Source organism: Azospirillum sp. TSO22-1, from assembly GCF_003116015.1.
GTDB lineage: Bacteria > Pseudomonadota > Alphaproteobacteria > Azospirillales > Azospirillaceae > Azospirillum.
Genome location: NZ_LGQZ01000071.1, coordinates 1 through 41787 on the forward strand (window position 1 = coordinate 1; position 41787 = coordinate 41787).

Consider the following 41787-nt stretch of genomic DNA (forward strand, 5'->3'; position numbering starts at 1 on the left):
CCTACGGCGAGGCGGGTCAGGGCGTCGTCGTCAAGGACGCGGCCCGCCTCGGCCAGGAACACGGCGATCCCCGCGACGCCATAGCACAGGCCCGGCCCGACCGGCGCCACCGGCGCCGGCATCACCTCCCACAGCCGCACCCAGGTGACGGCGCCGCCGGCTTGCGGCGCGGCGAGATCGGCCACCCGGTCGGCCAGTGTCCGCAGAGTGGCGCGGGCATCGACCGCCGTCGGCTCGGACGCCGCCGGCGCGGCCGGCCGGCGCAGCGCGGCGCGCAGGAGCACGGCGCGATCATCGAGACCATCGCCGTCGAGAGCGCGCAGGGCGCGCTCCACGCGTTCGAACATGGGAGCCGCGAAAACCCGGCCGATCGTACCGCCGGCGGCGGCCCGCGCGGAGCGCTGCGCCGGCCGGAACACGAAGGCGGGAACATCCAGCCGGTCCAGGGCCCGTGCCTCCTCGGCCAGCACGGCGCTCCAGCAGTGGACGTCGGCGATGGTCGGATCGCGCTGGGCGGCCCGCGCCAGCCGGGCGCGGAAACTGTCCTCGTCGCTTACGCCCTCCGTGCTCAGGGCCGAGTCCAGGAGCAGCGCGTACAGATTCGTGGGAGCGCACAGCAGCCGCAACGCCGTGCGGCGGAAGCGGCGCAGAGCCCCTCGCGGGGCGAGCAGGGCGTCCCGCCGCGCCAGCACCGCCGCGAGGGACGCGCGATAGCCGCGAACCAGAGCGTCGACGTGATCGCGGACGTCGAGCGCGACGCCGTCCAGGCTCGGGCCGTTGGCGTCGAAACTGCTGACCTCGACCGGCGCCAGATGGATCCAGTCGGTGCCGGGATGGCGCAGCCGCTGGCCCGGCCGCGCGGGCAGCGCGCCGCAGCCGAACGCGGCGATCGGGTGCAGCGTCCGTCCACCGTCGAAGGACGTGAACACCGGCAGCGCGCCGCTGGTGAACGCCAGCGGGTCATCCAGCGGGTCCGGACGAGCGAGATCGGCCGGCCCCGGCTGAAACAGGCATTCGAGGTCGACGATCACCGGGTAGGCTCCGGCGGCGATCAGATTGTCCGGGTGGATGTCGCCACCGCGCAGCACCTCCAACACGGCGAGCAGTCCGCCGCATCGTTCGTAAAAGGCCTCGGCATCGGTCCGGCTGCGGCAGGGTTCGGGCGTTAGCCATTCCATCCAGCCATGATCGCCGCGGTCGAGCACCCAGGGCACCCGCTGTCGCGGCGCTCCGCACCGACCGGCGACACCGCGCAGCAGACGCCCGAACGCCGCCTCCGCGGCCAGGGAACGCGGCTTGTACGCAAGGGAGCGGCCGTCGGCAAAGGTGAGCCGCGCGACGGTGCGCCCGCCCGCGTGCGGGTCGGAAAGCCCCAGTTCGATGGCCGCCACCGACGGCACGCCGCGGCGCCAGGGGCGGTGCCACGCCCGCAATGCCTGCTCATCGGACGCCAGATGCCCGACGAGAGCGGAAACCGCGCTCCGCCACTCGTCCGCCACCCTGTGCAGCCGCCGCACCAGTGCCGGCCAGCCGTCGAGGCCGCGCGCCAGAAAGGCGTCATAACGCGCACGCGGCACCCAGTCGGGCGTGATGCTGGTCAGATGCGCTGCCGGAGGCAGGTGCGCCTCCGCCCGGAAGGCCCCCAACAGCGCCGGTCCTGCGGTCTCTGAAAGCCGCCGTAGCAGAGCCTCCTCGGCTCCCTTCCACGCTTCGGCGGTGACGTGCCGTTCGCTGGTCGCGCGGACGTGCTCCAACTGCTTGCGCGCCGTCTCGACCAGCGGTTCAAGCAACTCGATGAAGGGAGGGACGCCGGAGTGCTTCACGCGGTTGCAAGTCGATGAGACGGCAGAGGGACGATCGCAAGACGCCCCCGGATTGCCGGGGTGTGTGGCTTCAACCGTGAGCGTGGAAGTTAACGTGGCGCGAGGTCGGACGCAACGCACGCGCCCTCAAAGGACGCGGCAGGCCTCGTCGAAGCCCAGGCGCGGGTTGCGCTCAGGCGGGTTGACGGCGGTGCCGTAGCCGAGATTGACCAGGAACTCCGCCCGCCACAGGCCGTCGGGGAAGAACTCGGCGTCCACCGCGGCGGCGTCGAAGCCGCCCATCGGCCACGCGTCCAGCCCCAGCAGGCGCGCCGCCAGGATCAGGTAGGCGCCCTGCAGGGTGGCGTTGCGCACGCCGGTCTTCTCGGCGAGATCCGGGTTGTCGATGAACAGCGCCCGCGCGTCGTACTGCGGGAACAGGCGCGGCAGCTCGTCGTAGAAGCGGGTGTCGCGCGCCACCACGGCGGTCACCGGCGCTGCCTGCACCTTGGCTATGTTGCCTTTGGACAGAGTCGGCAGCAGCCGCGCCTTGGCCTGCGGCGTCACCAGGAATAGCAGGCGCGCCGGGCCGGCGTTGAACGCCGTGGGCGGCAGGCGGGCGAGGTTCCACAGCTGGTGCAGCAGCTCCGTATCGACGCGCCGGTCCTGCCACGCCGAGGGCGTGCGCGCCCGGGTGAACAGCAGCTCCTCGGCGGTGCGGGCGAGCAGGGTGTCAGGCATCGGCGTCCTCCCGGCGCAGCAGGTGGGAAAGAATGCGCCCCTCCAGGGCGGCAAAGTCGGGATGCGAGCGCTCGCGCGGGCGCGGCAGATCCACCGGCACGTCCAGCGCGATGCGGCCCTCCTCCACCAGGATGACGCGGTCGGCCAGCGTCACCGCCTCGGCCACGTCGTGGGTCACCAGCACGGCGGTAAAGCCCTGGCGCCGCCAGACGGCTTCCACCAGGCTCTGCATCTCGATGCGGGTCAGCGCGTCGAGGGCGCCCAGCGGCTCGTCGAGCAGCAGCAGGCCGGGATGGCTGACCAGCGCGCGGGCCAGCGCCACGCGCTGCCGCTGCCCGCCGGACAGCACCGCCGGCCACTCTCCGGCGCGGCGCTCCAGCCCGACCTGCCGCAGCGCCTCCTGCGCCACCGGGCGCCAGTCGCCGCGCAGGCCGAGACCGACGTTGTCGATCACCCGCTTCCACGGCAGCAGGCGGGAGTCCTGGAACATGATGCGGGTGCGCCCGGCGAAGCCCGTGACGTCCCCATCGTCCAGGCGCAGCGTTCCGCCGTCGGACGTGTCGAGGCCGGCGAGCAGACGCAGCAGCGTGCTCTTGCCGCAGCCGGAGCGGCCGACGACGGCGACGAACTCGCCGGGCGCCAGCTCCAGGTCGATGCCGCGCAGCACCGGGTGGTCGCCGAATCCCTTGGTCAGGCCGGCGATGCGAACGCCCACCCCGTCGCTTCCCTGCGGGCGGGCCGGGACGTAGGTGTGCTGCGGGCGTGGAGCGGGCCGGTGGAGCGCCAGGACGGTCATGGAAACCTCTTTCAGGGCTTCTGGAAAGCGGGGTGCCAGCCGAGCGACCAGCGCTCCAGCAGGCGGGCGACGCTGTCGGCCAGCTTGCCGAGCAGCGCGTAGAGCAGCACGCCCAGCACCACCACGTCGGTCTGCAGGAACTCGCGGGCGTTCATCGCCATGTAGCCGATGCCGGAGCTGGCCGAGATCGTCTCGGCGACGATCAGCGTCAGCCACATGATGCCCAGCGCGAAACGCAGGCCGATCAGGATGGAGGGCAGGGCGCCGGGCAGGATCACCTCGGTCAGCAGCTGCCAGTGCGTCAGGCCGTAGGAGCGGCCCATCTCGATCAGCCCCGCATCGACGGTGCGGATGCCGTGGAAGGTGTTGAGGTAGATCGGGAACATCACGCCGAGCGCCACCAGGAACAGCTTGGCCTCCTCGTCGATGCCGAACCACAGGATGACCAGGGGGATCATCGCCAGATGCGGCACGTTGCGGATCATCTGCACCGTGGAATCGAGCAGCTTCTCGGCCACCGGGAAGATGCCGTTCAGCAGCCCCAGCACGAACCCCAGACCGCCGCCGATCAGGAAGCCGGCGCCGGCGCGCGCGAAGCTCGCCTGCAGATGGCCGAACAGCTCGCCCGAGCCGGTGAGCCGCACGCCGGCCAGCGCCACGTCGCTCAGCTTCGGCAGGACCCGCGTGGAGATCAGCCCCGCCTGGGCCAGCCCCTCCCATGCCGCCAGCGCCAGCACGGGGAGGAGCCAGGGCAGGAGCCGGTCGGCCCCCGCCCTGACGATCGCCCGGCTCACGAGGCCGACGCCGCGACGCGCTGTGTGCTGGGCGGCACCACCTGGTTGGCGACCAGCTCGCCGAACGGGCTGACGTAGCTGACGCTGGGTGCCGCCGTCTGCGGCTTGCTGACCGGCAGGTGCGGGAACAGCAGCTCGGCGACGCGGTAGGCCTCCTCCAGGTGCGGGTAGCCGGACAGCACGAAGGTGTCGATGCCGATGTCCTGGTACTCCTTCAGGCGGTCGGCGACGGTCTTCGGGTCGCCGACCAGCGCGGTGCCGGCGCCGCCGCGCACCAGCCCGACGCCGGCCCACAGGTTGGGCGCGATCACCAGATTGTCGCGCCGGCCCTTGTTGAGCACGGTCATGCGGCGCTGGCCCTCGGAGTCGTAGCGCTCGAAGATCTTCTGCGCGGCGGCGACGGTGGCGTCGTCGACGCGGCTGATCAGGCGCTCGGCGGCGTCCCAGGCCTCCGCTTCGGTCTCGCGCACGATGACGTGGACGCGCAGGCCGTACTGCAGCGTGCGGCCGTGCTCGGCGGCGCGGCGCTTGACGTCCTCGATCTTCGCTTTCACCTCGGCGACCGGCTCGCCCCAGCTCAGGTACACGTCGTAATGCTCGGCCGCGTTGGCGTGACCGGCCGGCGAGGAGCCGCCGAAGAACAGCTTCGGGTGCGGACGCTGCACGGTGGGATAGAGGTGCTCGGCGCCCTCGACGTGGATGTGCTCGCCCTTGTGGGTCACGGTCTCGCCGGACAGCAGGCGCTTCCAGATCGAGAAGAACTCGCCGGCGTGGTCGTAGCGGGCGTCGTGGTCGAGGAAGATGCCGTCGCCGGCCAGCTCCTGCTTGTCGCCGCCGACCACGACGTTGAGGTAGAAGCGCCCGCCCGACAGCCGGTCGAGGCTGGCCGCCATGCGCGCCGCCGCGGTCGGCGACAGCGTGCCCGGCCGGGTGGCGACCAGGAAGCGCAGCTTCTCGGTGGCGCCGATCAGCGAGGCGGCGACGATGTAGGAGTCCTCGCACGACTTGCCGGTCGGCACCAGCACGCCGTGGTAGCCGAGCGTGTCCGCCGCCTGGGCGATCTGCTTCAGGTAGTCGTGGGTGACGGCGCGCGCGCCCTCCTGCGTGCCGAGGTAGTGGCCGTCGCCGTGGATCGGCAGGAACCAGAGGATGTCCATGGTTGTGTGCTCCCGAGATGCCGTTGTGTTTTGGTTTTTGCGATGTGTTGCCCCCACCCCGGCCCTCCCCCGCTTCGCAGGGGAGGGTGCCGCTTTCCCCCTCCCCTGCGAAGCGGGGGAGGGGTCAGGGGTGGGGGCAAGCGGTCGGCGTTACGACCCCGCCGCCGGCAGCGCGTCGCGCACGTCGATCTTCTTCGGGATCAGCCCCAGCCCGAAGAAGGTGTCGGCGATCCGCTGCTGCTCGGCGACGACCTGTTCGTTCAGGGGCTTCACGCCGTAGCCCAGGCGCGCGATGGCGATCTCCAGCGCGCCGGCCTCGATGCCGGTCTGCGGCGCCAGGATCCCGGCGGCCTCGGCCGGGCTCTTGGAGGCCCAGGCGGCGACGTCGGCGATCTCCTCCAGGAAGGCGCCGATCACCTTCGGGTTGTCGCGGGCGTAGCCGCGGGTGGACAGGTAGAACTGGTGGTTGCTGACCAGCCCGGTGCCGTCGGCCAGCACGCGGGCCTGGGTGGCGCGCTGGGCGGCAATGAGGAACGGGTCCCAGATCACCCAGGCGTCCACCGAGCCGCGCTCGAACGCCGCGCGGGCGTCGGCCGGGGGCAGGTAGACGGACTGGATGTCCTTGATCGACAGGCCCTTCGATTCCAGTGCCTTGACCAGCAGGTAGTGGACGTTGGAGCCCTTGTTCAGCGCGACCTTCTTCCCCTTGAGATCGGCGATCGACTGGATGGCCGAGTCCTTCGGCACCAGGATCGCCTCGCCCACTGGGGTCGGTGGCTCGTAGCCGACATAGACGAAGGGCGCGCCAGCCGCCTGCGCGAAGATCGGCGGCGCCTCGCCGGTGGTGCCGAAGTCCACGCTGCCGACGTTGAGCGCCTCCAGCAGCTGCGGGCCGGCCGGGAACTCCTGCCACTTCACCGCGATGCCGAGCGGCGCCAGCCGCTTCTCCAGCGTGCCGCGGGCCTTGATGAGCGTCAGCGTGCCGTACTTCTGGAAGCCGACGCGCAGCTCCTTCGCTGGCTCGGCCGACGCCGCGGAAACACCCAGCCCGAGCGCCACCGCGCCGGCCAGGACCATGGTCGTGAAGGTCCGTCTGATCACCCCGTTTCTCCCCCTTGGAATGCCCCCGGCCGCCGGGCCGGTCCCGGCGCACCATAAATCTACAATTAAAATGGACAATGAGTCGGCGTGACTGTCAATACGCAATGTGAATTGTAAATTATTTTTCTATTCAATAAGTAGGAAATACGTTGACAGCCCGGTGGGACCGCTGCTGTCATGAGGGCACGGAACGCATGCAACGAGGGGAGAGATCGGATGAACGCGACGCTGAAGCACCTGTTCGTGGCTGGGACGGCGGCACTGGGGCTGGTCACCGCCACCTCCGCGGTGGCGCTGGCCGCCGGGTCGGAGGTCACCATCGGCTACCAGACCGTGGTCGATCCCTCGAAGGTCGCGCAGGCCGACGGGCTGTACGAGAAGGCCTCCGGCCGCAAGATCAACTGGCGCAAGTTCGACAGCGGCGCCGACGTGATCGCCGCCATCGCGTCGGGTGACATCCAGATCGGCTATGTCGGCTCCAGCCCGCTGGCCGCCGCCGCCAGCCGCGAGCTGCCTATCGAGACCATTCTGGTCGCCGCGCAGATCGGCGATGCCGAGGCGCTGGTGGTGCGCAACGGCGCCGGCATCCGGGAGGCGAAGGACCTCAAGGGCAAGAAGGTGGCGGTGCCCTTCGTCTCCACCACGCACTACAGCCTGCTGGCGGCGCTGAAGCATTGGGGCATCGACCCCAAGGGCGTGCAGATCCTCAACCTGCGCCCGCCGGAGATCGCCGCCGCCTGGGCGCGCGGCGACATCGACGCCGCCTACGTCTGGGATCCGGCGCTGGGCAAGGTGAAGGAGTCGGGCAAGGTGCTGGTGTCCTCCTCCGAGGTCGCCAAGTGGGGCGCGCCGACCTTCGACGCCTGGATCGCGCGCAAGGACTTCGCGGCGGCCAACCCGGACGTGGTGCGCGCCTTCGTGCGCACGACGACCGACGCCTACGCCGCCTACCGCCAGGCGCCGGCCGCCTGGGGCGGGTCGGCCGAGAACGTGGCGAAGATCGTCAAGCTGACCGGCGCCAAGCCGGCGGAGATCCCGGAGCTGCTGGCCGGCAACCACTTCCCGCTGCCCGCCGAGCAGGCCTCGCCCGAGCTGCTGGGCGGCGGCACCGTCAAGGCCATCGCCGAGACCGCCGCCTTCCTCAAGGAGCAGGGCAAGATCCCGGCGGTGCTGCCCGATTACAGCCAGTACGTCACCGTGCGCTTTGTGAAGGAGAGTGTGGCAGCGAAGTGACCGCGAGCGGGAGGAGGCAGCCCCATGTCCACCCTGACCGTCCAGGACGCGACCGTGCGCTTCCCCGCCCCGGCGGGCGGCGTCACGGCGCTGGAGCGGGTGTCGCTGCGCATCGAGCCGGGCGCCTTCGTGGTGGCGCTCGGCGCCTCGGGGTGCGGCAAGACCACGCTGCTGAACCTGATGGCCGGCTTCCTCCCGCCCACCTCCGGCCGGGTGGCGCTGGGCGACCGCGCCATCGCCGGGCCCGGCGCCGAACGCGGCGTGGTGTTCCAGAACGACGCGCTGCTGCCGTGGCTGAGCGTTGTCGACAACGTCGCCTTTGGTCTGCGCCTCAAGGGCGTGCCGCAGGCCGAGCGGCGGACGCGGGCGCGCGCCATGCTCGACCTCGTCGGGCTGGCGGGCTTCGGCGAGCACCGCATCTGGGAGCTGTCCGGCGGCATGCGCCAGCGCGTCGGGCTGGCCCGCGCGCTGACCGCCGACCCGGACGTGCTGCTGATGGACGAGCCGCTGGGTGCCCTCGACGCCATGACGCGCGAGCAGATGCAGGAACTGATCCTCGAGGTCTGGGCGCGCACCGGCAAGAGCGTCTTCCTGATCACCCACGGCATCGAGGAGGCGGTGTTCCTGGCCACCCGCCTGCTGATCATGTCGCCGCGGCCGGGGCGGGTGACGGCGGAGCTCGACCTCGATTTCGGCCGGCGGGTGGCGGCGGGCGAGCCGGCCCGCGTGGTCAAGTCCGACCCGGCCTTCATCGCGGCGCGCGAGCGCGTCCGCGACCTCGTCTTCGCCGCCGCGGAGTGACCGCATGTCCGAGATCGAAGCGCTGCTGATGGCCTACCCGTCGCCGGAGCCCCGCACGCGCGCCTGCCCGCTGTCGCGCACGGCGCGCGCCGCGCTGCTGTCGGTGCTGGGGCTGCTCGGCGGCTGGTGGGCGGCGTCGCACGCCGGGATCGTGCCGGCGCTGTTCCTGCCGACGCCCGAGGCGGTGGCGGCGCAGGCCGTGCAGGTGTGGAGCGAGGGCTTCGTCGACGCCACGCTGGCGCAGCACCTGTGGGCGAGCCTCGCCCGCGTGCTGCTGGCGCTCGCCGCGGCGGTGCTGGCGGCGGTGCCGGCCGGCATCGCGCTGGGCCTCAGCCCGGTGGCGCGCGGCGTGCTGGAGCCGGTGATCGAGTTCTACCGGCCGATCCCGCCGCTGGCCTACCTGCCGCTGATCGTCATCTGGTTCGGCATCGGCGAGCTGTCGAAGGTGCTGCTGATCGCGCTGGCGGTGTTCGCCCCGGTGGTGCTCGCCACCGCGGCCGGCGTGCGCTCGGTGGACCCGGAGCGGGTGAACGCCGCGCGCTCGCTGGGGGCGACGCGCGGGCAGGTGGTGCGGCTGGTGGTGCTGCCCAGCGCCCTGCCGGACATCCTCACCGGCATCCGCATCGGCCTGGGGGTGGGCTGGTCCACCCTGGTGGCGGCGGAGCTGGTGGCGGCCACCCGCGGCCTCGGCTTCATGGTGCAGTCGGCTGCGCAGTTCCTGGTTACCGACGTGGTGGTGCTGGGCATCCTGGTCATCGCCGCCGTCGCCTTCGCGCTGGAGATCCTGGTGCGCCTCGCTCAGCGCCTGCTCGTGCCCTGGCAGGGGCGCCAATGAACACCGAACACGGAGAAACGCACATGCCCGACGCCGCCCTGCTGTCCACGCTGACCGTCACCCCGCTCGGCCCCGCCATCGGCGCGCGGGTGGAGGGGGTGGACCTCACCCGGCCGCTGAGCGACCCCGAACAGGCGGCGCTGGAGCACGCGCTGGTCACCCACCACGTGCTGTTCTTCGAGAACCAGCCGCTCACCCCGCGTCTGCAGCGCGACTTCGCCGCCCGCTTCGGCGAACTGCACGTCCACCCGGTCTATCCGAACGTGCCGGAGCAGCCGGAGATCATGGTGCTCGACACCGGGCCGCACAACCCGACGGACAACGACGTCTGGCACACCGACGTGACGTTCATCGAGACGCCGCCGGCCATCGTCGCGTTGTCCGGCAAGCGGCTGCCGCCGCAGGGCGGCGACACGCTGTGGACCAGCAACGAGGCGGCCTACGCCGCGCTCTCCGAACCGCTGCGCCGCCTGCTGGAGCCGCTGCAGGCGGAGCACGACTTCACCAAGGCGTTCCCGTACTGGCGCCACACCGGCCCGGAGATCGCCGAGCGCTGGCGCGAGGCGCGCGACCGGCATCCGCCGGTGCTGCACCCGGTGGTGCGCACGCACCCGGTGACCGGCCGCAAGGGGCTGTTCGTGTCGGAGAACTTCACCACGCGCATCGTCGGGCTCAGCCCGCGGGAGAGCGACGGCATCCTGCGCATCCTGTTCGACCATGTGACACGACCGGAGTTCACCGTGCGCTGGCACTGGAAGGCGGACGATCTGGCGATCTGGGACAACCGCTCGACCCAGCACTACGCGGTCAACGATTACCTGCCGCACCGTCGGCTGATGCACCGCGCCACCGTGATCGGCGGCCGGCCCGTCTGAGGCGACCGCCGGAGTCCGCCCCGGCGTCGCCGTTGCGGCGGATCCGTTTCGTGCTGACCGACATGGATGATACGGCCGGCCGGCGCATGGATGCCTCCATGACCGGCCGGCCGTATCATTCTTCGACCATTCAACCGGCGGCGTTCACGGCCTGCTGCCGTCCGTCATGCCAAATTCATAGGATTGTGCGATTCCGGCAACCTGAACGCGTCTAGCATCGCGGATAGCCCATTGTTTTGTATACATAATGAGGTGCCGAGATGGTGACGTCGCTCCATTCCGCACACGCGGTGCACGCCACCCCGCTGTCGGTCCTGGCCCTGCTGGACGCGGCTGCGGCCCCCTGCTGGATCGTCGACCGGGACTTCGTCATCACGCATGCCAACCCGGCGATGTGCGCGCTGCTCGGCTACCGTGACGGGGAAATGATCGGCAGCCCGGTGCTGGCCTTCGTCGCCGACGAGAGCCGGCCGACCCTCGAGCGGCAGGTGGCGCTGCGCGGCCTGACGCCGCGGCGGGCCTATGATGTGACGCTGCTGCGCAGCGACGGGACCCCGACCTACACCGTCGTCAACGACGGCACGCTGCCCGACTCCGGTGCGGCGTTTCTCGTCGTCACCGACGTCAGCCGGCGCCACTTGGCGGAAACGCTGCTCAAGCACGAGCGCGACCAGCTTGCCGACACCGTCGAGCGCATCAACCGTTTCCTCGATCTGCTCTGCCGCGACCTCAAGGAGCCGCTCAGCGCCATCCTGGGCGTCGCGCAGATGCTGCCCGGCTGCGGCGAGCTGTGCGACGACGCCGGCCGGCAGGTCCTGCGGATGATCGAGAATCTGGCGCTGTGGTCGCGCCTGCAGCTCAATCAGGTGCCGTGCGACCTGCGCACCTATCACCTGGGCGGCGTAGCGCACGACGTGGTCGAGGAGATGACGCCCATCGCCGCGCGGCGCGCCATCGCGCTGGTGAACGAGGTACGGGACGCGCCGGTGCTGGCGGACCTTTCCGCGCTGGCCACGGTGCTGGGCCATCTCGTGGACAACGCGGTGCGCTTTTCGCCGTCGGGCAGCACCGTGGTGCTGTCGTCCAGCACCGGGCGCGACGGCGTGGCGCTGCGGGTGCGGGACGAGGGGGTCGGCGTCCCGCCGGAGACGCTGCCCCGGCTGTTCCACCTCGACCACGCGCACGCCACGACCGGTCTGGACGGCCATCTGGGCAGCGGCCTCGGCCTGCTGATCGCCCGCCTGCTGACCGAGCGCATGGGCGGCGAGCTGCTGCTGGAAAGCCGCCCCGGGCATGGAACGACGGCGACCGTGCTGCTGCGGCCGGCGGCCTAGATTTCCGCCGCCTGCCCACGGGTGAGGCAACTTGTTGCATAACATTATTATCTAAATGAAAGTATTGTTGCGAATGGATGATGGTAACAGAAATATTACAATAATATGACGGCAAGTGAGGGCGAAATGCTGCGTCGCGTGACCATTGGCAAACGTCTGGGGTGGCTGATCGGGGTGGTCGGACTGGCGTTCGTCGGAATAGGCCAGGTCTATGTCGGCGGGCAGGCGGAGGTGGATCGCTTTCGCGCCGCCGAGGAAAAGGCGAACACGCTGGCCCGCACCGGCACCGAGGCGGTCGCGCGGCTCCTGGCCTCCTACGCTTCGGGCACGGCGTTCCTGGAGAGCAAGTCGGACGTCCACCTGGAGCGCTTCCGCAGCGAGCAGCAGGGCCTGCCGGACGCGATCCGGACGTTGGGGGAGGGCGCGTCCGATCCCGCGCTGCGCGACGGGCTTGCCCAGGTGAACGCCCGGCTCACCGCCTACAACGGCGCCTTCACCCGGCAGTTCACGCTGATCGAGCGAATGGGCCGCACCGAGGAGAAGGGGCTTCAGGCGGAACTGCGCGGCGCCGTGCACGCCATCGAAAGCCGGCTGGACGAGCTGAAGAAGGCGGCGGGCGACGACCTCGCCCGGCGCGGCGACGCCGAGCCGCTGCTCATCCTGATGCTGCAGATGCGCCGGCATGAGAAGGACTTCATGCTGCGCGGCAACGGGCCGCGCTACATGGGTCTGCTCGCCAAGCGGCAGGAGGAGTTCCTCGCATCGCTCGACCGCGCGGCGCTGGGTGACGCGGCCAAGGCCGACCTGCGCGCCCGCTTGGCGGCCTACGTGCAGGGGGTGAACGATTACGCCGACCTCGCCGAGACCATCTCCGACGCGCACGACGCCGCCGAGCGCGCCTTCTGGCAGATCAAGCCGGAACTCCAGGCGGCGGCGCAGGCGCTGGCCGCGGAGGCGGCCCGGCTGCGCACCGCCAGCGGCGAGGCGCAGGCCTCGTTCGAGCGGGTCATGCTGGCGACCTCGGTGGCGACGCTGCTGGTGCTGCTGGCCGGCGGATTCCTTCTGGCGCGCAGCGTGTCGCAGCCGATCCACGCGCTGGAAGCCGCCATGCGGCGGCTGGCGGCGGGCGAGTTGGACACGGACATTCCGGACGCCGGGGCGCGCGACGAGGTGGGCGTGATGGCGCGCGCCGTCGTGGTGTTCCGCGACAACGCCCGCGAGGCCGAACGGCTGCGCCGCCAGCAGGAGGAGGACCGCGCCGCCGCGGAGCGGGAGAAGCGTACGGCTTTGCTCAAAATGGCGGAGACCATCGAGCGCGAGGCGCACACCGTCGTCGAGAACATTGCCGTGCAGACCGGCCGCATGACCGCCAACGCCACGCAGATGGCCTCCAGCGCCGCCGCGGTCGGCGGGAACAGCCAGGGCGTTGCCGCCGCCGCGGCGCAGGCGCTGGCCAACGCGCAGACCGTGGCGGCGGCCTCGGAGCAGCTGAGCGCGTCGATCCGCGAGATCTCTGGACAGATCGGCACCGCCACCACCGTCACCGGCGACGCGGCCGGCGCCTCCGAGCGCGCCGAACGCACCATCCTGCTGCTGGCCGACGCGGTGAACCGCATCGGCGAGGTCAGCCACTTGATCAGCGAGATCGCCGGGCAGACCAACCTGCTGGCGCTCAACGCCACCATCGAGGCGGCGCGTGCGGGCGAAGCGGGCAAGGGTTTCGCCGTGGTGGCGTCGGAGGTCAAGCACCTCGCCATCCAGACGGCGAAGGCCACCGAGGAGATCTCCGGCCAGATCGCCGAGATCCAGGCGACCACCGGACAGGCGGTCGGCGCGGTGCGCGGGATCGCCGCGGCGATCCGCGACGTGCAGAGCGTCTCCACCACCATCGCGGCGGCCATCGAGCAGCAGGGCGCCGCCACCGCGGAGATCGCCCGCAACGTCAGCCAGACCTCCGGCGCGGCGCAGGAGGTGGCGGTGCGCATCGCCGATGTCTCGCAGGAGGCATCTGCCACCGGCGACCGCGCCTCGCAGGTGAGCGGCATGTCCGCCCAGGTGGCCGACAGCATTGAGCAGTTGCGCCACGTGCTGGTGCGCGTGGTGCGCACCGCGATGCCCGAGGTCGATCGGCGCCGCGCGCCGCGTTACGCGCTGGAACGGCCGGCGGTGGCCGTGGTGGACGGAAACCAGCATCCGGTGACCGTCCTGGATGCGTCGGAGGGCGGGGCGCATCTGTGCGGCGCTCTGCCTGGCGTGCGGGAGGGAACGGCGATCCGGCTGGAGATCGACGGCGCCGGCCTGCGCGTGGCGGCGGCGGTGCGCTCGGTCGAGCGCGACCACATGCACGTCACCTTCATCCCCGCGCCGGATGAGCGGGACGCCTTCCGCGAGCGCTTCCGCGCGCTGGTGCAGGGGTTGCGCCCGATGAAGGAGGCGGCCTGACGCCTTGAAGCCCCTCCCTCGCAAGGGGGAGGGGCTTCGTAGCCACGTGCGAGCGAACGCTACCGCCGCCCTCCGTCCTCGCGCATCACGTAGGTGTAGAAGCGCACCGAGCCGTCCGGCTCGGTCTCGCGGTACAGGCCCTGGATCTCGTTGTCGAAACCGGGGAAGCGGTTGGCGCCCTCCTGGAAGACCTGGAGGTACTCGATCATCGGCCGGGCGCGCTCGTCCAGGCGCTCGCCCGGCACGATGGTGGCGATGCCCGGCGGGTAGACGACGAACAGCGTGGTGGCGATCCGCCCGGCGATCCGGTCGATGGGCAGGTAGTCCACGTCGTTGCGCACGAGGTGCCGCACGGCTTCGCGCGGCGGCATGACCATGGTGGGCAGGTGGTCGGGGCGGAACATGCGGCGCTGCAGCTCGTTGGTGCGGCGCTCGCGGTAGTAGGCGTGCATCTCCGCGCACAGGTCGCGCAGCCGGCGGCCGGCGTAGCGGGCCGGGCGGCGGGCGACGAACTCCGGAATCACGTCCTCCAGCAGCGCGTTGTCGTCGTGCAGCCGCTTGAACGCCACCAGCGCGCTGAGCAGCGTGCCGGCCTTGCTCGATTCCACGCCGGGGGTGAGCAGGAAGAGGATCGAGTTGAGGTCGTTCTTCTCCGGCACGATGCGGTTCTCGCGCAGGTACTGCGCCACCACCGGGGCCGGGATGCCGTGTTCCTCGTAGGCACCGGTGCGGCGGTCGAAGCCGGGGGTGAGCAGGGTCAGCTTGTTCGGGTCGGTCATGGCGTAGCCGGCCGCCACGTGGCGGAAGCCGTGCCAGTCGGCGCCCGGCGCGAACTCCCAGTGCCGCACGTCGGAGGCCAGCGCGTCGGTCGGCACGTCCTCCCACGCCGTCGGGGCGCCGTCGAACTCCACGCGGTCGGGCACGAAGGGGTCGAAGAACCAGCGGCGCGCCGGGTCGCTCTCGCGCTCCTCGAACTCGCGGCCGATGGCGCGGATCTTCTTGCGCAGCTCGACGCCCAGGCGGATGGTGTCGTCCCACAGCACCTCGCCCGAGCGGCCCTTCATCATCTGCGCGCCGACGTCCAGCGAGGCGAACAGCGGGTAGAAGGGCGAGGTCGAGGCGTGCAGCAGGAACGTCTCGTTGAAGCGGCGGTGCTCCACCCGGCGGCGCTGGCCGCGGATGTGGCTGTCCTTCACGTGGATCTGCGAGGCCTGCGAGAAGCTGGCCAGCTGCTTGTGCGTGGACTGCGTGGCGATGATGCCGGGATGGCCGTCGTGCAGCCCCTCCAGCCCCATGGCGAAGCGGCCCTTGAACAGCGGGTGGAACTTCAGGAAGCCGGCCCACGCCTCGTCGAAGAGGATGTAGTCGCAGAGGTGGCCGATCTTCGCCAGGACCGTCTCGGCGCTGTAGATGGTGCCGTCGTAGCTGCACTGCTGGATCACCGCGGCGCGGAATGGGCGCGGACGCTTCCAGGCGTCGGGGTCCTTGACCAGCGGGTTGGTGCGGATCTTCTCGCGGATGCGCCCCTCGTCCAGCGCCTCGGCGTCGATCGGGCCGATCAGGCCGTAGGCGTTGCGGTCGGTCTCCAGGAACACCGGGATGCCGCCGCCGAGGAACAGGCTGCCGTGGTGCGCCGCCTTGTGGTTGTTGCGGTCGAACAGGACGAGGTCGTCCTCCGCCACCAGCGCCGACAGCACGATCTTGTTCGACGCCGAGGTGCCGTTCAGCACGAAGTAGGTGCGCTCGGCACCGAAGATCTTCGCCGCCTCCTTCTGCGCCTTCAGTGCCGGCCCCTCATGGACCAGCAGGTCGCCCATCTCCAGCACCGAGTTGTCGATGTCGTCGCGGAACACCGCCTCGCCCAGGTGTTCGACGAAGATGCGGCCGATCGGGCTGCGGCTGTAGAAGATGCCGCCGTTGTGGCCGGGGCAGGTCCACAGCTGGTTGCCCTCCTCGGCGTAGTCGACCAGCTCGCCGAAGAACGGCGTCTTCAGCGTCTCGGCGTACTGCTTGAGGCGGGAGACGAGGTTCTTGGCGATGAACTCCGGCGTCTCCTCGGCCAGGAAGACGTAGCCGTCCACCTGGTTCAGCACGTCGACCGGGATGTTCTCCAGCCGCTGCCGGCGCACCAGCAAGATGATCGGCATCTCCAGCCCGCGCTTGCGGGCCAGCGCGATCAGCGAGGCCGGCTTGCCCTCCAGCCCGCGCTTGCCCCAATCGACGATCATGCAGCCGATGGCGGCGTCGGTGCGGATGGCCAGCTCGGCGTCCTCCACCCGGCGCGTCCGCACCACCTCGAAGCCCAGCCGCTCGACCTCCGCGACGATCTGCTGCACGCGCACGCCTTCCAACTCGTCGGGATCGAAGGCGGGGGCGCAGACCAGGAAGGAAAAGCGTCGGAAAAAGTCCATGCTGGAACTCCAAGGGGGAAAAAAAAGGCCGGTCAGTCGCCGGCCTGGACGGTGCCGCCGTTGTGGTCGTCGGGCGGTTCGGTGTCGGCGGGGCCGAGCGCGCGCTGCAGGAAGACGCTGTCGGCCCAGCGGCCGAACTTGAAGCCGACCGAATGCAGCACGCCGGCCTGCACGAAGCCGCACGCCACGTGCAGGCGCAGGGAGGGGAGGTTGGCGCTGTCCACCACGGCGACCATCTGCCGGGCGCCGGCGGCGGCGCACGCCTCGATCAGCGCCGGCAGCAGCCGGCGGCCGATGCCGTGGCCCTGGGCGTCCTTGTGGACGTAGATCGAGTGCTCGACCGTGTAGCGGTAGGCCGGGCGCTTGCGGAACGGGGCGGCGTAGGCGTAGCCGGCGACCACGCCGTCCATCTCGGCCACGAGGTGCGGCAGGCGGCGCTTCAGCATCGCCTTGCGGCGGCGCTTCAGCTCCTCGGGGTGCAGCGGCTCGACGTCGAAGGGGCCGAGGCCGTGCTGGATGTGGTAGCTGTAGATCTCCAGCATCGCCGGCACGTCCGCCTCGGTGGACGGGCGGATGGTGACGGTGGGGGCGGAATCGAGCACCGTTCAGCCCACGCGGTTCAGGAAGTGGCGGGCGTACTTGCCCGACAGCGAGTCCATCTGCACGATCAGGCAGACGTCGGTGGTGTTGAAGGCGTGGTCGACCACCGCGCCGTCGCCGATGAAGCCGCCGACGCGCAGGTAGCCCTTCAGCAGCGGCGGCAGGCCGGCGATCGCGGCGCGCGGCTCGAACCGCGCGGCCACCTCCTCGCCGGAGGTGGCGTGCACCGCCAGATGGTCGAGGTCGACGCGGCGCTCCGGCAGGGCGCGGGCGCGCAGGGCCGGCGGCGCCAGATGGTGCCGGTGCAGGTGGGCGAGCGACGGGGCCAGCGCGTCGAGGTCGGTGCCGGGCAGGCTGGCGCAGCCGAACATCAGCTTCACGTCGTGCCGCAGGACGTAGGCCGAGATGCCCTGCCACAGCAACTGCATGGTGGCGCCGGTGCGGTAGGCCCGGTGCACGCAGGAGCGTCCCAGCTCCAGCACCTCGCCCGGATGGGCCAGCAGCGGGGCGATGTCGAACTCGGTCGCGGTGTAGAAGCCGCCGCAGCGATCCGCCATGGCGCGGCGCATCAGGCGGTAGGTGCCGACCACGGCGCCGCCGGGCGCCGCCTCGTGGTTGAGGATGATGAGGTGGTCGCAGGCGGAGTCGAAGGCGTCCACGTCGCGCCCGGCGACGCCGCCGTCCAGCGCCGCGCCCATCTCCTCGTGGAACACGCGGTAGCGCAGCGCCTGCGCCGCGTCGATCTCGCGGGCGTCGGCGGCGAGCCGCACCTCGAGGGTCCTCGGCTTTGCGGATACGGCGGGCGCAGCGGCAGCGGTCTGAATGCTCACGGTCGTATCCTGTTCGAAGGTTGGCCCTCGCGCGTTGATGCCGCAAACACGCGACAGCTTGATGACGGTGCGACGACGGTCGTGTTGCAGTCGCGCGCCCGCCGTGGTGAAAAATTCGGCGCTGCGCCCTTCGGTCGCGCCCACGGTAACGTGCCTGTCGCAATGGCCCATTATGTTGCGTCGCAACAACAGGGGGCATGCATGGACGAGTTCGCAGCCGACATCGCTATCTTCAGCTGCTCGTTGTGGCGCCGGTCGGGGCGCGATGGGCTGGCCATCGCGCGGCAGTCGCTGGAGCGCGCGGAAGCCGCCGGCGATCCGTCGGCGATCGACTGCTGGCGCCTTGTCCTGACGCAGTTGGAGGCGCGGGCCTCCGGGGGGCCGTGCCCGCTGCGGCTGAACTGCCGGACGCACGACTGCCCGCTTTGAGGTGAGGTGGCCTTCGGCCGTGCCGGGGCGCGGTGTATGTCCGAAAGCAAGCGTCGGCGGAGCGCTTGCACTTTCGCTACCCTGACCAATGCACGCGACGCCTGTGGCCGGGAAATGCTAATGTGCTTCGATGCGCGCACGCGGCGCGCGGTTGGCACACGGTCGAAGGGTATGTTCGAGGCGCACCTCCGCATCCAGTACGGCGCGCTGCCTTTCCGGATAAAGGAGGGGCGGGCGGTGGTGCTGCTGGTCACCACCCGCGAGACCGGCCGATGGATCATCCCGAAGGGATGGCCGAAGCGGGGCGTCAAGCCGCACAAGCTCGCCGCCCGCGAGGCGTACGAGGAGGCGGGGCTGGTCGGCAAGGTCAGCCGGCGCTCCTGCGGGCAGTTCCACTACACCAAGCGGCTGCGGACGGGCGAGGCGGTCGCCTGCGCGGTCGAGGTGTTTCCCATGGAGGTCCGGCGCGAGCTGGACGACTGGCCGGAGAAGGGGCAGCGCCGGCGGTCCTGGATTCCCCCGGCGGAGGCCGCGCTGCTGGTCGAGGAACCGGAACTGGCGGCGCTGCTCGGGCGGGTCAAGCTCGTCGTCTAGGCCGCTTGGCGGCGCCACGTCGAAATGGGCCGGCGCGACAGGGCGGAGTTGCTGTAATGCGCGTCGTGGGTAACCTCGTCGCCGATCCAGTCGGGGCGGGGAAAGTCGGCGTCCGGGTGTTCCAGTTCGATCTCGGCGATGACCAGCCCGGCGTTGGCGCCGTGGAAGACGTCCACCTCCCAGCGGAAGCCCTGGTGATGGATGCGATAGCGGGTCTTCTCGATGAGGTCGCCGACCCGCTTGCCGGACAGCAGCCGCAACGCGGTCTCCAGCTTGATCTCGCGCTCGACCTCCTCACGGCAGCACCCGGTCTTGCGCCCCTTCCGGGTCAGGAACGCCTTGCCGCGGACGATGCGCACGCGGGTGGTGCAACCGTCGGGCGCCGGCAGGTAGCCCTGGAGGATCCGATCGCCCGCGCGGAGCTCCGCACGAACCGATCCATCGACCAAAAAGCGTCGCTCGATCTCAAGGGGCATGGGACTGGCCACTCGTCGAAAGCGGACGGAGGGAAAGCGGGCGGAGGGATGGTATCACCAGCCGGATTATTATCAAGAGGCGCACGCACCGCCCGCTGCCCTGCACAGGTTCGGCGCCGGATCAGGCGGCGTCCTGCCGCTCGTGCACGGGTGCCGGCGCGGTTCGCTGCAGCCAGCGTGCGATCGGCTCCATCTGCGCGAAGACGCTCTCGCGGGTCAGGCCGTCGCGGCGCAGGACGGCCGCCGCCACGGGGTCGTCCAGAAGGGCGGCGACGCGGCAGCGCCACGTCTGCACGGGCAGGCGGTTCATGGCTGGTCTCTTGTCGCTGGTGATGGCGACCCTCAGCCTACCGCCTGACTGTGACAGTTTCGACCGCGGGGCGCGGGTCTCGCGCCCGACTCGGGTCAGAACACCGCCGCGGCCGCACGCCGGCGTCGCGGGAAGCGCTGGCGCGGGCGGGGAGCCGCGTCGGCGGACGGGGCTCCGCTCCGGCCCGACCAGTTCCAGCGCAGGACCGAGCTGGACGGCAGGCCGTCGCGCAGAACGCCGACGATCATCGGCGCGCATTCGGGGGCAACGCCCTCGTGGCGGGCCAGCGTCCGCCAGCTGAGGGTGTCCTGGTCGAGGCATTCCACGGTGAGGAGCATCGGGCCTTGGCCGCAGCGGTTTCGGGGAAGGGCACGCTAGCCGTCCGTGATGGCACGGCGATGACGTCCGCCTTACCGTTTCGAGACGATGCCCGCTCACCCCGCCGGCGCCGTCGCCCCGCCGATGGCGTCCAGGCGCGTCTGCAGGGTGAGGCGGTCGAGCGAGCGCATCGGCAGGCTGACGAAGATCTCCAGCCGGCGCTCGATTTGGCGGTAGATGTCGGCGATGAGGGCGGCGCGTTCGGCCGGCGGGCCGGCGAAGGCGGCCGGATCGGGGAAGCCCCAGTGCGCCGTCATCGGCTGGCCCGGCCACACCGGGCAGTCGCCGCCGGCCAGCGTGTCGCAGACGGTGAAGACGAAGTCCAGCTCCGGCGCGTCCGGGCCGGCGAATTCATCCCACGACTTGGAGCGCAGCGCCTCCACCGGATGGTGCAGGCGGGCGAGCAGGGCCAGCACGTCGGGATCGACGTGCCCGGCCGGCCGGCTGCCGGCGCTGAAGGCGCGGAAGCGGCCGCGGCCGAGGCGGTTCAGCACGCTCTCCGCCATGACGCTGCGGGCGCTGTTGTGGGTGCACAGAAACAGGACGGTGTGGGTCGGCTGGGTCATGTTGCTGCTCCTCTGGTCCGGCGTTGCGGGTCAGCCCGCACCGGCGGCTTCGCTGCGGGCGAGGCGGTTGTCGTTGTCGGGATGCGCGTCGGCGACCAGCCGGTCGGCCGCCGCGATGGGCAGGGGTTTCGAGAACAGGTAGCCCTGGAGGTAGTCGCAGCCGGCGTTGCACAGCCAGCGGTGCTGCTCCGCGGTTTCGACGCCTTCCGCCACGGTGGCGAGGTCGAGTCGCTGGGCCAGCGCGATGACGGTGGACGCGATGGCCGGCTCGCCCGGCAGATCGTTGACGAAGCTGCGGTCGATCTTCAGCACGTCGAGCGGCAGCCGCCGCAGGTAGGCGAGCGACGAGTAGCCGGTGCCGAAATCGTCCACCGCGATCGCCACGCCCATGTCGCGCAGGCGCCGCAGAGTCGGCAGGTGCATCTCGACGTCCTGCATGATGACGCTTTCGGTGATCTCCAGCTCGAGCAGGTCCGGCGCGGCCCGGTGCCGGTCCAGCGCGTCGCGCACGCGCCGGACGAAGGAGGGATCGGCCAACTGGCGCGCCGACACGTTCACCGCCACCGGCACCGGGGCGTGGTCGCGCGCCCAGCGGGCGGCGGTGCGGCACGCCTCGTTCAGCACCCAGTCACCGATCTCGACGATCATCCCGGTGTCCTCGGCCACCGGGATGAAGTCCAGCGGCGGGATCAACAAACCCTCGTGCGGCCAGCGGATGAGCGCCTCGAAGCCGGCGAGGGTTCCGGAGGCGGTCATCTTCGGCTGGTAGGCCAACTCGAACACGCCGTGGTCGGTCGCCTGGCGCAGGCTGGCCTCCAGGCGCAGGCGCAGCAGCGCGCGCTCGGTCATCTCGCGGCGGTAGAAGACGAAGCGGCCGCCGCCCTCGGCCTTGGCGGCGTACATGGCGACGTCGGCCATGCGCATCAGGCTCTGCGCGTCGTCGCCGTCGTCGGGGTAGAGCGCGATGCCGATGCTGCCGGTGATGTGGATCCGGTGTCCCGACAGGGACGTGGCCTTGAGCAGCTGGTGCAGGATGCGCCCCGCCACCACGGCCGCCTCGCCGGTGTCGGCGACGCGCTCCAGGATGATCAGGAATTCGTCGCCGCCCAGCCGGCCCACGGTGTCGCACTCCCGCACGCACTCGCCCAGCCGCCCGGCCAGCAGGCGCAGCAGATCGTCGCCCAGGTCGTGCCCGAGGCTGTCGTTGAGGTGCTTGAACCGGTCGAGGTCGAGGAACAGCACCGCCAGCCTGTGCCCCGAGCGCCGGGCGTGCGCGATGGCGTGCTTCAGCCGGTCGAACAGCAGCGACCGGTTGGCGAGGCCGGTCAGGCCGCAGCGGGTGGCGAGGCGGCGCAGCTCCCCGTGCTCGCGCTCCAGCAGGGCCAGCGTGCCGTTGAAGCGCTCGACGACGTAGCCCAGTTCGTCGTCCTCGTGCCCGGCGGGGACCGGGATCGGCGTCGCCGCCGGGTTCTCCGGATCGATGCGCGCGATGTCGCGGCCGATCTGCACCAGCGGGCGCGTCAGGAAGCGGTGGAAGACCAGCGCCAACGCCAGTCCGATCGCCACGTTGCGCACCATGCCGGCGATCGTCGCGGTGCCGGCGAAGGCGAGGAATTCGTGGGCGGCGTACAGCGTGTCCACCTCGATCCGCAGCACGCCGGCCGCCTGCCCTTCGCGGCCGGGGTAGGGGGCGCCCAGCGGGTGCTCGACCACCGACATTCCGCTCAGCAGCCGGTCGGCGATGCCGCGGGCGAGGCCCGACGCCGGCTCGCCCGACCGCTGGCGCTGGGCGACCATCAGGCCCAGGTTGGTCTCGATGGTGGCGGAGCGCACCAATTCCACGGCGACGATGCCGGCGAGCACCTGGTCGCCGATCTGGCCGTCGATGTTCCACGCCGCCACCGCCGCCGAGCCGCGGGTCATCGCCACCAGGTCGGCGACGCGTTGCGCCACCCGCTCGCGTTCGCGGGCGGCGGCCCAGCCGAATTCGCACAGGGTGATCAGCACGCCGATGAGGAACGCCGCCACGATCGCGTGCACGGCCTGCTTCAGCGTCAAGCTCTTCAGCAGGTTGACCGTCATGTTGATCCCGTGTGGAGCTGGACGCCTGCGGTGCCGTTGCGCGGCGTCCCGGCGGTCGGGCGCGGTGTCCATCCAGGTCCGATGGCCAACCCGAGGTCGCATGATACGAGACACTGTGACGGCGTCGCGACGCGGCGATGAAACTTTCGATAACCGTCCGCCGCCCGTACGGCCGTGCGCGATAGGAACTGTAACAGTCCATGCGCTAAGGCTGTAGCAGACCATTCACGCTCAACCGTCCGTGCCGGCTCGCCCGGCGGCGCGGCCCGGGAGGAGCAGCCATGCGACGCCAGGCTCCGGAGCATCCCCGCGACCGCCTGCCCCCGGACTGCCGGGTGGCGCAGGGTGGCCTGCGCTGCGCCTTCGTCCCGATCGTCCAGGCCCGCACCGGCGCCTGCCACGGCTTCGAGATGTCCCTGCGCGGGATGGAGACGGTCGGCTTTTCCACGCACCGAGCCCTGTCCGACGCCGCGTTCCGGCGCGGCGTGCTGGCGGAGTTCGAGGCCGCGGTCGCGACGGACGCCATCGCCGCCTTCCGCGCGCTGGCTCCGGCGCCGCGCGCGCGCCTGTTCATCCCGGTGGACGCGCGCTGCTTCGGCAGCGAGGTGTTGCTGGGCGTCCTCGCCGACGGGGTCGCCGCCGGCGTGCCGCTCACCGTCGCCCTGCCGGAGCAGGACGTCCCGGCCCTGGAGGCGTCCGGCGACTCGGCCTTCGCGCGCTGCGCCAAGGCCAACGTCGGCGTCGCGCTCTGGAACCTCGGGTCGGGCGGGGTGGGACTGCGCGCGCTGTGCGACCTGCACTTCGACTGCGTCCGTATCGACGACGCGCTGATCCAGGGCATCGACCGCAACATGCGCAAGCGCACGGCGGTGAACCACATCGTCGGCTGCGCCCACACGCTGGGCACGATGGCCATCGCCGGCGGGGTCGGCAGCGAGGTGGAGTTCTACGTCTCGCGCGACGTCGGCTGCGACTTCGTCCAGGGGCCGCTGGTGGCGCCGCCGGGCGAGGACGGACCGCTGGCGCAGGAGAGCCCCGTCGTCGTCCGCCTGAACCGCGAGGACCGCCGCCGGCCCAGCGAAGCGCTGCAGCGGCTCAGCGCGGTGATCGAGCGGCTGCCGCCGCTGCCGGTCGCCTCGCCCAAGGCGGCGCTGCTCGACTACTTCAGCGACGAGCGCAACCCGGCCGTGGTGCCGGTGGTGGACGACGACCGCCGGCCGCTCGGCCTGATCCGCGAGCGCGACCTGAAGCGCTTCGTCTACTCGCGCTTCGGCAGCGAACTGCTGCGCAACAAGGCGTTCGGCCGCACGCTCCGCGACCTCGTGGTCGCGTGCCCGGTCTGCGACATCAACACGCCGCTCGAGCAGGTGATCGAGGCGTTCACCACCAGCGGCGCGGCGGACGGCGTCATCATCGTCGAATGCGGGGAGTATGCCGGCTATCTGGGCAGCAACGCCATCGTCCGCCTCGTGCACGAGCGCACCCTGATCGCCGCGACCGACCAGAACCCGCTGACCCGGATGCCCGGCAACGCGGCGATCACCCGGCACATCGAGATGGTGCTCGAGGGCGGGACGTCGCCGTACCTGCTGGTCTACTTCGACTTCGACAACTTCAAGCCCTTCAACGACACCTTCGGCTTCCGCCAGGGCGACCGCGCCCTCCTGATGTTCGCCGAGCGCCTGAAGGCGTGGGCGGGGGGCAACGGCGGCTTCGCCGGGCACATCGGCGGCGACGACTTCTTCCTGGCCGTCGGCGGCGTGGACGAACGGAGCGCGCGCGCCCAACTCGGCGATCTGGTGGAAGGCTTCCGGTCCGACGCCGAAAGCCTCTACGACCCGGCGTCGCGCGCCGCCGGCTTCATCACCGCCACCGACCGCTACGGCAGCGAGCGGACCTTCCCGTTGCTCACGGTCAGCGGCGTGGCGGTGCTGCTCGCGGGCACGCCGCCGGACGGCGGCGTCGAGGCCATCACCCGCGTCATCGCCACCCACAAGGCGAAGGCCAAGGCGAGCGCAGAGAAGCTGTGCTTTGTCCACCCGTAGGGCGCCGCCATCGCCGCTCTTGTCAAAAACCGATATCGGTCCGATACTGAATCGATAGCGGCTCGGCGACGGATGCCTTGAGCCGCGCAAACGTGCGGAGCATGATCGATGACCACCAAGAAATCCAACCGCGCCGCCGGGGCCAAGGCGGCGCTTGCCGCCGAGGTCGCGCCGGACGAGCCCGCTCCCCCGCCGGCCGGTCCGGCCACGGTCCCGGCCGACGCCGTGTCCGCTGCTGCCCCGGCCCCTGTCGAGGCGGTCCCGGAAATCCCGGCCGCCGAACCGAACAAGCCGGCGAAGGCTGCCAAGGCGAAGGGCAAGGAAAAGGACAAGAAGAAGAAGGACAAAAAGAAGAAAAATAAGGAGGCGGTGATGATCCGCTTCGAGAAGGACCAGCTCGGCCTCATCGACACGAAGGCCGACGCGCTCGGGCTGTCGCGGGCGGCGTGGGTGCGGATGGTGGTGGCGCAGGCGCTGGCTCAGGCGTGAGGGGGCGCGCGTGTTCACCGTTCTCGTGGCCAACATAAAGGGCGGCTGCGGCAAGACCACGGTCGCCACCCATCTGGCGGCCGCCTTCGCCGCCGCCGGGCACGCCGCGTACCTCGCCGATGCCGACCGGCAGCGGTCCAGCCTCGGCTGGGCCGCCCGGCGGCCGGCCGGCCGACCACCGGTGCGTGCGCTCGACTGGACGCGTGAGGTCGGCGCACCGCCGCCGGGAATCGGGCGCCTGGTGATCGATGCCCCGGCCGCCCTGAAGGGTCGGCAGATCGAGGCGCTCGTCGGGATGGCCGACGTCGTCGTCGTGCCGGTGCTGCCCGGCGCCTTCGACGAGCAGGCGACGCGACGCTTTTTCGAACGGCTCGAACCGTTGAAGGCGGTCGCCAAGGGGCGCACGCCGGTCGTCGTGGTCGGCAACCGGGTGCGCGTCGGCACGCGGGCAAGCGGCCGCCTTGGCCAGTTCGTCGCGGCCCTCGGACACCCGGTGGCCGGGAGCCTGCGCGACAGCCAGTTCTATGGCGACGCCGCAGCCGGCGGGCTCAGCCTGTTCGACCTGCCGGGGCGGCGCGCGCTGGCCGTCCGCGCCGACTGGGAGCCCGTGCTGGCGCTTGTCGAGGCCGCCGCGTCCGCCCCGCCGGCACCGCCGCGGGCGACCACGGCGGCGTCCGCCAAGCCGCTGGTCTGGCGGGCTTCGGACGACGGCGGGTCAAGCGGCGGCTGATCGGCCGGGCGCCCCGCTCAGGGCGTTGCCGCGGAGAGGTGCCGCTTCTGCAGCAGGCCGACGTCGATCTTCCTGAGCCCTTCGGCGAAGACCGCCGCCCACCGCCGGCCCTCCGGCCGGGTGTTGAAGGCGACGTGCAGCGTCTTGCTCTCGAGAACCGGGCCGAACTCCACCTTGCCTTGCAGTGGCGCCAGCGCCGCCGCGTTCCGCATCAGGTAGGCGAAGACGTAGCGGTCGATTTCCGCCGCGTCGATGCGCTCGGCCGCCACCTTCTTGATGTTGGTCTCGTCGTCCACCACGCCTTCGGCCTTGAAGGTGCCGGCGGCCAGGGCCTCGGCGACCGGCTTGGCGTTGACGTAGCCGTTCACCACGCCGAGCTTGAGCCGCGACAACCCGGCCGGCGAGACATCGGCTGCCGGCTTGCCGGCCGGCACGATCAGGCCCAGCGGGCTGTCGCCGATCGATTCCGACAGCGTGAAGCCGTCCAGCTCGGCCGGATACTCCGGGAAGTAGCCGGCGATGCCGGCGTCGTCCTTGGCGCTCTTCACCGCGCGCTGCCAGGGCAGCACCTCGATGCTGACGGTGTGCCCCATCGCCTTGAAGGCTTCGCGCACGACCACCGCGGAGAAGCCGTTGTCGGGCAGCGAGCCGGAGTAGGGCGGCCATTCCAGGGTGGTGAGCCTCACCTCGTCCGCACGGCCAGCTGCCGGCGCGAGAGTCATGGCCAGCACGGCGGCGATCAGCAGGGCGTTCGAACGCATGGGCGCACCTCGGGACAAAAACGGACGTGCCGACATGGTAGCCGAGTTGTGTGACGGTTCGAGGCGCGGGAAACCGTGTGCCGGGTCGTGATCATTGAATCGCCGCGCTACCGCAGCAGTGCCGCCGCCTTCTCCTCGATGGGTCCGATCCGCTTCGCCTGGTCCTCGGCCACCGCCGGGGAGAACAGGAAACCCTGGACGGCGTCGCAGCCGCACTCCGCGGCGCGGCGCAACTGGTCGGCGGTCTCGACGCCCTCGGCGACCAGAGACAGGCCGAGCGAGCGGGCCATGGTCACCACCGAGGACAGGATGCCGTAGGCGCGCGGCGAACGGGCGATGTCGATGATGAACGCCCGGTCGATCTTCAGCACGTCGATGGGCAGATCCTGCAGGTAGCTGAGCGACGAGAAGCCGGTGCCGAAATCGTCGAGCGCGATGCTGAATCCCATGCCGCGCAAGCGGTCGAGCACGCGCACCGCCTTCGCCTGGTCCTCGGCCAAAAGGGATTCGGTGATCTCCAGCTCCATCCGCTCCGGCGCGCAGCCGACGTCGGAGAGGATCTCCGCCACCCGGTCCGGGAACCCGGGCCACATGACCTGCCGCATCGACACGTTGACCGAGACCTTGAAGTCCTCCGGCAGCTCCGCCGCGTGCGCCCGCCAGCGGGCGGAGCGGTAGAGGACGAACTCGCCGACCGGCAGGATCAGACCGGAATCCTCGACGGCCGGGATGAACTGGCCCGGCGGCACCAGCGACCCGTCGGGACGGCGCCAGCGGATCAGCGCCTCGGCGCCGATCACCCGCGCGTTGCGCAGCCCGATCTTCGGCTGGAAGTGCACCTCGAACTCCTGCGCGTCCAGCGCCTGCGCCAACCGGTGGACGAGGCCCAGGCGGCGCGTGGCCGCCTCGCCGATCTCCGGGTTGTAGAGCGTGAACTCGCCGCGGCCCTGGCGCTTCTGGCGTTTCAGCGCGGTGGTGGCGCGGTCGATCAGCGCCTTGGCGTCGGCGCCGTGCTCGGGGTGCAGCACGGCGGCCATGGTGACGCCGACGTCCAGCGCGCAGTCGCCGACCGTCAGCGGGGCCGCCATGGCGACGCGCACCCGCTGGAACAGCCGCTCCATGGAGGCGATGTCGGTGTCCGGCGCGAGGAAGGCGAAGGTGTTGCCGGCGACGCGCGCCAGCGCCCCGTTCTCGCCGGCGAGGGCGGCGAAGCGCCGCGCGATCTCGCACAGCGCCTCGTCGCCCACCGCGTGGCCCAGGCGCTCGTTGATGAGCTGGAAATGGTCGACGTCGGCCAGGAGCATGGCGAAGGGTCCGGCCTCGCGGCGCCGCTCCGTCAGCTCGAGGAAGTGCGGGCGGGAGTTCAGGCCGGTCAGGGCGTCGAGGTACGCCATGTCGCGGACACGGTTCAGCAGGTTCACGTTCTCGAAGCTGACCGCGACGTTGACGGCGAACACCTGCACCAGTTCGCGGTCGATCTCCGCCAGCGGCCGGGCGCTGCGCACCACGGCGACGATGCGGCGCCCGTCGGCCAGCGGGAAAAGCAGCGCGGCGCCGCCGTCGTGGATGCGCGACTCGCCGGCCGCCAGCACCCGCTCCACGTCGCTCAGCAGCCCGGCGTCGAGCGCCCTCACCTCGGCCGGGCGCAGGGCGCGGCCGAGCAGGCCGCGGTAGCGTCCGGCGGCGGCCAGCAGGCGCAGCTCGTCCAGCGGGCCGCTGACGAAGCAGACCACCCCCTCCTCCTCGGTGCGCAGCAGCGCGCAGATCTGGCGCAGCACGCCCCCGGCCAGCAGCTCTAGGTGCTGGCGGCGGAACAGGTCGCGGGCCGCGCCGATGATCATCTCCAGCCCGTTGCGGCTCTCCTGCACGGCGCGGATGTAGCTGTAGGCCCTGAGCGCCGTGGTGATGCAGGCGATCAGCTTGGTGCGGGTCAACTCGCCCTTGGTCTTGTAGTCGTTGATGGCGTACTGGGTGATGACCTCCAGCTCCGGCGCGTAGCCCGGCTGCCCGGTGCGCAGCACGATCTGCACGTCGCCGTTGCCCAGCTCGCCGCGGATCCAGCGCACCAGCTGCAGCCCGGCGTCCTCGGCGCCCATCACCACGTCCAGCAGCACGCAGGCGATGCCCGGCACCTCGGCGAGCAGCGCCTTCGCCTCGTCGAGCGAGTGGGCGGAGCGCAGCGACAGCGGCCGCCCCTCGTACTGGAAGCCCTGGAGCGCGTAGCGGGTCGCCGTGTGCACCTCCTCGTCGTCGTCGACGATGGCGATCTCCCACGCCGCGGCCGGCGGGAACGGCGGCTCCTCAGCGCCGGGCGCGTCGTCGACCAGCAGCAGCTCGTCGTCCAGGTCATGCATGGCACAGGCTCCTCGAAGGGGCGGGGGTGGGCACCGCGACCGGAACGGTGACGGTGAAGCGGGTGCCCTCCCCCGGACGGCTGGAGACGGCGATCTCCCCTGCCAGGGTTTGGGTGACGATGTTGAAGACGAGGCTGAGCCCCAGCCCGGTGCCGCCGGCGCCCAGGCGGGTGGTGAAGAACGGGTCGAAGATGCGCCCGACGTTCTCCGGCGGGATGCCGACGCCGTCGTCGCCGACGCTCAGCGCCACGTGGTCGCCCGCCTGCACGGCGGTGATGGCGACGTGGCCGGCGGTGTCCGGCGGGAAGGCGTGCATCAGCGCGTTGGTGACCAGGTTGGTGATGACCTGGCCGAGCGGGCCGGGGTAGCTGTCCATGCGGATCCCCGGGGGAATGTCGATGGACAGGCGGTGGCCCGAGCGCTTGATCGGGGGGGCCAGCGTCGCCGCCACCTCCTGCACCGCCGCCGCGAGATCGAAGGCGCGGCGCACCTCGCTGGTCTGGTCGGCCGACACCTGCTTGAAGCTCTGCAGGAGGCCGTGCGCCGAGGCGAGGCTGCGGCCGATCAGCGCCGAGGCCTCCTCCGCCCCGGCGACGAACTCGTCCAGCGCGGCGCGGCGCAGCGTGCTGCCCGACAGGGCGGCGCGGAAGACGCGGCAGCGGTCCTCCAGCGTCGAGGCCACCGTCACCGCGGTGCCGACGGGCGTGTTGATCTCGTGCGCGACGCCGGCGACCAGACGGCCCAGCGAGGCCATCTTCTCGGTCTGCACCAGCGTGTTCTGCGCGCGCGCGAGGTCGTGGTAGGCGCTCTCCGCCCGGTCGCGGGCGGCGCGCAGCTCGGCCTCCGCGCGCTCGCTGAGCGTGATCACGGCGTTGTAGTCGGCGATCAGGGCGCCCAGCTCGTCGTTCGACGTCCAGGCGATGGCGCGGCGCTCGCCGCGCTCCTGATAGTCGCGCAGCGAACGGCGGACGCGGCCGAGCGGCCGGTCGACGATGCGCTTGAAGATCCGGTCGGCGATCAGCAGCGTCAGCAGCAGGGCCGATGCCAGCAGGCCGATCCGCCAGGTCAGCTGGCGGGTCGTCATGGCCCCTTCCGGAGTCACGTCCACGTGGGCGGTCAGCTGTCCGACGACCGTCGGCGGACCGGTGCCGGCGCGCACCACGGCGTGCCGCATCACCTCGTAGTCGTCCTGGGGGCGGCAGGTGCCGTAGCGCGCCGGCACGCTGAAGGGCAGGTCGGCGGCGAGCATGATGCACAGGAAGCGTGGATCGCGGACGGCGGCAACGAGCACGTCGTTGATCTGCATCTCCTCCAGATTCCAGAGCGGCCGTTCCAGGATGTTGCCGAGCTGCTCCAGCGCCAGCCGCCGGTCCTCGCGGTTGCGCTCGACGGTGGCGGTGCGTTCGATCACCAGGAGCGCCGCCAAGCTAAGTCCGACCACCACCGCGATCGCCGCGCCGATGCTGGCCAGGAACTTCGCCCGCAAGGAACGGAGGATCCCCGAAAACATGCCGTGGCTTTCTCCGCTCGAACAGGTCCCCGGACATCCGTTCTACAGCGCAAGCATGACACTTTTGTCGACGAGCGGCCGGGCACGGCGACCGCTTTATTCGCAATTTTAGGCTATTTACTTGGAGCTTCCGATCGGCATCACGGACAGGCCGGCGTCAGGTCCAGCCGGCCGGCGGCCAGAGCGCGTGCGGCGTCGGACATCCGCGGCGCGATGTCGCGGATCAGCGCCTCGTTGTTGGCGTCCCGTGCCCAGTCCACGCCGTCGTCGGCGAGACCGAGGCGCCGGATCCCGCCCGACCACGCCCCCGCCGCCGCGTCCCGAAAGGAGCCGTAGACCGCAACGTCCACCCGCTTGATCGCCGAGGTCAACACGCGGCCTGGATGCAGGCCGTTCTGGTTGACATCGACGCCGATGCCGAGCCGTCCGGCCGCGGCGGCGGCGCCCAGTGCGCCGGTTCCGGCGAAGCCGGCGGCGGCGAAGAGGACGTCGGCGCCGTCCCGCAGCATGCGCTCCGCTTCCCGCTCGGCCAGCGCGCGGTCGCGGAAGACGTCCGGCGTGTCGCCCAGATAGGCGGCGACCACACGGGCCGGCGGCTGCGCCGCGGCGGCGCCCAGCCGGTAGCCGCACGCGAAGCGTTGGATCGGCGGGATCGGCATGCCGCCGATGAATCCGACGGTGCCGGTGCGGCTCGCCAGCGCGGCGGCGATGCCCATCAGGTAGCCGACCTCCTCCTCGCGGAACAGCACGGAACGGACGTTCGGCAGGTCCACCACGCCGTCGATCAGCGTGAAGCGGACGTCGGGAAACGCCTTGGCCGCCTGGGCGACCGCCGTCTCGTTGACGTAACCGATCAGCAGGATGTTGCGGATGCCCTGACGGGCGAAGTTGTTCAGGGAACGGGCACTCTCCTGTTCCGTCCTGGTGATGTTCTCGCGAACGTCGATGGCGAATTCGCTCTTGAAGCGCGCGAGGCCGGCGACCGCGCTCTCGTTGAAGCCGCCGTCGTTCCTGGTGTTGTTGTAGATGACGGCGAACCCCTCCGCCGCCACCACCGCCGGAGCCGCGGCGGCGAGCAGCGCGGCGGCGAGCAGCAGGCCGGCCGCACGCCGGGCGGGGGAGGCGGGCACGGCAGGCCGCTCAGGCGGCGTTCAGCCGGGCGATGAAGCGGTCCACCTCGGACTTCAGCGTGCCGAAGCGGCCGCCCAGGCCGTCGATGGCGGCCATCAGGCCGGTGGCGGCCTCGCCGTTGCGTTGCGCCGAACCGGCCACCGCCTGGACGCTGTTGCGCAGCCGTTCGGTGCCGGCGGCGGCCTGCTGGACGGCGGCGCTGATCTCGCCGGTGGCGACGTTCTGCTCCTCCACCGCGGCGGCGATGGAGGCGTTGATTTCGCTGATGCTGGCGACGATCCGGCCGATCTCGGTGATGTCGCCGGCGGCGGAGCCGGTGGAGGCCTGGATGGCGGCGACCAGCGCGGAGATCTCCTCGGTGGCCTTGGCGGTCTGGTTGGCGAGGTTCTTCACCTCGCCGGCGACCACGGCGAAGCCCTTGCCGGCCTCACCGGCGCGGGCGGCTTCGATGGTGGCGTTGAGGGCCAGCAGGTTGGTCTGGCTGGCGATCGAGGTGATCAGGGTCACCACGTCGCCGATCCGGTTGGCGTCCTCCACCAGGCCGGTCATCCGGCCGGTGATGCCGTTCGTGCGGGTGGCCGCGTCGTCGGCCACGCGGTTGGCGTTCTGCGACTGGACTGAAATCTCGCGGATCGAGGCGGCGAGCTGCTCGACCGCGGCGGCGACCGTCTGCACGTTGGCGCTGACCATGTCCGCAGCGCCCGCGGCACCGGTGCTGAGCGTCAGGTTGTCGCCCGCGCTGGAGGCGAGGGTGCCGGCCGAGGCGGCCATCTCGCGCGCCGTGCCGTCCACCGAGGCGAGCACCGAGCCGACGTCGGCATCGAAGTTGGATGCCACGGCGGCCAACGCCTCGCGGCGCTGGCGCTCGGCTTCGGCGTGCAGGCGGACCTGCTCCTGCTCCAGCAGCGCCTTCTGCACGGCGTTGGCCTTGAACGTCTCGACCGCGGCGGCCATCTGCCCGACCTCGTCCCGGCGGTCTAGCGCCGGCACCTCGACGTCGAGCGTTCCTCCGGCCAGGCGCGTCATGGTGGCGGTCATGGTCACGATGGGGCGGGTGCTGCTGCGGATGATCGCCACCAGGACGGCGGTGACCGCCAGCAGGGCCAGCAGCCCGCCGACGGCCAGCATCGCCGTCCGGGTCGCCAGCTCGTTCAGCAGGCGGGTTTCCGACAGCCGGATCTCCAGCGTTCCCAGCGCCGTCGACTTTCCGCTGGACTGCCGCATCAGAGGAGCGGAACGGATGATCGTCCCCCCGGCCGTTCCCCCGACCGAGGCGTCGCCGCGGCCGTGTGCGGCGAACACCGCGCCCGACGGATCGCGCACCGTGCTGCCGACATAGTCGGGATCTTCGGCGAGTGAGGACAGCAGCGCCTTGGTCGCGGTGCCGTCCATGTTCCAGGCCGCCTCGGCCGCGCCGCCGGCCAGCGCGGTGGCCAGCATCCGCGCCCGCTCGCCGAGCGCCGAGCGCGCCGAGGCGGTGTTGACGTAAGCGATCCCCGCCACGGCGGTGGCGATGGTCAGCAGGAGGAGGAGGGCGATCGGGGTGACGGTTCGAAACGCCAGACTACGCCGGTACAGCGCAAGCATCGTCGTACCCCGTTCCCTTCGGTTGATCCACCGGATGGCCATGATACGGAGTCCCGTGACGACACCGGGACTCGCTCGTGAAACTTCCGATAACACTGCGTCAGGCAGACCTCCCATTCCATCGGAGCACCCGGGCGTACGGGAGCGGGCGTTCGGACGGAGGGAACGGCGGCCCGCGATCCGCAGCAGCGGATTCGGCATGATCCGACGAAACCCGGGCGGCGGGAAGGTCCGCGCCGCGCCGCGTTAAGGAAAATCCGGCCGCTTGACGTCCAAGCGGATGAATTCACAATTCATCGCTTGGCGAAGACTGCTCGGTATAGTCATCTGCTGGCGAAGTTATACAAGTTAAATTGTCTGGTGGACTTGATGTTGGGCATGTTGTCAACAAACCGCAATCTTGGTCAAATAATTGTGTCACCGACCGATGCTAGAAGCCCGGCCATGGAACCGACGCGGCCGAGGTGCTCGATGACTGCCACCATCTCCAGGATCCAGCCCGCCATCCGGGTGACCCGACTCAGCAAGACCTTCAACTGCTGCGCAGCGCTCCAGGGCGTGAGTGTCGATATCGGGGCGGGCGAGATGGTGGCGCTGATCGGCGCCTCGGGGTCCGGCAAGTCCACGCTGCTGCGCCATCTCGCCGGCCTGTCGCTGGGCGACGGCGGCGATGGCCGCGTCGAGGTTCTGGGCACCCCGGTGCAGGCCTGCGGCCGCTTGGCCCCGGGCATCCGCCGCACCCGGGCGCGCGTCGGGTTCGTCCATCAGCAGTTCAACCTGGTCGGCCGTCTGCCGGTGATGACCAACGTGCTGACCGGCACGCTGGGCCGCGTGCCGCTGTGGCGTTCCCTGGCCGGCGCCTTCACCACCGGGGAGCGCGCGCTGGCGCTCGACGCGCTGGCCCGCGTCGGCATCGCCGACAAGGCGTGGGTGCGCGCCTCGGCGCTCTCCGGCGGCCAGCAGCAGCGCGCCGCGATCGCCCGCACGCTGGTGCAGAAGGCGGAGATCATCCTCGCCGACGAGCCCATCGCCTCGCTCGATCCCGTCTCCTCGCGCAACGTCATGGAGACGCTGGCGCGCATCAACGCCGAGGACCGCGTGACGGTGGTGGTGTCGCTGCATCAGGTCGATTTCGCCATCCGCTATTGCCCGCGGACGATCGCGCTCAAGAACGGCGCGGTGGTCTACGACGGCCCGTCCTCGGCCCTCACCCCGGCGCTGCTGCGCGATCTCTACGGCACCCAGGCCGAAGAGCTGGGGCTGGAGGTGCCCGGCGCCGCCTCCTTCGTCACCGGCCTGACGCCCGGCTACGCGCTGGCCGCGGCCAACGCCTGAAATCCCTCATTCCGGAGATCCGTCCCATGAAGCTTGCGAAGCTCGTCGCCGCCGTCGCGCTGTGCGCCGGCACGGCCACCCCCGCCCTGGCGCAGGAGGTGCTGAACTTCGGCATCATCTCGACCGAATCCACCCAGAACCTGAAGCCGCAGTGGGTTCCGTTCCTGGAGGCCATGGAAAAGCAGACCGGGTTGTCGGTGAAGCCGTTCTTCTCCTCCGACTACGCCGGCATCATCGAGGGGATGCGCTTCAACAAGGTGCAGGTCGCCTGGTACGGCAACAAGGCCGCCATGGAAGCGGTGGACCGCTCCAACGGCGAGGTGTTCGTGCAGTCCTCGGACCCGGAGGGCGGCCTCGGCTACTACTCCTACGTCCTGGCGCAGAAGGACAGCCCGATCAACTCTATCCAGGACTTGCTGAAGAACGCCGGCTCCCTGACCTTCTCCAACGGCGACCCGAACTCGACCTCGGGCTTCCTGGTGCCGGGCTACTACGTGTTCGCGATGAACGGCGTGGATGATCCGAAGAAGATCTTCAAGCGCGTGGTCAACGCCAACCACGAGACCAACGCCATGGCCGTGGCGAACAAGCAGGTGGACGTCGCCACCTGCAACTCGGAGGTCATGCCGCGCATCAAGGAGCGCCAGCCCGAGAAGTACGAGCAGATCAAGATCATCTGGACCTCTCCGCTGATCCCCTCCGACCCGATCGTTTGGCGCAAGGATCTGGCCCAGAACGTGAAGGACAAGCTGAAGACCTTCTTCCTGTCCTACGGCGTCGAGCAGCCGGGCAAGAGCGCCGAGCAGCTGAAGAACGAGCGCTCCGTGCTCGACACCCTGAAGTGGGGCACCTTCCGCGAGTCCAACGACGACCAGCTCATCCCGATCCGCCAGCTGGAGCTGTTCAAGGCCAAGGCGAAGCTGGAAGCTGACGCCGTCCTGCCGGAGGCCGAGAAGAAGGCGAAGGTCGCCGAGATCGACGCCAAGCTCGACCAGCTCAAGACCAAGCTCGCGGCCAAGTAAGCCTTGCCGGTCTGCGGGGCGCCGCGCACGCCGCGGCGCCCCGGCTGCTTTCTCCAGACGCGAAGCCCCGGACATGACGATCACCGACGCCCGCCTCCTCCACCCGCCGAGGACGCCGCTCGCCAAGCTGGCCGTGTATGGCCTTGCCGCGGCCCTGCTTGCCTGGTCGTGGCAGGGGGCCGAGATCCGGCCGGCGGTGCTGTTCTCCGACGCCGGCAACATGGGGAAGTTCCTGCAGGACTTCTTCCCGCCGAACTTCGCCGACTGGCGCTACTACGTGCAGGAGATGCTGGTCACCATCCAGATCGCGCTGTGGGGCACGGTGCTGGCGGTGGTCGCCGCCATCCCCTTCGGCCTGCTGGCCGCCGACAACATTTCCCCCGTGTGGGTGCGCCAGCCGGTGCGCCGCCTGATGGACGCGCTGCGCGCCATCAACGAGATGGTCTTCGCCATGCTGTTCGTGGTGGCGGTGGGGCTGGGGCCCTTCGCCGGCGTGCTGGCGCTGTTCGTCCACACCACGGGCATCCTCGCCAAGCTGTTCTCCGAGGCCGTCGAGGCCATCGACCCGCGCCCGGTCGAGGGCATCCGCGCCACCGGCGCCAACGCGCTGGAGGAGATCGTCTACGGCGTCATCCCGCAGGTGCTGCCGCTGTGGATCAGCTATTCGCTGTACCGCTTCGAATCCAACGTGCGCTCGGCCTCCGTGGTCGGGATGGTGGGGGCGGGCGGCATCGGCGTCGTGCTGTGGGAGATCATCCGCGGCTTCTACTTCGCCGAGACCTGCGCGGTGATGATCATCATCGTCGCCACCGTGTCGCTGATCGACGTCGTGTCGGCGCAGCTCCGCAAACTCTTCATCTGAGGCATCCATGCTGATCAACTGCGGCACGGCCTGGGATCCCTGGACCGCCGGGCGCAGCCTGACCGAGGCGCCGGAGATCGACCCGACCTCGGTGGTGCGCAATTCAGACTTCGGCCGCTACACCTATCTCGGCCCGCGCTCGACCGTGGCGGACGTGGAGCTGGGCGACTACGGCTACGCCATGGGCGGCAACCAGATCGCCCACGCCACCATCGGCAGGTTCGCCAACCTCGCCACCGGCGTGCGCGTCAATCCCAGCAACCATCCCTGGTGGCGGGCGACGCTGCACCACTTCACCTACCGCTCCGCCTCGCACGGCTTCCACCTGCCCGACGACCGGGAGGTCTTCGCCTGGCGTGCCGAGGACCGGGTGGTCATCGGCCCCGACGTGTGGATCGGCCACAACGCCATCATCATGCCGGGCGTGACGGTCGGCACGGGAGCGGCCATCGGCTCCGGCGCGGTGGTGACCAAGGACGTGCCGCCCTACGCCATCGTGGTGGGCGTTCCGGCCAAGGTGCTGCGCTTCCGCGCCGACGAGCGCACCATCGAGCGGCTCATGCGCATCGCGTGGTGGGACTGGCCGCACGAGCGCATCGACGCGGCGCTGGAGGATTTCCGCGCGCTGGACATCGCCGCCTTCGCCGAGAAATATGACCAATGAGCTTGGCGCCTCTGATCCTGGTGGTTGGTCCCAGCGGGGCCGGCAAGGACAGCCTGATGGACGGCGCCCGCGCGAGGTTGGCCGGCGATCCGGCCTTCCACTTCGCCCGCCGCGTGGTGACGCGTCCGGCGCTGGCCGGGGCGGAGGACCACGACAGCCTGACCCTTGCGGAGTTCGAGGTGCGGGAGGCGGCCGGCGGCTTCCTGCTGTCCTGGCGGGCACACGGGCTGGCCTATGGTGTGCCGGCGGCGCTGGACCACCTGCGTCGTCGGGACCAGGCGGTGGTGGTGAACGTCTCCCGCACCGTGGTGAACGAGGCACGTACACGGCTGCGCCCGGTCGGCGTGGTGGTGGTGACTGCCCCGGCCAACGTTCTGGCGGCCCGGCTCGCCGGGCGGGGGCGTGAGGAGGGGGCCGACATCACGGATCGCCTGAAGCGCGCGGCGCCGATGCCCGCCGGCCGGGACGTGCGGGTGGTGGTGAACGACGGGAGTCTGGACCAGGGTGTGCAGGCGTTCCTGCGCGCCTTGAAGGATCTGGCCGGCACCGAAGTGACCGTTTAAGCCCTCCCCCCGGCTCCGCCGGGGGCAGGGTTGGGTGGGGGCAGCGGCCCCGCCAGGCATCAGCCGGCCACGTGCGCCGCTGCCCCCACCTAACCTCCCCCGCCGGGGGCGGGGGAGGGACAAGGAGGGTGCTACGCCACGCGCTTGCCCTCGCGCCAGACGGTGCGGATCACCGGCACGCCGCCGGTGTCGAGGACGCGCACGAGGTCGGCACGCTTGCCGGGCGCGATCACGCCGCGGTCGTCCAGGCCGGCGGCCCTGGCGGGGTTGGCGGTGACCGTGGCGATGGCCTGGGGCAGGGGGAAGCCCAGGGGCCCGTTGTGCAGCAGGAAGGCGGCGCCCATCAGGCTGACCGGCACGTAATCGGACGACAGCACGTCCAAGCAGCCCGCCGCCGCCAGCTCCGCCGCCGCGACGTTGCCGGAGTGCGAACCGCCGCGCATGAGGTTCGGCGCGCCCATCATCACCAGCATGCCGGCCGCGCGGGACGCCCTGGCGGCCTCCAGGGTGGTCGGGAACTCGGCGAAGTGGGTGCCGAGGTCGGCGGCCTCGGCGACGTGCTCCAGCGTGGCGTCGTCGTGGCTGGCCAGCGTGAAGCCGCGCTCGCGGCAGATGGCGGCCAGCGCGCTGCGGTGCGTGTCGGAATAGCGCGCGGCGTTGGCGGTCTGCCGCTCGGTGAAGGCGTCCATCTCGGCGTCCGAGAAACCGTACTTGCCCATGAAGTAGTCGCGGTACTTGTCGGGGTGCACGAACTGGCGCTGGCCGGGCGTGTGGTCCATCAGGCTGACGATGCCGACCAGCGGGTGGGTGGCCAGCGCCCCGAACAGCTCCAGGATGTTGGCCGACGACACCTCGCAGCGCAGGTGCAGCCTGTGGTCGGCGCGCAGGTGGCCGCGCTCCTGCGCGTCGGTCACCGCGTCCACCATGGCCTGGAGGTTGGCGAGCCGGTCCGAGCCCTCCATGATGTCGCCGCAGGCGATGGCGTCGTAGACGGTGGTGACGCCGGCCGAGGCCATGGCCGCGTCGTGCGCCAGCGTGGCGGAACCGGCGTGCCAGCGCACCTTCGGCCGCGGCACGACGTGCCGTTCCAGATTGTCGGTGTGCAACTCGATCAGGCCCGGAACGAGGCAGTCGCCTTCGCAGTCCACGGCGCCTGGAACGCGGGCGGCGCCGCGGCCCAGGCCGGCGACGCGGCCATCCTCGACGTACACGGTGCCGAGGAACACCTCGTCCTCGGCGACGATGCGGGCGTTGGTGAGCACGAGCGTGCCGGTCATGGCGGTCAGCCTTGCATGGTGTGGATGCGGGTGGAGACGGCCTCGCGCACCTCGTCGTCGTGGAAGACGCCAACCAGGGCCGTGCCCTCGGCCTTGGCCTCGCCGATCAGGTCGATGACCACGGCGCGGTTGCGGGCGTCGAGCGACGCGGTGGGCTCGTCGAGCAGCAGGATCGGGTGCTTTGCCGCGAAGCCGCGGGCGATGTTCACCCGCTGCTGCTCGCCGCCGGAGAAGGTGGCCGGGGCGAGGTGCCACAGCCGCTCGGGGATGCGCAGGCGGGACAGCAGTTCGCCGGCCCGCACGCGGGCGGCCTCCGCATCGACGCCCAGCGCGCGCAGCGGCTCCGCCACCACGTCCAGCGCCGGCACGCGCGGGATGGCGCGCAGGAACTGGCTGACGTAGCCGAGCGTGCGCCTGCGCACTTCGATCACCACGCGCGGGGCGGCGGCGGCGATGTCCACCGCCGTGTCCCCATGGCGCACGCGGATGGCCCCGGAGTCCGGCTTGCAGTTGCCGTAGAGGCAGCGCAGCAGGGTCGATTTGCCGGTGCCGGAGGGGCCGTGCAGGGTGACGCACTCGCCGGTCCCGACGGTCAGTGCGGCGCCGGCGAAGACGGGGATCTCCACCCCGCCCTGCGTGTGCAGGACGTAGGTCTTGGAGAGGGATTCCACCTCGATCATCACGGTCATGGCTGGAGCACCGAGGAGACGAGCAGTTGCGTGTAGGGGTGGTGCGGGTCGTCGAGCACCTGGTCGGTCAGGCCGGTCTCCACCACCTCGCCGCGGCGCATGACCATCAGCCGGTGCGCCAGCAGGCGGGTGACCGCCAGATCGTGCGTCACCACGACCGCCGCGAGGCCGAGGTCGATCACCAGACGCCGCAGTAGGTCCAGGAGACGCGCCTGCACCGAGACGTCCAGCCCGCCGGTCGGCTCGTCCATGAAGACGAGGCGCGGGTGGGTGACGAGGTTGCGGGCGATCTGCAGGCGCTGGAGCATGCCGCCGGAGAAGGTCAGCGGCAGGTCGTCGATGCGCTCCGCGTCGATCTCGACTTTCCGCAGCCACTCGCCGGCCTCGGCGCGGATGGCGCCGTAGTGGCGGGCGCCCACGGCCATCAGCCGCTCGCCGACGTTGGCGCCGGCCGACACGCCCATGCGCAGGCCGTCGCGCGGGTTCTGGTGGACGATGCCCCAGTCGGTGCGCATCAGCAGGCGTCGCCGCGGCTCGCTCAGCGCGTAGATGTCGGTGAGGCCGTCCTCGCGCGTGTCGTACGCGACGGTGCCGGAGGTGGGCTCCAGCCGGGCTGACAGGCAGCTCAGCAGCGTGCTCTTGCCCGAGCCGGACTCGCCGACGATGCCCATGACCTCGCCGGGCCACAGCTCGAACGACACGTCCCGGCAGCCGACGCGATTGCCGTACATCCGGGTGAGGCCGGACACCTGGAGGAGCGGCGTCATTCCGCGGCCTCCCGGATCTCTTGGCGCGCGGAGCAATGGTCGGTGTCGGAGCAGACGTACATGCGCCCGCCCCGGTCGTCGGTCACCACCTCGTCGAGGAAGCTGTCGGCGGCCCCGCACAGCGCGCAGGCCTGATCCCATCTCTGGACCTCGAAGGGGTGGTCCTCGAAGTCGAGGCTTTTTACCTCGGTGTAGGGCGGCACGGCGTAGATGCGCTTCTCGCGCCCGGCGCCGAACAGCTGGAGGGCGGGGTTCATGTGCATCTTCGGGTTGTCGAACTTCGGGATCGGCGAGGGCCGCATCAGGTAGCGGCCGTTCACCAGCACCGGGTAGTCGTAGGTGGTGGCGATGCGGCCGAAGCGGGCCACGTCCTCGTACAGCTTCACGTGCATGGCGCCGTAGTCGGCCAGCGCGTGCATCCGGCGCGTCTCCGTCTCGCGCGGCTCCAGCCAGCGCAGCGGCTCGGGGATCGGCACCTGGTAGACGAGGATCTGCCCCTCGCGCAGCGGGGTCTCCGGGATGCGGTGGCGGGTCTGGATGACGGTCGCCTCCACCGTGCGCTCGGTGGTCGCCACCCCGGCGGTGCGGGCGAAGAAGCGGCGGATGGAGACGGCGTTGGTGGTGTCGTCCGCTCCCTGGTCGATGACCTTCAGCGTGTCGGACGGCCCCAGCACCGCGGCGGTCACCTGGATGCCGCCGGTGCCCCAGCCGTAGGGCAGCGGCATCTCGCGGCTGCCGAACGGCACCTGATAGCCGGGGATCGCCACCGCCTTCAGGATGGCGCGGCGGATCATGCGCTTGGTCTGCTCGTCCAGATAGGCGAAGTTGTAGCCCTGGGCGCTGGTCATTCCGCGGCCTCCCGGTCCGGCGTTGTGCGATCCGGGGCGGCGGCGCGCAGCCGCCGGATCAGCTCGAGTTCGGACTGGAAGTCCACGTAGTGCGGCAGCTTGAGGTGCTGCACGAAGCCCGACGCCTCGACGTTGTCCGAGTGCATCAGCACGAACTCCTCGTCCTGCGCCGGGTTGGCGGCCTCCTCGCCGAGCTCGCCGGCGCGCAGCGAGCGGTCCACCAGCGCCATGGCCATGGCCTTGCGCTCGGCCTGCCCGAAGGCGAGGCCGTAGCCGCGGGTGAACTGCGGCGGCATCTCCCTGGAGCCCTTGAACTGGTTGATCATCTGGCACTCGGTCACGGTGATCTCGCCGATCTCGATGGCGAAGCCCAACTCTTCCGGCGCGAACTCCACCGCCACCGTGCCCATGCGGATCTCGCCGGCGAAGGGGTGGGTGTTGCCGTAGCCGCGCTGGGCGGAATAGGCGAGCGCCAGCAGGAAGCCCTCGTCGCCGCGCGCGAGGTTCTGCAGGCGCAGGTCGCGGTCGGCGGGCAGGGTGAGCGGCTGGCGGGGGAGGTCGGCGGG

Annotated in this window: 40 protein-coding genes; 16 read left to right on the forward strand and 24 right to left on the reverse strand. The window is 71.0% G+C overall.

Annotated features, from left to right (window positions below; all coding sequences use genetic code 11):
* The 6 genes from TSO221_RS18150 to TSO221_RS18180 all read right to left on the reverse strand — a co-directional run.
* Positions 1-1823, reverse strand: a 1823-nt coding sequence (locus tag TSO221_RS18150; RefSeq protein ID WP_158284130.1) for a DUF4135 domain-containing protein, incomplete at its 3' end; no start/stop codon positions are given.
* Between the two features lie 126 nt (positions 1824-1949).
* A complete protein-coding gene (locus TSO221_RS18155; protein WP_109119928.1) occupies positions 1950-2543 on the reverse strand; it encodes a malonic semialdehyde reductase in 594 nt (197 codons plus the stop codon).
* Positions 2536-3339: an ATP-binding cassette domain-containing protein gene (locus tag TSO221_RS18160; RefSeq protein ID WP_109119929.1), complete on the reverse strand. Its 804-nt coding sequence runs from the start codon at positions 3337-3339 to the stop codon at positions 2536-2538. Before TSO221_RS18160 ends, TSO221_RS18155 begins: the two co-directional genes overlap by 8 nt.
* A gap of 11 nt (positions 3340-3350) precedes the next feature.
* A complete protein-coding gene (ssuC, locus tag TSO221_RS18165; protein WP_199229529.1) occupies positions 3351-4133 on the reverse strand; it encodes an aliphatic sulfonate ABC transporter permease SsuC in 783 nt (260 codons plus the stop codon).
* Entirely contained in the window at positions 4130-5290 is a 1161-nt protein-coding gene (gene ssuD, locus TSO221_RS18170) for an FMNH2-dependent alkanesulfonate monooxygenase (protein WP_109119930.1), read from the reverse strand. The genes ssuC and ssuD overlap by 4 nt, the downstream gene beginning before the upstream one ends.
* A 150-nt stretch (positions 5291-5440) precedes the next feature.
* Positions 5441-6391 (reverse strand): sulfonate ABC transporter substrate-binding protein, encoded by a 951-nt coding sequence (locus TSO221_RS18180; protein ID WP_247878113.1) that lies wholly within the window; start codon positions 6389-6391, stop codon positions 5441-5443.
* Positions 6392-6607: 216 nt separating this feature from the next.
* Between TSO221_RS18180 and tauA the strand changes: the two genes are divergently transcribed.
* The 6 genes from tauA to TSO221_RS18210 all read left to right on the forward strand — a co-directional run bounded on the left by tauA (position 6608) and on the right by TSO221_RS18210 (position 13911).
* Complete coding sequence (tauA, locus tag TSO221_RS18185) at positions 6608-7624, forward strand: taurine ABC transporter substrate-binding protein (RefSeq protein ID WP_109119933.1); 1017 nt, start codon at positions 6608-6610, stop codon at positions 7622-7624.
* Positions 7625-7648: 24 nt separating this feature from the next.
* Entirely contained in the window at positions 7649-8425 is a 777-nt protein-coding gene (gene tauB / locus TSO221_RS18190; RefSeq protein ID WP_109119934.1) for a taurine ABC transporter ATP-binding subunit, read from the forward strand.
* A 4-nt stretch (positions 8426-8429) separates the two neighbouring features.
* A complete protein-coding gene (locus TSO221_RS18195; RefSeq protein WP_109119935.1) occupies positions 8430-9260 on the forward strand; it encodes an ABC transporter permease subunit in 831 nt (276 codons plus the stop codon).
* Between the two features lie 23 nt (positions 9261-9283).
* Positions 9284-10135: a taurine dioxygenase gene (gene tauD, locus TSO221_RS18200; RefSeq protein WP_109119936.1), complete on the forward strand. Its 852-nt coding sequence runs from the start codon at positions 9284-9286 to the stop codon at positions 10133-10135.
* 260 nt (positions 10136-10395) lie between these two features.
* Positions 10396-11469, forward strand: a complete 1074-nt coding sequence (locus TSO221_RS18205) for a PAS domain-containing sensor histidine kinase (RefSeq protein WP_109119937.1) — start codon at positions 10396-10398, stop codon at positions 11467-11469.
* A 126-nt stretch (positions 11470-11595) separates the two neighbouring features.
* Positions 11596-13911 carry a methyl-accepting chemotaxis protein gene (locus TSO221_RS18210; RefSeq protein WP_247878114.1) on the forward strand — a complete coding sequence of 772 codons (2316 nt, stop codon included), beginning with the start codon at positions 11596-11598 and terminating at the stop codon, positions 13909-13911.
* Positions 13912-13970: 59 nt separating this feature from the next.
* Here TSO221_RS18210 and TSO221_RS18215 read toward each other — a convergent pair whose 3' ends face one another.
* The 3 genes from TSO221_RS18215 to TSO221_RS18225 are packed head-to-tail and all read right to left on the reverse strand — an operon-like array spanning position 13971 to position 17752.
* Positions 13971-16322 carry an Orn/Lys/Arg decarboxylase N-terminal domain-containing protein gene (locus tag TSO221_RS18215; RefSeq protein WP_109119938.1) on the reverse strand — a complete coding sequence of 784 codons (2352 nt, stop codon included), beginning with the start codon at positions 16320-16322 and terminating at the stop codon, positions 13971-13973.
* A gap of 32 nt (positions 16323-16354) precedes the next feature.
* Positions 16355-16924: a GNAT family N-acetyltransferase gene (locus TSO221_RS18220; RefSeq protein ID WP_109119939.1), complete on the reverse strand. Its 570-nt coding sequence runs from the start codon at positions 16922-16924 to the stop codon at positions 16355-16357.
* A 3-nt stretch (positions 16925-16927) separates the two neighbouring features.
* Entirely contained in the window at positions 16928-17752 is an 825-nt protein-coding gene (locus TSO221_RS18225; RefSeq protein WP_247878115.1) for a GNAT family N-acyltransferase, read from the reverse strand.
* 201 nt (positions 17753-17953) lie between these two features.
* On the opposite strand from TSO221_RS18225, the gene TSO221_RS18230 reads away from it, so the two are divergent.
* Together TSO221_RS18230 and TSO221_RS18235 are read left to right on the forward strand one after the other, a co-directional pair.
* Positions 17954-18181 (forward strand): hypothetical protein, encoded by a 228-nt coding sequence (locus TSO221_RS18230; RefSeq protein ID WP_109119941.1) that lies wholly within the window; start codon positions 17954-17956, stop codon positions 18179-18181.
* Positions 18182-18352: 171 nt separating this feature from the next.
* A complete protein-coding gene (locus TSO221_RS18235) occupies positions 18353-18775 on the forward strand; it encodes an NUDIX hydrolase (protein ID WP_109119942.1) in 423 nt (140 codons plus the stop codon).
* On the opposite strand, the gene TSO221_RS18240 is transcribed toward TSO221_RS18235, so the two are convergent.
* The 5 genes from TSO221_RS18240 to TSO221_RS18260 form a co-directional block, all read right to left on the reverse strand.
* Positions 18772-19251, reverse strand: a complete 480-nt coding sequence (locus TSO221_RS18240) for a CYTH domain-containing protein (RefSeq protein WP_109119943.1) — start codon at positions 19249-19251, stop codon at positions 18772-18774. The genes TSO221_RS18235 and TSO221_RS18240 overlap by 4 nt on opposite strands.
* A 121-nt stretch (positions 19252-19372) precedes the next feature.
* Positions 19373-19561: a hypothetical protein gene (locus TSO221_RS18245; RefSeq protein ID WP_109119944.1), complete on the reverse strand. Its 189-nt coding sequence runs from the start codon at positions 19559-19561 to the stop codon at positions 19373-19375.
* Positions 19562-19656: 95 nt separating this feature from the next.
* Positions 19657-19899 carry a hypothetical protein gene (locus tag TSO221_RS18250; RefSeq protein WP_109119945.1) on the reverse strand — a complete coding sequence of 81 codons (243 nt, stop codon included), beginning with the start codon at positions 19897-19899 and terminating at the stop codon, positions 19657-19659.
* 96 nt (positions 19900-19995) lie between these two features.
* Positions 19996-20505, reverse strand: coding sequence for an arsenate reductase ArsC (locus tag TSO221_RS18255; RefSeq protein WP_109119946.1), 510 nt, complete (start codon positions 20503-20505; stop codon positions 19996-19998).
* Between the two features lie 30 nt (positions 20506-20535).
* Positions 20536-22587 (reverse strand): EAL domain-containing protein, encoded by a 2052-nt coding sequence (locus tag TSO221_RS18260; RefSeq protein ID WP_109119947.1) that lies wholly within the window; start codon positions 22585-22587, stop codon positions 20536-20538.
* 281 nt (positions 22588-22868) lie between these two features.
* On the opposite strand from TSO221_RS18260, the gene TSO221_RS18265 reads away from it, so the two are divergent.
* The 3 genes from TSO221_RS18265 to TSO221_RS18275 all read left to right on the forward strand — a co-directional run bounded on the left by TSO221_RS18265 (position 22869) and on the right by TSO221_RS18275 (position 25851).
* Positions 22869-24632, forward strand: coding sequence for an EAL domain-containing protein (locus TSO221_RS18265; RefSeq protein ID WP_109119948.1), 1764 nt, complete (start codon positions 22869-22871; stop codon positions 24630-24632).
* A gap of 108 nt (positions 24633-24740) precedes the next feature.
* Entirely contained in the window at positions 24741-25121 is a 381-nt protein-coding gene (locus TSO221_RS18270; protein WP_109119949.1) for a hypothetical protein, read from the forward strand.
* A 10-nt stretch (positions 25122-25131) separates the two neighbouring features.
* Positions 25132-25851, forward strand: coding sequence for an AAA family ATPase (locus TSO221_RS18275; protein WP_109119950.1), 720 nt, complete (start codon positions 25132-25134; stop codon positions 25849-25851).
* 17 nt (positions 25852-25868) lie between these two features.
* Here the strand turns inward: TSO221_RS18275 and TSO221_RS18280 are convergent, their stop codons facing one another.
* The 5 genes from TSO221_RS18280 to TSO221_RS18300 all read right to left on the reverse strand — a co-directional run bounded on the left by TSO221_RS18280 (position 25869) and on the right by TSO221_RS18300 (position 33194).
* Positions 25869-26612, reverse strand: coding sequence for a transporter substrate-binding domain-containing protein (locus TSO221_RS18280; protein ID WP_109119951.1), 744 nt, complete (start codon positions 26610-26612; stop codon positions 25869-25871).
* 107 nt (positions 26613-26719) lie between these two features.
* Positions 26720-28966, reverse strand: coding sequence for an EAL domain-containing protein (locus TSO221_RS18285; protein WP_109119952.1), 2247 nt, complete (start codon positions 28964-28966; stop codon positions 26720-26722).
* Positions 28959-30452: a HAMP domain-containing sensor histidine kinase gene (locus tag TSO221_RS18290; RefSeq protein WP_146208845.1), complete on the reverse strand. Its 1494-nt coding sequence runs from the start codon at positions 30450-30452 to the stop codon at positions 28959-28961. The genes TSO221_RS18285 and TSO221_RS18290 overlap by 8 nt, the downstream gene beginning before the upstream one ends.
* A gap of 164 nt (positions 30453-30616) precedes the next feature.
* Positions 30617-31606, reverse strand: a complete 990-nt coding sequence (locus TSO221_RS18295; protein ID WP_247878116.1) for a BMP family ABC transporter substrate-binding protein — start codon at positions 31604-31606, stop codon at positions 30617-30619.
* Between the two features lie 10 nt (positions 31607-31616).
* Positions 31617-33194, reverse strand: a complete 1578-nt coding sequence (locus TSO221_RS18300; protein ID WP_247878117.1) for a HAMP domain-containing methyl-accepting chemotaxis protein — start codon at positions 33192-33194, stop codon at positions 31617-31619.
* Positions 33195-33665: 471 nt separating this feature from the next.
* Between TSO221_RS18300 and phnC the strand changes: the two genes are divergently transcribed.
* The 5 genes from phnC (at position 33666) to phnN (ending at position 37640) form a co-directional block, all read left to right on the forward strand.
* On the forward strand, positions 33666-34529 hold the full coding sequence (gene phnC / locus TSO221_RS18305; protein WP_199229530.1) for a phosphonate ABC transporter ATP-binding protein: 864 nt from the start codon (positions 33666-33668) through the stop codon (positions 34527-34529).
* A gap of 26 nt (positions 34530-34555) precedes the next feature.
* Entirely contained in the window at positions 34556-35551 is a 996-nt protein-coding gene (gene phnD, locus TSO221_RS18310) for a phosphonate ABC transporter substrate-binding protein (protein ID WP_109119955.1), read from the forward strand.
* 73 nt (positions 35552-35624) lie between these two features.
* Entirely contained in the window at positions 35625-36413 is a 789-nt protein-coding gene (phnE, locus tag TSO221_RS18315; protein ID WP_109119956.1) for a phosphonate ABC transporter, permease protein PhnE, read from the forward strand.
* A 7-nt stretch (positions 36414-36420) separates the two neighbouring features.
* Positions 36421-37077, forward strand: a complete 657-nt coding sequence (locus TSO221_RS18320; protein WP_109119957.1) for a DapH/DapD/GlmU-related protein — start codon at positions 36421-36423, stop codon at positions 37075-37077.
* Positions 37074-37640 carry a phosphonate metabolism protein/1,5-bisphosphokinase (PRPP-forming) PhnN gene (phnN, locus tag TSO221_RS18325; protein ID WP_109119958.1) on the forward strand — a complete coding sequence of 189 codons (567 nt, stop codon included), beginning with the start codon at positions 37074-37076 and terminating at the stop codon, positions 37638-37640. The genes TSO221_RS18320 and phnN overlap by 4 nt, the downstream gene beginning before the upstream one ends.
* 131 nt (positions 37641-37771) lie before the next feature.
* Here phnN and TSO221_RS18330 read toward each other — a convergent pair whose 3' ends face one another.
* From TSO221_RS18330 to TSO221_RS18350, 5 genes are all read right to left on the reverse strand, one after another.
* Positions 37772-38917, reverse strand: coding sequence for an alpha-D-ribose 1-methylphosphonate 5-triphosphate diphosphatase (locus TSO221_RS18330; RefSeq protein WP_109119959.1), 1146 nt, complete (start codon positions 38915-38917; stop codon positions 37772-37774).
* 5 nt (positions 38918-38922) lie between these two features.
* A complete protein-coding gene (gene phnL, locus TSO221_RS18335; RefSeq protein WP_211099132.1) occupies positions 38923-39606 on the reverse strand; it encodes a phosphonate C-P lyase system protein PhnL in 684 nt (227 codons plus the stop codon).
* Positions 39603-40373: a phosphonate C-P lyase system protein PhnK gene (phnK, locus tag TSO221_RS18340; protein WP_109119960.1), complete on the reverse strand. Its 771-nt coding sequence runs from the start codon at positions 40371-40373 to the stop codon at positions 39603-39605. The genes phnL and phnK overlap by 4 nt, the downstream gene beginning before the upstream one ends.
* Positions 40370-41221: an alpha-D-ribose 1-methylphosphonate 5-phosphate C-P-lyase PhnJ gene (locus TSO221_RS18345; RefSeq protein WP_109119961.1), complete on the reverse strand. Its 852-nt coding sequence runs from the start codon at positions 41219-41221 to the stop codon at positions 40370-40372. The genes phnK and TSO221_RS18345 overlap by 4 nt, the downstream gene beginning before the upstream one ends.
* Positions 41218-41787: carbon-phosphorus lyase complex subunit PhnI (locus tag TSO221_RS18350; protein WP_146208846.1), on the reverse strand; the 570-nt coding region annotated here is incomplete at its 5' end. The genes TSO221_RS18345 and TSO221_RS18350, both read right to left, overlap by 4 nt.

Coding starts and splice junctions, on each gene's coding strand:
- tauA (WP_109119933.1), top strand. CDS start 6,608: ATGAACGCGACGCTGAAGCACCTGTTCGTGGCTGGGACGGCGGCACTG.
- phnD (WP_109119955.1), top strand. CDS start 34,556: ATGAAGCTTGCGAAGCTCGTCGCCGCCGTCGCGCTGTGCGCCGGCACG.
- TSO221_RS18250 (WP_109119945.1), bottom strand. CDS start 19,899: ATGCTCCTCACCGTGGAATGCCTCGACCAGGACACCCTCAGCTGGCGG.
- phnN (WP_109119958.1), top strand. CDS start 37,074: ATGAGCTTGGCGCCTCTGATCCTGGTGGTTGGTCCCAGCGGGGCCGGC.
- TSO221_RS18235 (WP_109119942.1), top strand. CDS start 18,353: ATGTTCGAGGCGCACCTCCGCATCCAGTACGGCGCGCTGCCTTTCCGG.
- TSO221_RS18240 (WP_109119943.1), bottom strand. CDS start 19,251: ATGCCCCTTGAGATCGAGCGACGCTTTTTGGTCGATGGATCGGTTCGT.
- phnL (WP_211099132.1), bottom strand. CDS start 39,606: ATGACCGTGATGATCGAGGTGGAATCCCTCTCCAAGACCTACGTCCTG.
- TSO221_RS18300 (WP_247878117.1), bottom strand. CDS start 33,194: ATGCTTGCGCTGTACCGGCGTAGTCTGGCGTTTCGAACCGTCACCCCG.
- TSO221_RS18160 (WP_109119929.1), bottom strand. CDS start 3,339: ATGACCGTCCTGGCGCTCCACCGGCCCGCTCCACGCCCGCAGCACACC.
- phnC (WP_199229530.1), top strand. CDS start 33,666: ATGACTGCCACCATCTCCAGGATCCAGCCCGCCATCCGGGTGACCCGA.
- TSO221_RS18230 (WP_109119941.1), top strand. CDS start 17,954: ATGGACGAGTTCGCAGCCGACATCGCTATCTTCAGCTGCTCGTTGTGG.
- phnK (WP_109119960.1), bottom strand. CDS start 40,373: ATGACGCCGCTCCTCCAGGTGTCCGGCCTCACCCGGATGTACGGCAAT.
- TSO221_RS18320 (WP_109119957.1), top strand. CDS start 36,421: ATGCTGATCAACTGCGGCACGGCCTGGGATCCCTGGACCGCCGGGCGC.
- TSO221_RS18255 (WP_109119946.1), bottom strand. CDS start 20,505: ATGACCCAGCCGACCCACACCGTCCTGTTTCTGTGCACCCACAACAGC.
- TSO221_RS18280 (WP_109119951.1), bottom strand. CDS start 26,612: ATGCGTTCGAACGCCCTGCTGATCGCCGCCGTGCTGGCCATGACTCTC.
- tauB (WP_109119934.1), top strand. CDS start 7,649: ATGTCCACCCTGACCGTCCAGGACGCGACCGTGCGCTTCCCCGCCCCG.
- TSO221_RS18285 (WP_109119952.1), bottom strand. CDS start 28,966: ATGCATGACCTGGACGACGAGCTGCTGCTGGTCGACGACGCGCCCGGC.
- TSO221_RS18215 (WP_109119938.1), bottom strand. CDS start 16,322: ATGGACTTTTTCCGACGCTTTTCCTTCCTGGTCTGCGCCCCCGCCTTC.
- phnE (WP_109119956.1), top strand. CDS start 35,625: ATGACGATCACCGACGCCCGCCTCCTCCACCCGCCGAGGACGCCGCTC.
- TSO221_RS18245 (WP_109119944.1), bottom strand. CDS start 19,561: ATGAACCGCCTGCCCGTGCAGACGTGGCGCTGCCGCGTCGCCGCCCTT.
- TSO221_RS18155 (WP_109119928.1), bottom strand. CDS start 2,543: ATGCCTGACACCCTGCTCGCCCGCACCGCCGAGGAGCTGCTGTTCACC.
- TSO221_RS18210 (WP_247878114.1), top strand. CDS start 11,596: ATGCTGCGTCGCGTGACCATTGGCAAACGTCTGGGGTGGCTGATCGGG.
- TSO221_RS18195 (WP_109119935.1), top strand. CDS start 8,430: ATGTCCGAGATCGAAGCGCTGCTGATGGCCTACCCGTCGCCGGAGCCC.
- tauD (WP_109119936.1), top strand. CDS start 9,284: ATGCCCGACGCCGCCCTGCTGTCCACGCTGACCGTCACCCCGCTCGGC.
- TSO221_RS18265 (WP_109119948.1), top strand. CDS start 22,869: ATGCGACGCCAGGCTCCGGAGCATCCCCGCGACCGCCTGCCCCCGGAC.
- TSO221_RS18270 (WP_109119949.1), top strand. CDS start 24,741: ATGACCACCAAGAAATCCAACCGCGCCGCCGGGGCCAAGGCGGCGCTT.
- ssuD (WP_109119930.1), bottom strand. CDS start 5,290: ATGGACATCCTCTGGTTCCTGCCGATCCACGGCGACGGCCACTACCTC.
- TSO221_RS18330 (WP_109119959.1), bottom strand. CDS start 38,917: ATGACCGGCACGCTCGTGCTCACCAACGCCCGCATCGTCGCCGAGGAC.
- TSO221_RS18345 (WP_109119961.1), bottom strand. CDS start 41,221: ATGACCAGCGCCCAGGGCTACAACTTCGCCTATCTGGACGAGCAGACC.
- TSO221_RS18260 (WP_109119947.1), bottom strand. CDS start 22,587: ATGACGGTCAACCTGCTGAAGAGCTTGACGCTGAAGCAGGCCGTGCAC.
- TSO221_RS18205 (WP_109119937.1), top strand. CDS start 10,396: ATGGTGACGTCGCTCCATTCCGCACACGCGGTGCACGCCACCCCGCTG.